At 63.1% G+C, this 57,182-nt stretch carries 51 protein-coding genes and 1 other RNA gene (2 of these 52 running past the window's edge); 39 read left to right on the top strand and 13 right to left on the bottom strand.

Annotated features, from left to right (window positions below):
• A protein-coding gene (locus ACWUKX_RS05970; RefSeq protein ID WP_456004802.1) for a diguanylate cyclase crosses the window boundary here: on the bottom strand, positions 1 to 887 show its 5' portion. 409 nt of this gene lie to the left of the window's left edge; 887 of the gene's 1,296 nt are visible here — the first part of the coding sequence; the start codon lies at positions 885 to 887; its stop codon lies beyond the left edge, outside the window.
• 262 nt (positions 888 to 1,149) lie between these two features.
• Between ACWUKX_RS05970 and ettA the strand changes: the two genes are divergently transcribed.
• The 4 genes from ettA (at position 1,150) to ACWUKX_RS05950 (ending at position 5,712) form a co-directional block, all read left to right on the top strand.
• Entirely contained in the window at positions 1,150 to 2,799 is a 1,650-nt protein-coding gene (gene ettA / locus ACWUKX_RS05965; protein ID WP_287093410.1) for an energy-dependent translational throttle protein EttA, read from the top strand.
• 48 nt (positions 2,800 to 2,847) lie between these two features.
• Positions 2,848 to 3,618 (top strand): trans-aconitate 2-methyltransferase, encoded by a 771-nt coding sequence (gene tam / locus ACWUKX_RS05960; RefSeq protein ID WP_455841310.1) that lies wholly within the window; start codon positions 2,848 to 2,850, stop codon positions 3,616 to 3,618.
• 209 nt (positions 3,619 to 3,827) lie between these two features.
• Positions 3,828 to 4,949: a beta-ketoacyl-ACP synthase III gene (locus ACWUKX_RS05955; RefSeq protein ID WP_456004800.1), complete on the top strand. Its 1,122-nt coding sequence runs from the start codon at positions 3,828 to 3,830 to the stop codon at positions 4,947 to 4,949.
• Between the two features lie 145 nt (positions 4,950 to 5,094).
• The gene (locus tag ACWUKX_RS05950; protein WP_095518677.1) at positions 5,095 to 5,712 is read left to right on the top strand and encodes an MOSC domain-containing protein; all 618 of its coding nucleotides are present in this window, start codon (positions 5,095 to 5,097) and stop codon (positions 5,710 to 5,712) included.
• 11 nt (positions 5,713 to 5,723) lie between these two features.
• Here the strand turns inward: ACWUKX_RS05950 and ACWUKX_RS05945 are convergent, their stop codons facing one another.
• From ACWUKX_RS05945 to tsaA, 3 genes are all read right to left on the bottom strand, one after another.
• Positions 5,724 to 6,683 carry a D-amino acid aminotransferase gene (locus ACWUKX_RS05945; RefSeq protein ID WP_456004797.1) on the bottom strand — a complete coding sequence of 320 codons (960 nt, stop codon included), beginning with the start codon at positions 6,681 to 6,683 and terminating at the stop codon, positions 5,724 to 5,726.
• Between the two features lie 103 nt (positions 6,684 to 6,786).
• Positions 6,787 to 7,098 carry a DUF2293 domain-containing protein gene (locus ACWUKX_RS05940; RefSeq protein WP_456004795.1) on the bottom strand — a complete coding sequence of 104 codons (312 nt, stop codon included), beginning with the start codon at positions 7,096 to 7,098 and terminating at the stop codon, positions 6,787 to 6,789.
• A complete protein-coding gene (gene tsaA, locus ACWUKX_RS05935; protein WP_456004792.1) occupies positions 7,095 to 7,616 on the bottom strand; it encodes a tRNA (N6-threonylcarbamoyladenosine(37)-N6)-methyltransferase TrmO in 522 nt (173 codons plus the stop codon). The genes ACWUKX_RS05940 and tsaA overlap by 4 nt, the downstream gene beginning before the upstream one ends.
• A 139-nt stretch (positions 7,617 to 7,755) precedes the next feature.
• Between tsaA and ACWUKX_RS05930 the strand changes: the two genes are divergently transcribed.
• Together ACWUKX_RS05930 and metF are read left to right on the top strand one after the other, a co-directional pair.
• Positions 7,756 to 8,778, top strand: coding sequence for an ArsR/SmtB family transcription factor (locus ACWUKX_RS05930; RefSeq protein ID WP_127208750.1), 1,023 nt, complete (start codon positions 7,756 to 7,758; stop codon positions 8,776 to 8,778).
• Positions 8,778 to 9,695 (top strand): methylenetetrahydrofolate reductase [NAD(P)H], encoded by a 918-nt coding sequence (gene metF, locus ACWUKX_RS05925; RefSeq protein ID WP_456004789.1) that lies wholly within the window; start codon positions 8,778 to 8,780, stop codon positions 9,693 to 9,695. Before ACWUKX_RS05930 ends, metF begins: the two co-directional genes overlap by 1 nt.
• 479 nt (positions 9,696 to 10,174) lie before the next feature.
• Here metF and ACWUKX_RS05920 read toward each other — a convergent pair whose 3' ends face one another.
• On the bottom strand, positions 10,175 to 11,077 hold the full coding sequence (locus ACWUKX_RS05920) for a DMT family transporter (protein ID WP_456004786.1): 903 nt from the start codon (positions 11,075 to 11,077) through the stop codon (positions 10,175 to 10,177).
• A 216-nt stretch (positions 11,078 to 11,293) separates the two neighbouring features.
• On the opposite strand from ACWUKX_RS05920, the gene ACWUKX_RS05915 reads away from it, so the two are divergent.
• Positions 11,294 to 12,514 carry an alanine racemase gene (locus tag ACWUKX_RS05915; protein WP_456004783.1) on the top strand — a complete coding sequence of 407 codons (1,221 nt, stop codon included), beginning with the start codon at positions 11,294 to 11,296 and terminating at the stop codon, positions 12,512 to 12,514.
• Positions 12,515 to 12,524: 10 nt separating this feature from the next.
• On the opposite strand, the gene ACWUKX_RS05910 is transcribed toward ACWUKX_RS05915, so the two are convergent.
• Entirely contained in the window at positions 12,525 to 13,256 is a 732-nt protein-coding gene (locus tag ACWUKX_RS05910; protein ID WP_456004781.1) for an SDR family oxidoreductase, read from the bottom strand.
• A 129-nt stretch (positions 13,257 to 13,385) separates the two neighbouring features.
• Between ACWUKX_RS05910 and ACWUKX_RS05905 the strand changes: the two genes are divergently transcribed.
• On the top strand, positions 13,386 to 14,279 hold the full coding sequence (locus ACWUKX_RS05905) for a LysR family transcriptional regulator (protein WP_456004778.1): 894 nt from the start codon (positions 13,386 to 13,388) through the stop codon (positions 14,277 to 14,279).
• 6 nt (positions 14,280 to 14,285) lie between these two features.
• On the opposite strand, the gene ACWUKX_RS05900 is transcribed toward ACWUKX_RS05905, so the two are convergent.
• Positions 14,286 to 15,464 (bottom strand): lytic murein transglycosylase, encoded by a 1,179-nt coding sequence (locus ACWUKX_RS05900; protein ID WP_456004775.1) that lies wholly within the window; start codon positions 15,462 to 15,464, stop codon positions 14,286 to 14,288.
• A 79-nt stretch (positions 15,465 to 15,543) separates the two neighbouring features.
• Positions 15,544 to 16,335: a glycoside hydrolase family 25 protein gene (locus ACWUKX_RS05895; RefSeq protein WP_456004772.1), complete on the bottom strand. Its 792-nt coding sequence runs from the start codon at positions 16,333 to 16,335 to the stop codon at positions 15,544 to 15,546.
• A gap of 312 nt (positions 16,336 to 16,647) precedes the next feature.
• On the opposite strand from ACWUKX_RS05895, the gene ACWUKX_RS05890 reads away from it, so the two are divergent.
• Positions 16,648 to 18,027: a serine hydrolase domain-containing protein gene (locus ACWUKX_RS05890; protein WP_456004770.1), complete on the top strand. Its 1,380-nt coding sequence runs from the start codon at positions 16,648 to 16,650 to the stop codon at positions 18,025 to 18,027.
• Positions 18,028 to 18,030: 3 nt separating this feature from the next.
• Here the strand turns inward: ACWUKX_RS05890 and ACWUKX_RS05885 are convergent, their stop codons facing one another.
• From ACWUKX_RS05885 to ACWUKX_RS05875, 3 genes are all read right to left on the bottom strand, one after another.
• Positions 18,031 to 18,717, bottom strand: a complete 687-nt coding sequence (locus ACWUKX_RS05885; RefSeq protein ID WP_456004767.1) for a class I SAM-dependent methyltransferase — start codon at positions 18,715 to 18,717, stop codon at positions 18,031 to 18,033.
• Positions 18,714 to 19,961 (bottom strand): DUF3419 family protein, encoded by a 1,248-nt coding sequence (locus ACWUKX_RS05880; RefSeq protein WP_456004765.1) that lies wholly within the window; start codon positions 19,959 to 19,961, stop codon positions 18,714 to 18,716. Before ACWUKX_RS05880 ends, ACWUKX_RS05885 begins: the two co-directional genes overlap by 4 nt.
• Before the next feature lie 81 nt (positions 19,962 to 20,042).
• Positions 20,043 to 23,966: a hydantoinase B/oxoprolinase family protein gene (locus tag ACWUKX_RS05875; protein WP_456004762.1), complete on the bottom strand. Its 3,924-nt coding sequence runs from the start codon at positions 23,964 to 23,966 to the stop codon at positions 20,043 to 20,045.
• A 201-nt stretch (positions 23,967 to 24,167) separates the two neighbouring features.
• Here ACWUKX_RS05875 and ACWUKX_RS05870 point away from each other — a divergent pair, with 201 nt between their 5' ends.
• The 7 genes from ACWUKX_RS05870 to ACWUKX_RS05840 all read left to right on the top strand — a co-directional run bounded on the left by ACWUKX_RS05870 (position 24,168) and on the right by ACWUKX_RS05840 (position 28,293).
• Positions 24,168 to 24,359 (top strand): hypothetical protein, encoded by a 192-nt coding sequence (locus ACWUKX_RS05870; RefSeq protein WP_456004759.1) that lies wholly within the window; start codon positions 24,168 to 24,170, stop codon positions 24,357 to 24,359.
• A gap of 292 nt (positions 24,360 to 24,651) precedes the next feature.
• The gene (locus tag ACWUKX_RS05865; protein ID WP_456004756.1) at positions 24,652 to 25,371 is read left to right on the top strand and encodes a TerB family tellurite resistance protein; all 720 of its coding nucleotides are present in this window, start codon (positions 24,652 to 24,654) and stop codon (positions 25,369 to 25,371) included.
• A complete protein-coding gene (locus tag ACWUKX_RS05860; RefSeq protein WP_456004754.1) occupies positions 25,368 to 26,129 on the top strand; it encodes an N-acetylmuramoyl-L-alanine amidase in 762 nt (253 codons plus the stop codon). The genes ACWUKX_RS05865 and ACWUKX_RS05860 overlap by 4 nt, the downstream gene beginning before the upstream one ends.
• 184 nt (positions 26,130 to 26,313) lie before the next feature.
• Positions 26,314 to 27,093, top strand: coding sequence for a lytic transglycosylase domain-containing protein (locus ACWUKX_RS05855; RefSeq protein ID WP_456004751.1), 780 nt, complete (start codon positions 26,314 to 26,316; stop codon positions 27,091 to 27,093).
• A 58-nt stretch (positions 27,094 to 27,151) separates the two neighbouring features.
• Positions 27,152 to 27,549, top strand: an RNA gene (gene rnpB / locus ACWUKX_RS05850) — RNase P RNA component class A.
• A 276-nt stretch (positions 27,550 to 27,825) separates the two neighbouring features.
• A complete protein-coding gene (locus tag ACWUKX_RS05845; RefSeq protein WP_456004748.1) occupies positions 27,826 to 28,002 on the top strand; it encodes a ribbon-helix-helix domain-containing protein in 177 nt (58 codons plus the stop codon).
• Between the two features lie 204 nt (positions 28,003 to 28,206).
• Positions 28,207 to 28,293 carry a hypothetical protein gene (locus ACWUKX_RS05840; protein ID WP_245316283.1) on the top strand — a complete coding sequence of 29 codons (87 nt, stop codon included), beginning with the start codon at positions 28,207 to 28,209 and terminating at the stop codon, positions 28,291 to 28,293.
• Positions 28,294 to 28,302: 9 nt separating this feature from the next.
• Here the strand turns inward: ACWUKX_RS05840 and ACWUKX_RS05835 are convergent, their stop codons facing one another.
• Complete coding sequence (locus tag ACWUKX_RS05835) at positions 28,303 to 29,418, bottom strand: cystathionine gamma-lyase (protein ID WP_456004745.1); 1,116 nt, start codon at positions 29,416 to 29,418, stop codon at positions 28,303 to 28,305.
• Between the two features lie 428 nt (positions 29,419 to 29,846).
• Here ACWUKX_RS05835 and mraZ point away from each other — a divergent pair, with 428 nt between their 5' ends.
• The 23 genes from mraZ to ACWUKX_RS05720 all read left to right on the top strand — a co-directional run bounded on the left by mraZ (position 29,847) and on the right by ACWUKX_RS05720 (position 57,017).
• Positions 29,847 to 30,305 (top strand): division/cell wall cluster transcriptional repressor MraZ, encoded by a 459-nt coding sequence (gene mraZ, locus ACWUKX_RS05830; protein WP_029351472.1) that lies wholly within the window; start codon positions 29,847 to 29,849, stop codon positions 30,303 to 30,305.
• Positions 30,302 to 31,333, top strand: a complete 1,032-nt coding sequence (rsmH, locus tag ACWUKX_RS05825) for a 16S rRNA (cytosine(1402)-N(4))-methyltransferase RsmH (RefSeq protein WP_456004742.1) — start codon at positions 30,302 to 30,304, stop codon at positions 31,331 to 31,333. Before mraZ ends, rsmH begins: the two co-directional genes overlap by 4 nt.
• A 4-nt stretch (positions 31,334 to 31,337) precedes the next feature.
• Positions 31,338 to 31,733: a cell division protein FtsL gene (gene ftsL / locus ACWUKX_RS05820; protein WP_065010317.1), complete on the top strand. Its 396-nt coding sequence runs from the start codon at positions 31,338 to 31,340 to the stop codon at positions 31,731 to 31,733.
• Positions 31,730 to 33,454, top strand: a complete 1,725-nt coding sequence (locus ACWUKX_RS05815) for a peptidoglycan D,D-transpeptidase FtsI family protein (RefSeq protein WP_287152298.1) — start codon at positions 31,730 to 31,732, stop codon at positions 33,452 to 33,454. Before ftsL ends, ACWUKX_RS05815 begins: the two co-directional genes overlap by 4 nt.
• Before the next feature lie 54 nt (positions 33,455 to 33,508).
• Positions 33,509 to 34,963 carry a UDP-N-acetylmuramoyl-L-alanyl-D-glutamate--2,6-diaminopimelate ligase gene (locus ACWUKX_RS05810; RefSeq protein WP_456004739.1) on the top strand — a complete coding sequence of 485 codons (1,455 nt, stop codon included), beginning with the start codon at positions 33,509 to 33,511 and terminating at the stop codon, positions 34,961 to 34,963.
• Positions 34,960 to 36,393: a UDP-N-acetylmuramoylalanyl-D-glutamyl-2,6-diaminopimelate--D-alanyl-D-alanine ligase gene (locus tag ACWUKX_RS05805; protein WP_127211748.1), complete on the top strand. Its 1,434-nt coding sequence runs from the start codon at positions 34,960 to 34,962 to the stop codon at positions 36,391 to 36,393. Before ACWUKX_RS05810 ends, ACWUKX_RS05805 begins: the two co-directional genes overlap by 4 nt.
• 24 nt (positions 36,394 to 36,417) lie before the next feature.
• Entirely contained in the window at positions 36,418 to 37,500 is a 1,083-nt protein-coding gene (gene mraY / locus ACWUKX_RS05800; RefSeq protein ID WP_023798736.1) for a phospho-N-acetylmuramoyl-pentapeptide-transferase, read from the top strand.
• 8 nt (positions 37,501 to 37,508) lie between these two features.
• Positions 37,509 to 38,912 (top strand): UDP-N-acetylmuramoyl-L-alanine--D-glutamate ligase, encoded by a 1,404-nt coding sequence (gene murD / locus ACWUKX_RS05795; RefSeq protein WP_456004736.1) that lies wholly within the window; start codon positions 37,509 to 37,511, stop codon positions 38,910 to 38,912.
• On the top strand, positions 38,912 to 40,063 hold the full coding sequence (gene ftsW, locus ACWUKX_RS05790; RefSeq protein ID WP_029351459.1) for a putative lipid II flippase FtsW: 1,152 nt from the start codon (positions 38,912 to 38,914) through the stop codon (positions 40,061 to 40,063). The genes murD and ftsW overlap by 1 nt, the downstream gene beginning before the upstream one ends.
• Before the next feature lies 1 nt (position 40,064).
• Entirely contained in the window at positions 40,065 to 41,192 is a 1,128-nt protein-coding gene (gene murG / locus ACWUKX_RS05785) for an undecaprenyldiphospho-muramoylpentapeptide beta-N-acetylglucosaminyltransferase (protein ID WP_029351457.1), read from the top strand.
• Complete coding sequence (gene murC, locus ACWUKX_RS05780) at positions 41,189 to 42,595, top strand: UDP-N-acetylmuramate--L-alanine ligase (protein WP_095518654.1); 1,407 nt, start codon at positions 41,189 to 41,191, stop codon at positions 42,593 to 42,595. Before murG ends, murC begins: the two co-directional genes overlap by 4 nt.
• The gene (murB, locus tag ACWUKX_RS05775) at positions 42,592 to 43,557 is read left to right on the top strand and encodes a UDP-N-acetylmuramate dehydrogenase (RefSeq protein ID WP_456004733.1); all 966 of its coding nucleotides are present in this window, start codon (positions 42,592 to 42,594) and stop codon (positions 43,555 to 43,557) included. Before murC ends, murB begins: the two co-directional genes overlap by 4 nt.
• 302 nt (positions 43,558 to 43,859) lie before the next feature.
• Positions 43,860 to 44,786 carry a D-alanine--D-alanine ligase gene (locus tag ACWUKX_RS05770; protein WP_456004731.1) on the top strand — a complete coding sequence of 309 codons (927 nt, stop codon included), beginning with the start codon at positions 43,860 to 43,862 and terminating at the stop codon, positions 44,784 to 44,786.
• Positions 44,774 to 45,715 (top strand): cell division protein FtsQ/DivIB, encoded by a 942-nt coding sequence (locus tag ACWUKX_RS05765; protein ID WP_456004728.1) that lies wholly within the window; start codon positions 44,774 to 44,776, stop codon positions 45,713 to 45,715. Before ACWUKX_RS05770 ends, ACWUKX_RS05765 begins: the two co-directional genes overlap by 13 nt.
• Entirely contained in the window at positions 45,712 to 47,019 is a 1,308-nt protein-coding gene (gene ftsA, locus ACWUKX_RS05760) for a cell division protein FtsA (RefSeq protein ID WP_456004725.1), read from the top strand. Before ACWUKX_RS05765 ends, ftsA begins: the two co-directional genes overlap by 4 nt.
• 67 nt (positions 47,020 to 47,086) lie before the next feature.
• Positions 47,087 to 48,751, top strand: coding sequence for a cell division protein FtsZ (gene ftsZ, locus ACWUKX_RS05755; protein WP_456004722.1), 1,665 nt, complete (start codon positions 47,087 to 47,089; stop codon positions 48,749 to 48,751).
• A gap of 272 nt (positions 48,752 to 49,023) precedes the next feature.
• Complete coding sequence (gene lpxC, locus ACWUKX_RS05750; protein WP_029351446.1) at positions 49,024 to 49,971, top strand: UDP-3-O-acyl-N-acetylglucosamine deacetylase; 948 nt, start codon at positions 49,024 to 49,026, stop codon at positions 49,969 to 49,971.
• Positions 49,972 to 50,174: 203 nt separating this feature from the next.
• The gene (locus tag ACWUKX_RS05745) at positions 50,175 to 51,044 is read left to right on the top strand and encodes an outer membrane protein assembly factor BamD (protein WP_023798747.1); all 870 of its coding nucleotides are present in this window, start codon (positions 50,175 to 50,177) and stop codon (positions 51,042 to 51,044) included.
• 13 nt (positions 51,045 to 51,057) lie between these two features.
• Entirely contained in the window at positions 51,058 to 52,728 is a 1,671-nt protein-coding gene (recN, locus tag ACWUKX_RS05740; RefSeq protein ID WP_456004719.1) for a DNA repair protein RecN, read from the top strand.
• 139 nt (positions 52,729 to 52,867) lie between these two features.
• Positions 52,868 to 55,075 (top strand): NAD-dependent DNA ligase LigA, encoded by a 2,208-nt coding sequence (gene ligA / locus ACWUKX_RS05735; protein ID WP_456004717.1) that lies wholly within the window; start codon positions 52,868 to 52,870, stop codon positions 55,073 to 55,075.
• On the top strand, positions 55,075 to 55,767 hold the full coding sequence (locus tag ACWUKX_RS05730) for a DUF2461 domain-containing protein (RefSeq protein ID WP_456004913.1): 693 nt from the start codon (positions 55,075 to 55,077) through the stop codon (positions 55,765 to 55,767). Before ligA ends, ACWUKX_RS05730 begins: the two co-directional genes overlap by 1 nt.
• 228 nt (positions 55,768 to 55,995) lie before the next feature.
• Complete coding sequence (locus tag ACWUKX_RS05725; RefSeq protein ID WP_456004715.1) at positions 55,996 to 56,724, top strand: AzlC family ABC transporter permease; 729 nt, start codon at positions 55,996 to 55,998, stop codon at positions 56,722 to 56,724.
• The gene (locus tag ACWUKX_RS05720; RefSeq protein ID WP_455840315.1) at positions 56,721 to 57,017 is read left to right on the top strand and encodes an AzlD family protein; all 297 of its coding nucleotides are present in this window, start codon (positions 56,721 to 56,723) and stop codon (positions 57,015 to 57,017) included. Before ACWUKX_RS05725 ends, ACWUKX_RS05720 begins: the two co-directional genes overlap by 4 nt.
• Positions 57,018 to 57,051: 34 nt before the next feature.
• Here the strand turns inward: ACWUKX_RS05720 and ACWUKX_RS05715 are convergent, their stop codons facing one another.
• Positions 57,052 to 57,182, bottom strand: the final stretch of a protein-coding gene (locus ACWUKX_RS05715; protein WP_456004712.1) for a 3-methyl-2-oxobutanoate hydroxymethyltransferase. It continues 682 nt past the right edge of the window; 131 of the gene's 813 nt are visible here — the last part of the coding sequence; its start codon lies beyond the right edge, outside the window; it ends in the stop codon at positions 57,052 to 57,054.

Raw genomic sequence — 57,182 nt, 5'->3', positions numbered from 1 at the left:
TTGAAGTGGTCGACATCGATGACCAAGAGGCTGAGCGGCTTGGCCGTCCGCAGGCTGGCCGCAACAGCGGCTTCGCCGTCGCTGTCGAAGCGTCCCCTGTGCAGCAGACCGGTGAGGCCGTCGCGGCCGACATGCTCGACCAGCGCCTCATAGCGCTCGCGATAGGTCAACGTGTCGAAGATGTCGGATAGTCCACGCGGCGCCGGGATCTGCCGCGCCTCGAACCATCTGATATAAGCCACCAGCATGATGCTGTAGGCAAGCGCCGCCCCCATCTTGGCGAACCAGCCGCCGAAGAAAACCGCGATCGGCGCACCGGTGACGAAGTGCAGCGCGGTGAAAAATCCAGTCTGGTCGAAAGTGAGCACGCAAGCGACGGAGATCAGGATGCGAGAGAACAGCGCCTTGCGGAGATAACGCCTGAGCTTTTCGTAAAGCAGGATGATCAGGATGGCGTCGAGGAAGAGCAGCGTCGTGCCCCACACCATCAGCCAGCCCATCTGGTCGATGAAGCCGATGTCGGGACGTCTGCCGTTGGGAAGCGGTGCGATCTCGTGCAGGCGCAGGACCAGTACAAGCCCGATCATTAGGGCATTGCCGAGCAGCAGGCCGTAGATCGGCTGCCGGACGGTTGCCGCGTCCTCCTTGATGTAGAGCAGCAGCAGCATCACCAGCTTGCCGGAAAACAGCACCGCGGAGCCGGGCGAAACCATGCCGAACGGCAGCGCGACATAGAAGACGCTGGCGAGGTAGGTTTCGAGAAAATGCATGACGCCGAGGGCGCAGACAAACACGCCGAGGCCGATGCGGTGCCTGAAACGGAAAAGCGTGACCATGACGCCGAAGTAGAGAACCGCTTCGGCAAGGAGCAGGAAACTGTTCAGCAACGCCGTCGATCCGTTCTTTCTCTGCAGAAATCGCGGCTTGCCGGCGATTCCCCATCCAACACCTTTCTGACGCGGAATGGTTAACCGCAGATTTCGCCGGACTGTCCAGCGAACCGAAAGCGGCGCCAGTTCAATGAGCGACTTCGGCCCGAATGCAGGCGTGAGGCGCCAAAACAGTTTGCCGTTCGGCGCGGCATCGCCTACATAGCGCCCAACTTCCATTCAATCCGACATTACAGTCGACTTTTCAGGGAAAGCGCGCGTGGCACGCCAGTTCATCTATCACATGGCCGGCCTCAACAAGGCCTATGGCACCAAGAAGGTGCTCGAGAACATCCACCTCTCCTTCTACCCGGACGCGAAGATCGGCATCCTCGGGCCGAACGGCGCGGGCAAGTCGACCATCCTCAAGATCATGGCCGGCATCGACAAGGAGTGGAGCGGCGAGGCGTGGCTGGCCGAAGGCGCCACCGTCGGCTACCTGGCGCAAGAGCCGGCACTCGATCCGAGCAAGACTGTGTTCGAGAACGTCATGGAAGGCGTCGCCGCCAAGACCGCGATCATCGAGCGCTACAACGAATTGATGATGAACTATTCCGACGAGACGGCCGACGAGTCGGCCAAGCTCCAGGACGAGATGGACCGGCTGAACCTGTGGGATCTCGAACAGCAGGTCGAAATGGCGATGGAAGCGCTGGGCTGCCCGCCCAAGGAAGCCGACGTCACCAAGCTGTCGGGCGGCGAGCGCCGGCGCGTCGCGCTATGCCAGCTCCTGCTGCGCCAGCCCGACCTTTTGCTGCTCGACGAGCCGACCAACCATCTCGACGCCGAGACGACGGCCTGGCTGGAAAAGCATCTGCGCGCCTATCCGGGCGCGGTGATGATCATCACCCACGATCGCTACTTCCTCGACAATGTCACCGGCTGGATCCTGGAGCTCGATCGCGGCCGTGGTATTCCCTATGAGGGCAACTACACCAAATATCTCGAAGCCAAAGCCAAGCGGCTCAAGCAGGAAGGCCGCGAGGACGACGCGCGCCAGCGGGCGATCGGCCGCGAGCGCGAGTGGATCCAGTCCAGCCCAAAAGCCCGGCAGACCAAGTCGAAAGCGCGCATCCAGGCGTTCCAGGATCTGCTGGATGCGGCCGACAAGCGGCGCCCGACCGACTCGCAGATTGTCATTCCGCATGGCGAGCGGCTCGGCAATGTGGTGATCGAGGTCGAGGGCCTGTCGAAGGGCTTTGGCGACACGCTGTTGATCGATGATCTCGAATTCAAGCTGCCGCCCGGCGGCATCGTCGGCGTCATCGGCCCGAACGGCGCCGGCAAGACGACGCTGTTTCGCATGATCACCGGCCAGGAAAAGCCGGATGCCGGCACGATCCGCGTCGGCGAGACGGTCAAGCTCGGTTACGTCGATCAGAGCCGCGACGCACTCGACCCAACCAAGACCGTGTGGGAAGAAATCTCGGGCGGCGCCGAGGTGGTGAAGCTTGGCAAGTTCGAGGCCAACACCCGCGCCTATTGCGCGTCGTTCAATTTCCGTGGCGGCGATCAGCAGCAGAAGGTCGGCAATTTGTCCGGCGGCCAGCGCAACCGTGTGCACCTGGCCAAGATGCTGAAGACCGGTGGCAATGTGCTGCTGCTCGACGAACCGACCAACGATCTCGATACGGAAACGCTGGCGGCACTCGAAGACGCGCTGGAAAACTTCGCCGGCTGCGCCGTCATCATCTCGCACGACCGCATGTTCCTCGACCGGTTGGCGACGCATATCCTTGCCTTCGAGGGCGACAGCCATGTCGAATGGTTCGAGGGCAATTTCGAGGATTACGAGCAGGACAAGATCCGCCGGCTCGGCCCTGACGCCGTCAACCCGCACCGCATGACGTACAAGCGGCTGACGCGATAGGGATCTTATTTTAGGGCGGCGAATTCTCAAGTGATCTGAGGAGCTGAAATGGCCGACTGGTCCGCCGCCCAATATCTCAAATTCGAGGACGAGCGCACGCGGCCGTCGCGCGATCTCGTCGCGCAGGTGCCGGTGGAGGCACCGCGCCGGGTGGTCGACATCGGCTGCGGGCCGGGCAATTCCACCGAATTGCTGGTCGAGCGCTGGCCGAGCGCGCAGGTCAGCGGTTTCGACACCTCGCCTGACATGATCGACAAGGCGAGGGCACGCTTGCCTGATGTAACCTTCGAGTTGGCCGATGCGGCGGCGTGGCAGCCGGCGGAGCCTGTCGACGTGATCTTCGCCAACGCAGTGTTCCAGTGGCTGCCGGAGCATCCGGCGATCTTCCAGCGGCTGATGGGATTTTTGGCGCCGGGCGGCGCGCTTGCCGTGCAGATGCCCGACAATATGAGCGAGCCCTCGCACCGGCTGATGCGGGAGACGGCGGCCGAAATGCCGTTTGCCGAAAAGCTCGCGGGTGCTGCGCGCGGGCCGCTGCCGCCGGTGTCGTTCTACTACGATCTTTTGTCGCCGTGCTCTGACCGGCTCGACATCTGGCACACCGCCTACAATCATCCGCTGGCCGGTGCCGAAGCAATCGTCGAGTGGCTGAAGTCGACCGGGCTGAAGCCGTTCCTCGATCCGCTCGACGAGGCCGAGCGCCGGCTTTTTCTCACGCGCTACATAGCCAGGATAGCCGAGGCCTATCCGAACACGGCGAACGGCAAGGTGCTGCTGCGTTTCCCGCGCCTGTTCATCGTTGCGCGGCGATCCGCTTAGAAACAGAGCCACACCGAGAGGCAGTGCCTGGCGGCGCTTGACCCGGTTTCACCACCATGCGCATTTCAGCCACGCAAGGTCGTGGTCTTTTGTCTCAGGCACTTGATTTAAGCCGGCGTAAACGCCCACCAGGTAGGAAAAATAGTTGCGCCCAGTCTTCGCGGCGCCCACATCAAGCCGCAACGCTGCGCATGGGGACGAACTGAAAAATGCATCGCGTCATCATCAGCGGCATCGGCGTTGAAATCCCCGAGCCTTCGATCACCAATGAAGAACTGGTCGACAGCTTCAACACATGGGTCGACATGGAGAATGTCCGCCGCGAAGCTTCGGGCGAGACACTGCTGCAGAAGTCGGACAGTGCCTTCATCGTCCATGCTTCGGGCGTGCAGACCCGCCATGTGATCGAGCGCGAAGGCATTCTCGACCCGACCCGCATGGCGCCGCGCATTCCGGCGCGGCCGGACGATGCGCTGTCGCTGGAGGCCGAGTTCGGCATCGCGTCCGCCAGGAAAGCGCTCGACCATGCCGGCCTGGAGCCTGGGGATATCGATCTGGTGATCTGCTCGGCCTCGCATCACCAGCGGCCCTATCCGGCGATCGCCATCGAGATGCAGCAGGCGATGGGCACGAAGGGCGCTGGTTTCGATATGGGCCTTGGCTGCTCATCGGCGGCGGCGGCATTGCACATTGCGGTCAATCTGGTACGGGCCGGCGCACACAGGCGCGTGCTGGTCACGACCCCCGAGATCATCACCGGCCATCTCAATTTCCGCGACCGACAGACGCATTTCATCTTCGGCGATGCTTCTGTCTCGATGATCGTCGAGGGGCTTGCCCAGGGCGACAAGCGGCCGGGACGCTTTGAGGTGCTCGACACGCGGACCTGGACGCAGATGTCCAACAACATTCGCACCAATCTCGGCTATTACACGCGCACCGCCCAGGACGATCCATATATGATCAATCTGGAAGGCAATCTGATCAAGCAGGTCGGCAACAAGGTGTTCAAGGAAGTCACCGTCGCCGGGCACAAGTTCATCGTCGAGTTCCTGGCCGAGCACGGGCTGACGCCGCAGGCGATCCGGCGCTTCTGGCTGCATCAGGCCAATGCCCGGATGAACGCCATGATCCTGAAGCTGTCGTTCGGCCACGAGGTCGGCCATGACCGTGCGCCGATGGTGCTGGAGCGCCTCGGCAATACCGCAGGCGCAGGCGCGATCGTCGCCCTGTCGGAGAACCACGCCGACATGAAGGCCGGCGACTATGGCCTGCTCTGCGCCTTCGGCGCCGGCTATTCGATTGGCGGGGCGCTATTGCGCATGCTCTGATTTGTCTTGGCGCGAACGGCACCAGCATTAGCGGGCGCCGGTTTGTAATCGCATCAGTCTGCTCGATTGGAGCATCAGTGCTTTAGACTGGACCTGGTGAGCTCACTGCGGCTAATTGCCTGGCATCACGCACGGAGCGAAGCCTATGCTGCATCTCTTCCCCGAGACCGAAAACCCGGTCGAAATCATCCCGGCGCGGAAGCTTGCCGCGCAGGTGGCCGCGCTTTACGTCGCGCCATCAGATCATTTCGAGACACGCGCGGTGGATGAATTGCGGCTCGGCTTCAACGGCATCGACGGCGATTTCCACGCTGGCGCGACGCGGCGCTCGGGCGGGCGCGAGCCCTGGTATCCACGCGGCACCGAGATGCGCAACGAGCGGCAGCTGTCGATCGTGGCGGCGGACGAGCTGGCGATCGTCGCCCAGCGGATGGGCATCGCCGATATCAAGCCGGAGTGGATCGGCGCCAATCTCTTGATCGAAGGCCTGCCCCATCTCTCCATGCTGCCGTCCGGCACGCTGCTGTTCTTCAAGGGCGGCGTCACCATCAAGGTCGACGCGCAGAACGGGCCTTGCCGCATCGCCGGGCGATCGGTCGCCGAAAATGCCGGAATGGCCGACCACGAGGGCGGCGCTTTGCTGTTCCCGAAGGCGGCAAAGCGGTTGCGCGGCCTCGTCGCCTGGGTCGAAAGACCAGGCCGCATCACGACCGGCGAGGAGATTTCGGTGCGTGTGCCCGAGCAGTGGATTTACCGCGCGTAGCCACGCTCGGGTCAGGGATAGCGCACCAAGCTGGACCAGGCCGGGTCTTCGTGCTTTTGCCAATAGATCGCCGTGAGGCGCCTGGTAATCGCGCCGACCTTACCGTCCGCGACCGGAATACCGTCGATCATCGTCACCGGCATGATGCCGCCGGCAGTCGAGGTGATGAAGACCTCGTCGGACTGACGCAGCGCAGCGACACTGACATCGGCCGCTGTGACGGCAAGCCCGGCCTCCGCGCAGAGATCGAAGACGGTGCGGCGGGTGATGCCGGGCAGCACGCCGACAGCCGGGGTCGACAGTTTACCGTCATCCACGCAAAAGACGTTGAAGCCGGGGCCTTCCGCGACATTGCCGTTGAAATCGAGGACCAGCGCGGTCTCGGCGCCGCGCTCATAGGCGTCGTAGAGTCCTCGCACCAGATCAAGCCAATGATAGTTCTTGATTGCCGGGTCGATCGAAGCCGGTGGGATGCGCACCTTGTCGCTGATCGCCACATGCAGGCCGCGCTGCAATTGTTCGGCATTGGCGACCGAGCCGAAGGGAACGGCGAAAGCCATGAAGCGGTTGACCGCGTCGCGCGGGTCGCGGCTGAAGGTCGGCGAGGCGCCGCGCGTGCACAGCATCTCGACATAAGCGGCGCGATGACCCGACAGCGCCACGCAATTGTGGAGGATTTCGGCCACACCTTCGCGGTCGAACGGAATCGTCATGCACAGCTTTTCCAGCCCACCAAAGAAGCGATCGAGATGCAGGTCGAGGCGGAAGAAGCGGCCGTCCCAGACATGCGCCGTGTCGTAGGTGGCGTCGGAATGCAGGAAGCCCCAATCCAGCACCGAGATCTTGGCTTGCGACATCGGCAGGTATTGCCCGTCCAGGAAGGCAACGCCTTCCGGATAGGAGTGCGGGTCTATGTGATGGGCGGAGAGCGAGGGCAGTGGTTTAGTGTGCCGATCGGCCGGCTTGCTCATCACGTCCTCCGTCAGATCGTTTTTCGCCGATCAGATGGCGGGATAGAGCCGCAGAGTACAAGACACAGGCTGGGGCTTGCCGCTGGGCCATCGAGAGAAGTTGTTATTCTTCCTCCTCATCATCGAGCAGACGTGTGGCGCGCCAGCGGGTCAGCACGATGTTGGTCTGTTCCATGACGAAGAAGCGCGCCGAGTCGCGGTCGTAGCCTTCAGCCAGCAGCTTTTCGTAGTCGGTATGCACATGACGGATATGAGCTGTCGTCGCCAGCCACACGGCGATCGTCGGCGGCAAGCTCTTCATATGCACCGCGCCGGCGTCGGCGCGGATCTTTTCCATGTCAGCATAGGGCGCCAGCGGTAATAGCGCCGTCAGCGCCTTGGCGATGGCGCGGCGACGGCCGGTCGGCGCGCTCATCTCCCGTCCTGTCCGGGCTCGTCCCGCCCGGCAACGGTGGCGTCCGCAAAGGCATCGGTCGACGCGAAATAAGGCTTGATGTCGATGACCGGCGTGCCGTCGAGCACGTCGATCGCATCGATATCGATACGGCCCGTGTCGATGTCGAGGGCGACGAGCTTGGCGATATGCAACCCGACAGGGTTCGGCCGGGCAGGGGAGCGCAGCGAAAAAACGCCTTTCGGTTCAGCCGCTTGGCGGGGGTTCTGAACAATCAGGGTCCGCGGTGCGTGGTGCAGCCAGGACAGGATGATGACGTGGCTGGCGCGCTCCAGCCCAAACAGGCCGCTACGATAGCGCTGGTCGATCGTGAGAACCGCCGGCCGTCCGGTTTCCCGCGCGGCTTTCATGTTCTTGGGGCAAGTTTCCCGAGCGGTCCAGGGCGAGGCGATGCGGCCGAGGAAGACGACATGGCCGTCCGGCGGCATATCGGCCGGATCGATTTCCAGAAGCTTTTCGCCGCTGCGCGTCTCGAACATGGTTTCCGCCCCCATCATGCTTCTGGCTTTGCGATCCACCGCGCATGCGTCATATTCTTGTCCGGAAGCGACATAGCGCTTGCAAGCCTATCAAAATCGACATAAACATATGTTTATATCTTTCAAAGAGAATGCTCGCATGCATGTCGCACTCGACACCATGGTAGACACATTGAAGGCGGCGGCCGAATCTAGCCGGTTGCGCATCCTGGCGTTGCTGTCGCGCGGCGACCTGACCGTTTCCGATCTCACCGAAATCCTCGGCCAGTCGCAGCCGCGCGTCTCGCGCCACCTGAAGCTTTTGCTGGAGGCGGGACTGATCGGCCGTTACCAGGAGGGCTCATGGGCCTTCTTCCGGCTGTCGGATTCGGATGCGGCGCGGGATTTCGTGCTCAGGCTGGTCTCCGGCATCCGGGCTGCCGATCCGCAGGTCGAGCGTGACCTCGAGCGGTTGGCGGCGGTCAAGCGCAAGCGGCAGGATCGCGCCGCCGAATATTTCTCCGTAAACGCCGCAAGCTGGGACCATATCCGCTCGCTGCATGTGCCGGACCGCGCCGTGGAGGCGGCGCTGCTCAAGCTCGTCGGCAAGCGGCCGTTCCAGTCGATGCTCGATCTCGGCACCGGAACCGGGCGGCTGCTCGAGATCTTTTCGCCGCTCTACCGGCGCGGCATCGGCATCGACATGTCGCGCGAGATGCTGACGGTGGCTCGCGCCAATCTCGACAAGGCCGGCATTTCGAATGCGCAGGTGCGCCAGGGCGACATTTTTGCGCCGCCGGTCGAGCGCGATGCCTTCGATCTCGTTACAATCCACCAGGTGCTGCACTATCTCGACGATCCCGCCCGCGCCATCCGCGAGGCAGCAAGGCTGCTGCGCCCGGCAGGCCGGCTGGTGATCGTTGATTTCGCTCCGCACGCGCTGGAATTCCTGCGCGACGCGCACGCGCATGTGCGGCTCGGCTTTTCCGACCGGCAGATCACCGAGTGGTTTTCCGATGCCGGGCTCGACCTCGAGGACAGCCAGGAATTCGAGCCGCGCGGCGGCAACGAGGCCAGGCTCACCGTAAAACTATGGCTCGGCCGTGACCAGCGCATGCTGATCGCCGATCCTTCCAACCACGCACAACCGGCCAATGCCTATCCGATAGGGGAAACCGCCTGATGAACCAGTTCCGCTTTTCCCGCCGCCCTGACATTGGTGACAAGGTCAGAGTTTCGTTCGAGTTCTTCCCGCCGAAGAGCGACGAGATGGAAGCAAGGCTGTGGGACACCGTCACCCGGCTGCAGCCGCTCAAGCCGAAATTCGTCTCCGTCACCTATGGCGCCGGCGGCTCGACGCGCGAGCGCACGGCGCGCACGGTCAAGCGCATCCTCAACGAAACGGCGCTGACGCCGGCGGCGCACATGACGTGCGTCGATGCGGCGCGTCACGAGGTCGATGAAGTCATTCAGGAATTCGCCGACATGGGTGTCACCCGCTTCGTCGCCTTGCGCGGCGACCCGGCCGAGGGCGTCGGCGCCGCCTATCGTCCGCATCCGGACGGCTATGCCAATGGCGCCGAACTAGTGGGGGCGCTGAAAGGCGTCGGCGATTTCGACATCTCGGTCTCCGCCTATCCGGAAAAGCATCCGGAGAGCCCGGATTTCGCCACCGACATCGACATGCTGAAGCGCAAGGTCGACAATGGCGCGACGCGGGCGATCACCCAGTTCTTCTTCGACAATGACCTCTACGAGCGCTATGTCGAGCGGGCACGGCGGGCCGGAATCTACATACCGATCGTGCCGGGCATATTGCCGGTCCACAATTTCACCCAGGTCGCCAATTTCTCGGCGCGCTGCGGTGCGCTGGTGCCGGCATGGCTGGCCGAGCGCTTCGACGGGCTGCAGACGGACCCGCAGACGCATGCGCTGGTGGCGTCCGCGGTGGCGGCCGAGCAGGTGCTGGACCTTGTCGAGCGCGGCGTCGGCGATTTCCATTTCTACACCATGAACCGGGCCGATCTCGTCTTCGCCGTCTGCCACATGATCGGCATCCGCTCGCATGAGGCTGAAGCTGCGGGGTCTGCTGCGGCGTAAGTCTCGGCCAAGTCTCTGGAAATGCAAAAAGGCCGGGTAAAAACCCGGCCTTTTCGATGACTTGGACTATTCGGTGCTGATCTTCCGTTGCTTTGGCGGGTCTACGGAAGAAAGCCCATTATCAGGGCTCCGATGAATGCAAACGCAGCACAGATCATCAATGCGTTGATTGGCCTTGTGAGTCCCACGTCATAGCCTCCTCTTAAAGAGCTATGGCCAGAGTCTAGGGTCATTTGTGCCACAGGCAAGCGGAAAATATGCTGCAATGCGACGACATTGTGGAATTCACGACCGGCCATTTGCCGTTAGGTATTGAAACTCTTCGGCAAAATCCCGCTTCGGACCTGTGCATAAAATGTGACGAAGCTGGGGCGAGGATGGATATGGCAGCGCTACCGCCGCCGAAAATCGGAATCGATTTTCGCGTCGATGCGAAGTTCAACGAGTTAGAGCGTCGTTTGCGCGTCCAATACGAAGCTCTAACGCTGGCGGCCGAACAGGCGGCCGTCGATGGTGACGAGGCCGAGCGCGATCAGTGCCATGCCGCCGAGCTCGAACAATTCGAGCCGTTCGCCCAGGAACAGAAAGCCGAGCAGGATGGCACTGGCCGGCACGATCAGCGTGACCAGCGAGGCGTTGGTGGCGCCGGCCGAGGCGACGAGGTTGAAATAAAGGATGTAGGCGAAGGCGGTGGACAGCAGGGCCAGCGCCAACACCGCTGCCCACACCGGCGGCGAGGCCGAAAACAGGTTGGCAGTGCCGTGGCTAAGCAGCACGATCGGGATCATGATAATGGTCGAGGCGGTCAATTGTCCCGTGGCGATGACCGATGAAGGCACGCCCTTGAAGCGGCGGGCAATCATCAGGGCGACCGCATAGGACAGCGACGCACCGACCAGCGCGAATTTCGCCCAGACCGGTCCGCCCAGCCCGGCAAGCAGGCCGGGACCGATCATCACCGCCGTGCCGACGATGCCGAGCGCGATCCCGGCAAGCTTGTTCCAGGAGAGTTTTTCGTCTGATGTCAGCGCATTGGCGAGGATCAACGTCCAGAACGGCGTCGTCGAATTGAGCACCGAGGCGACACCGGCGCCAAGTTCAGTCTGGCCGGCGAAGATCAGCGAGAAGGGAATGACGTTGTTGACGAGCGCCAGCAGGAAGAACAGGCCGGCATGCGGCAAGGCGAGGCGGAACGACGGGCCGCGCAGGCCGAGATAAAGCTGCAGCGCCAGCGCCGCGATGGCGACGCGAAACAGCACCAGCACCAGCGGGGGAATCTCGGCAACCGCAATGCGGGCAAAGAAGAACGAGCCACCCCAAATCGCACCTAACAGCAGAAGTTGTGCCCAGTCTTTCAGGGCCATAGGTCCGCGCATTGCCATGGATCGTCCTCCCAGATGGCTCTGAATCAAGCCAATCAGGCGTCTGTTCAGGTCATATCCTGTTCGACGGCAAGGGCCACCCGAAACCAGATCGGTGGGCTAGCATTCCCATCATCTGGCGTAGCGCCGCGGCGTTCGGGGCGCGAGACACAGAATTGTTTTCATTCCCGCATAGGTTGGATTAATTGTGCGCAGTCTGGGTTAAGGGATTCGTCCATGCAGCGATTCGAAAATGCGCGCGAAGCGGCGCTGGCGCTTCGCCCGGACGATCCGATTTATTGCTTTCGCCCGCAGGTGCTGAAGGCGGACGCCGCGCAGTTCATGGGCATGTTTCCCGGCAAGACCGCCTATGCGGTCAAGACCAACGGCGAGCAGATCGTGCTGAAGGCGCTGGTTGAGGCCGGCGTCGGCGCTTTCGACGTGGCCTCGCCCGGCGAATTCGCCGCCGTGCGCGCGGTCTCGCCCGACGCCGAGATGCTCTACATGCATCCGGTCAAGGCACAGTCGGATATCAAGCTGGCGCTGGAGAAATATGGCATCCGGGTCATCTCGCTCGACCATGAGGACGAGATCACCAAGCTGACCCGCGTGGTCCGGGCGCTCGATATCGATCCGGGTGCGATCACTGTGTTCGTGCGCATCCAGACGAAAGGATCGGCCGCCTACGAACTGTCGAAGAAATTCGGCGCCGGACCGGCCAATGCGGTCGAGCTGGCCGAACGGCTGAACCGGACGGGCTACAAGGTCGGGCTGTGCTTCCATGTTGGCAGCCAGATCGAGGATCCCGACACCTATGAGCGGGCGCTGGCCTCGGCCGACTGGGTCCGCAACCGCGTCAGCTTCGACATTGCCGGGCTCGATGTCGGCGGCGGTTTTCCCGCCGAATATGGCCATGATCCCAACCGCAAGCTGATCGAGATGCCGTCGCTCGGCCAGATCATGTCGCGGCTGTCGGGCGACCTGAAGGAATACCAGTTCGACCAGATGCCGCTGGTTGCGGAGCCGGGCCGGGTGATCGTGGCGCGCTGCCTGTCGCTGATCGTGCGCGTGCTGCTGCGCAAGGGCAAGCGGCTCTACATCAATGACGGCATCTGGGCGTCGCTGTCGGATTCATGGACCGGCAAGATCACGCTGCCGGCGCGCTTCATCCCAGACCCGGCGATCCGTTCGCGCAATGGCGAGGAGAAGACCATTGTGCCGTTCAAGGTCTGCGGCGCGACCTGCGATTCCGTCGACATTCTGTCGCGGCCGTTCTGGCTGCCGGAAACGGTCGATACCGGTGACTGGATCGAGATCGGCCATATCGGCGCCTATTCGCTGTCGCTGAGGACACGCTTCAATGGCTTCTATCCCGACACCTTCGTCGAAGTGACGACGCCGTTCGACGAAGGGGACGCGCCGCAGGGGTTTGCCAGCCTGGAGACGATGGCGGATTAGGCCATGTAGGTCAGGCCACTCCGCCGCCGGCCTGGATGTTCTCGCCGGTTAGCCAGCGGGCTTGGTCGGAGGCGAGGAAAACCGCGACATCGGCAACATCGCGCGGCGCTCCGATCCTGCCGAAAGGCGACATGCCGGCGGCGATCGCGCGATCTCGCTCGGGCAGCAGGTCGGTGTCGGTAAAGCCTGGCGAAAGCGCATTCACGGTGACGCGGCGCGGCCCGAGTTCGCGCGAGAGGACGCGGACGAACTGCTCGACGGCTCCTTTGCTGCCGAGATAAAGGGCCGTCTGCGTGAAGAACATCTTGGTTCCACCGGTGGAGACGGCGATGATGCGGCCACCGTCGCGCACGCGGCGCGCCGCTTCCTGAAGCGTGAAGAAGGTGCCTCTGGCGTTGGCGCCGAAGACGTGGTCGAAGTCGGCTTCGGTGGCCTCGACCAGCGGCTTTATGACGGCGACGCCGACATTGGCGACAACGATGTCAATTGCCCCCATCTGCTTTTCGGTCTCATCGAACAGCCGGCGGATGTCGGAAACGCTGGAGATATCGGCCTGAATGGCAAGAGCTTTTCCGCCACTCTCGCGGACGGCGGCAACGGCTTCCTGGGCGGCTTTCTCGTTACCGACATAGTTGACGACGACGGTCGCCCCGTTTGCCGCTAGCCCCTCGGCGATGGCGCGTCCAATGCCGCGCGAACTGCCCGTCACGAGCGCGGTTTTGCCTTCAAGCGAATGATACATAGCTGCTGTTACTTTCTCATCTGGCTACGACTGCTGCAAATCGAGCGACGTCCCACGTGAAAGTAGGGGCATGCTATTGATCAGATAATAGCCTATTATTGAATAAGCTTACTAAGTCTGGGATACATAATGCGAGGAACGGAGTTTTCCGAGCTCAAGGCGTTTGCAGCGATCGTCGAGGAGGGCAGCTTTGTCCGCGCCGCGGCCAGGCTCAGGGTTTCGTCGCCAGCGCTTAGCCAGACGATCCGCGGGCTCGAAGAGCGTGTCGGTGTCCGGCTGCTCAACCGCACGACCCGCAGCGTGTCGCCGACCGCAGCAGGCGAAACGCTGTTTGCCCGCCTCGCTCCGGCATTCAGCGAACTCGAAGGCGCTGTCGCCGACGCTCATGCATCACGCGATCGGCCGGCAGGCTCGCTGCGCATCAACGTTCCACGCATCGCTGCCATGCGTTTCATTGCTCCCATCCTCGGCGATTTTCAGCGCGCCTATCCCGATATCGCGCTGACCGTCATCATCGACGATATGCTGACCGACATTGTCGAGGGGCGGTTCGATGCCGGAATCCGGCTCGGCGAGCGGCTGGAGAAGGATATGGTGGCGGTGAAGCTGAGCGAGGACTTGCAGATGGCCGCGGTGGCCGCTCCAGCTTATCTCGAGAACCGGACCATACCTCGTCATCCGCAGGAGCTGCATAAGCACCGCTGCATCAATTTCCAGTGGCCCGGTGGCGGCAACATCTATCGATGGGAGTTCGCGCGAGGCCAACGCGCTTTGGAAATAGCCGTCATCGGCGGTTTGACGGTCAACGACACGGAACTGATGATCAGGGCGGCCCTGGATGGGGTCGGCGTGGCCTACATGCTGGATTACCAAGTTCGGCCGTGGATCGAAGCCGGCAAGCTCATCCGTTTTCTCGAAGCCTGGTCACCCCGATTTCCGGGCTTTTACCTATATCACACGAGCTCTCGGCAGGTTCCACCGGCCCTGCGCGCCTTCATCGATTTCCTGCTTGCCAGGCGATGACCCGCTTTAAAGCTTCGCCAGAAGCTCCGGTGTCGGCCAGCCGTCGACCGGCAAGCCTAGCCGCTTCTGCTCCTTGCGGATCGCCTCGCGGGTATTGGTGCCCAGGATGCCGTCGACCGTTCCCACGTCATAGCCTTTGGCCTCGAGCTTTGTCTGCAATGCCCTCATCTGATCGCCGTTGAGGCCGGGTTCGGGATTGCGCGGATCGAATTGCGGCGCACCCGCCAGCCGCGCGGCGAGATTTGCCGCGGTCAGCGCATAGGTGAAGGACTGGTTCCACTCGAGGTAGACGTCGAAATTGTCGTAGACGAGAAAGGCCGGCCCCTTGCGGCCCATGGGCAGCGCGAGGCCTGCCTTTAGGCCGTTGTCGACAAGCGGCGTGCCGTTGGGGTTGGTGACACCCCACTGAGCCCACTGGGTCAGCGGCAGCTTGTTGGTGCGGCCGGTCTGGTCCCATGGCATGTCCTCGGGCACGCGGACTTCCTCGATCCAGGGCTGGTCGCGTTTCCAGCCGCGCGACATGATCTTGTTGGCCGTGGTCATGATCACATCCGGCGCGCTGCTGCGCAGGTCGACCAGACCGTCGCCGTCGCCGTCGATTCCGCGGCCGAGATAGTCGGACGGCAGCATCTGTGTCTGGCCGATTTCCCCCGCCCAGGCGCCGGTGACATCGGCCGGCACGACGCCGCGATCGATGAGGGTCAGCAGCGGCGTGATCTGCGGTCGAAAGAGTTGCGGGCGGCGGCAGTCATGCGAGAGCGTGACCAGTGCGTTCAGCGTGTGGAAATCGCCCTGCACGGCTCCGAAATCGGTTTCCAGCGCCCAGAAGGCGGCGATGATCGGCGGCTGGACGCCGAATTCCTGGTCGGCGCGGGCAAAGACGTCGGCGTATTTTTTCAGATTGGCGGCGCCCTGCTTCAGCCGGTAAGCCGAAATCATCCGGTTCGAGAACTCGATGAAGGTCTGGGTAAAGACGCCCTGGGCGCGGTCGCGCGCCAGCACCTTTTTGTCGGCGGTGGCCTTTTCCAGCGCCTCAAGGCCGGCAGTGCCGACCCCGGCGTTCCTGGCCTCCGCCGCTACACCCTGCTTCCATGCCTCGAAATCGCCGCCGCATTGCTGTGCCACCGCCGGCGCCGCCGTAGCGGCCAGAAGCAGCGCCGCGAGAATTTCCAAGCGCAATCGCATCGCCATCCCCCAAGAAGATCACCAGCGGTTGCAAGCATCCTTCATTTGGCTTGTCGAAAAGCAGGCGGCAGGCCCGCTGTCAACGGGTGTTCTGCCGCAGCCACTTGTTCCAGGCGGCTTCCGTGCCGTTGAACACGTTGATATCGGCCTTGCCGGGGATGCCCGGCACAATACCGGTTCCGGTGTACTGCCAGAAGGTGAACGGGTGACTGCCGTATCTCTTGCGCGGGTGGCCGGCCACCGAACGCAGCCAGTAGGGATAGCCACGGAAGGCCGATAGGCCGTTGTCGTCGAAGAAATCGATCGAGGTGTAGATGATCGGCTTCTTGCCATAGTGTTTTTCGACGATTTCGAGGAATGTGCTCATCTCGCTGCGCACCGTGGCCGCATCGGGCCGCAGCTTGCAGGTCGGCGATTGCGGGTTCCATTCCATGTCGAGAACCGGCGGCATCGCCGAACGGTCTTTGGGCACGTTCTTGATGAACCACCGCGCTTGCGTGGCGGCCGGCGTGCAAAAATAGTAGAAATGATAGGCCGCGCGGGGGATTCCTGAGGCTTTCGTGCGGCTCCAATGCTCGTTGAAATACCCGTCGAAGCGATCGCCGCCTTCCGTCGCCTTGATGAAAACGAAGGAAATGCCGCTGGCCCTGGCCGCCGGCCAATCGACCGAGGTCTGGTATTTCGAGACGTCGGTGCCGTGAACGGCATAGCTCCACGGCGCCCCGCTTTCCCACTTATGGGGGTCGGAGTCGTCAAAACGGGGTGCGCGCACCGTAACGGTCGGGGCGCTCGGCAGCGACGGCGCAAGATGGTCGACGGTCGAGCAGGCGCCCAGCAGCGTCAGCATGATGAAAGCCGCGAAACGGCGCATCGCTACTCCTGAACCGGTTTCAGCCGGCCGCTGATGGGTTGTTGCTGCAGGTGGGCCCCTCGACCGTACCCCCAAGCGATCGCCCCACAGGACCGCTCCCATATTAAAGCGCGCGCTTCGACGCGCTTTAACCTTCGTTTTTTATGCGTGTCGTTATCCCAAAACCGCTGCGCACTTTTGGGCGACACGCATCAGTGATCGCCGATCATGGTTGATATTCCGTTGACGGCGCTCGACAGGAACCGCGATTTTGCCGAAGCAATGGCGGCAAATCGATGGCATAAATGAGCGTCCGGGGGGGGAGTCGGAAAAATGCAGATTGTTCTGAGGCTGGTGAAATGGCTGCTCGGGCTGGCCGTGCTGGCGGTCGCAGCACTCGCCGCCTGGCTTTACATCGCGCCGCCGGAACTGATCCGCGTCGGCTCGGGTTATACGGCCAAGATCGTCTGCTCGAATGTCTTTATCGCCGGACGAGATGCCGACCAGGTGCTCGCCGTCGACGTGCAGGCGCCGGGCCATCCGCTGCTGCGGCTGATGAGGGTCTCCGTCGACAAGGAGCAGGGCACCGTCTCGGCCGGGCTGTTCGGCGTGTTCGGCAAAAGCGTCGCGGTCGTTCGTGACGGGCTCGGCTGTGCTTCGGTTCCGGATGGCGACATCGCCACGGCCAAAGCAGTCGCAGGGCCGGCGCTGACACCGGCGCCGCCGCTCGATGCACTCTGGCCGGAGGGCGACAGGGTCGATGCCTCGCAGAACCCCGAAATCGCGAAAATCCTCGACGACCCTGCAATGACCGGCGCCGGTATGCGGGCGGTGGTAGTAGTCAAGAACGGCCGCATCATCGCCGAGCGTTATGGCGACGGCTTTGCCGAAAAGACGCCGCTGCTTGGCTGGTCGATGACCAAGACGGTAAATGCCGCGATCGTCGGCACGGTGATCAAGGACGGTAAGATGGTGATGACGAACCAGGGCCTGTTCGGACCCTGGAAAGCGGACGGCCGCGCCGCCATCAGTCTCGCCGACATGATGGCGATGTCGAGCGGGCTGGAGTTCAACGAGGATTATGGCGACGTCACAGACGTGACGCGGATGCTCTACCTCGAGCCTGATATGGCGGGCTTTGCCGGATCCAAGTCGCTGACCGGCGAGGTAGGCAAAATGTTTTCCTATTCGAGCGGCACGGCAGTGATGCTGTCGCGGCTCTGGCAGGATGCGATCGGCGACAAGAACAAGGCGCTGGCGTGGCCGAGGGTTGCGCTGTTCGACCCGCTGGGCATGCAGAGCGCGGTGCTGGAGGCCGACGAGTACGGCACCTTCGTCGGCTCGTCCTATCTCTACGCCACCGCGCGCGACTGGGCGCGCTTCGGCCAGTTCCTGCTGCAGGATGGTGTATGGAACGGCCAGCAGATCCTGCCTGGCGGCTTCGTCGCCTGGATGCGGGAAGCCGCACCGGCCTCGAAAGTCTACGGCAGGGGCCAGTTGTGGATCGAGGGGCCGGGCGACGAGCAGAGCCCAGGCGCCGGCATCGCTGCGGGCCTGCCAAGGGATACCTACTGGATGGAAGGCCATGACGGACAGACGGTCGCCATCATTCCCTCGGAGCAGATGGTGATGGTGCGGCTCGGCCTGACGCCGGCCACGTTCGGCTATCGGCCGCAGATCATGGTGGCAGCGCTGGTGAAGGCGCTGCATTAGCTGCTATTTGCGCGGTCTGATCACTGCGACCCACGCATAGCCGCGGTACAGTGTTCTGAATCGAAAGCTTGCAACGATCCGCTCGGATTCCGATGCCATAACCGCGCGCAGGGCCTCACGAGGCTCGACATGGAATTTTCTCAGCCAGCCGCGCAGCAATGTGCCAAACCAGCGGGGCAGGGCCTCCTGTTGGCCGAAATCGACGACGTGCAGCGAGCCGCCAGGTGACAGGGCTGCAAGAGCCGCGCAAACCGTCTTCTCCCAACCTGGGATCATCGACAGCGAATACGAGACAAAAATGCGGTCGAAACTTTCGATAGAGAACAGCGCTTTCGCGTCGAAATCGGTGGCGTCGCCGCGCGCCAGCTTGACGCGGCCGGACAGGCCTTCGCGGGCAATGGCAGCAGTGGCCGTTTCCAGCATTTCGGCCGAAATATCGAGACCGAAGAAGCGGGCGTCGGGATAGCGGCGGGCGGCGAGGACGATGTTGCGGCCGGTGCCGCAGCCGAGTTCGAGCACGGTGCCGCCTGCGGGCACATCGAGCCCTGCGATCAGCCGGTCGCGGCCGAGCAGGTAATATTTGCGGGTCAGGTCGTAGATGTGGCGCTGCCAGCGGTAGACGCCGTCCATCAGCTCGGCGTGCCTAGCCGGCGGTTCGGCGTGCCTAGCCGGCAGTTCGGTCGTGCTCATGCGGCCTGCTTCACATAGAGATGGAAGCCGCCGTAGATGGCCGACCGGTCGCGGGCCGAGAATTCGCGCGACGCCTCGTCCGCATAATTCCACTGGTCGAGCAGCGAATTCGAGACCCGGCCGGGCAACAGGCTGGGTTCGGCCGCGGTGCGGAAGATGACGCGGGCATCAGTCGACGCGGTCCGGGTGATCTCGGCCCACAGCGCATTCAGCTGGTCGTCGGTCATCCAATCCTGTGCGTCGAGCAGGACGAAGCGGTCGACCGAACCGGCATCCTTGCCGGCGAGGAATTCGATCAGATTGGCATGGTGAATGGCGACGCAGTCGACATTGTTGCGGATCGTCTTGTAGTTGCGCTTTTCGAGATAGGCGGGCAGCGCCGCCTCGCCGGGATTGGGATAGCGGCGGGCAAAAGCCTGCCAGGCGAAATAGTTGTTCTGTAGCGGAAAATCGCAGGCGAGCTTTTCCAGCCGGGCCTTCAGGACGCTGGCCATGGTGCCGTCGCCCGAGGTGATCAGCGAATCGTACTGGGCCGGCGGAATGCCGAGGCCGAACAGCGAGGCTTTTCGGGAGGTGGCCCATTTCAGCAACGGCTTTTCGAAGACCGGCGCCAGTTCCTCGTCGAAGAAGCGGCGCTGGTCGGCGAGGCTTTTGGCTTGCATGATGCCGGCCGGATCGACACCGAAGAATTTGGCGGTGCGGTGACCCATGGCGATAAACAGCCCGAGCAGCCCGGTCTGGTAGAAATTACGGTCGAAGACGGCGATGCGGCGACGGCCGAGCCAGTTGCGATGTTCCCAGTAATGGCGGCTGACCGGGTCGAGATGCGGCGCGATGAAGCGGTCGTAGGCTTGCGAATTGTGACGGGTCTCGGCAGCGCCGAAGAAACGGAACAAGTCACCCTGGGACGGCAGATGGCGCACCGCTTCGAGCTTCATCCGGTTCAGCGCGATGTGGGCGGTGTTGAGATCGACGGCGTCGATCCTTTCGGGCGACCGGGTGAGATAGGCGAGGATGTTGCAGCCGCCCGAGGCGATAGTGACGACGCGATGGCCCTGGCCAAGCTGCATCGCGTCGATGTCGACATCGGGGTCTTCCCAGATCTGCGGATAGACGAGGCCGGAAAACAGCAACGCGAAGAGCCGTTCGGAGAGGCCGGCCTTCGACAGCGGGCGGTTCTGGTAGACGGCTTTGCCAACTTCCTTGCCGCGGCGAAAAACCAGTTCTCCGGAAAGATCCGTCATGACAAGGCGATTCCCGTTTGCTCTGGCGCAAGCGGGTAGCGCAGGTGGATGACAGGCGGGTGACAGCTTGTTGAGATGAGCTCAGGCCTCGCCAAATCCGCCTGGCGTCGGTGTCGTCACAATGACGGCTTCACCGGCCTCCAGCACCGTCTGGTCGCACGCCTTCAGGATTTCGACGCGGCCATTCTTGCGGCGGACCGTGGTCGAGCCGGCCTCGCCATCGCCGCCGCCATCCAGGCCTTGCGGCGGGCGATCGCGGTGCGAGGACAGGATGGCGCATTCCATCTTTTCGAGGAAACGGATGGTGCGCTTGGTGCCGTCGCCGGCACTCCATTTGCCTTTGCCGCCGGAGCCTTCGCGGATGTGGAAATCCTCAAGCAGGACGGGAAAGCGCAATTCCAGCACTTCCGGATCGGTCAGGCGCGAATTGGTCATGTGGGTGTGGACGCCGGAGGTGCCGGCAAAGCCGCGGCCGGAGTTCATCCTGCCTGCCGGCGAGCCGGAGCAGATCGTCTCGTAATACTGGTACTGCTTGTTGCCGAAGGTGAGGTTGTTCATCGTGCCTTGCGCGTTGGCCATCGCGCCCATGGCGCCGAACAGCGCATTCGTGACATGCTGGGAGGTCTCGACATTGCCGGCGACGACCGCCGCCGGATAGGCGGGTTTCAGCATCGAGCCATCGGGGATGATGATGTTGATGGGTCTCAGACACCCGGCATTCATCGGGATCATGTCCTCGACCATGACGCGGAAGACATAGAGCACGGCTGCGCGGGCAACCGGCTCGGGGGCGTTAAAATTGTTCTTCATGACCGGCGAGGTACCGGTGAAGTCGACAGTCGCCTCACGCTTTTTCCGGTCGACCGAGATCTTCACCTTGATGACTTGGCCGGAGTCGGTCGGATACTCGTATACGGAACTGTCGGGCAGTCGCTCCAGTACACGGCGCACGCTTTCGGCAGCATTGTCCTGGACGTGACCCATGTAGGCCTCAACGACGTCGAGGCCGAAATGCGCGACCATCTTGCGAAGTTCGGCGACGCCCTTTTCGTTAGCGGCAATCTGCGCCTTGAGGTCTGCGATGTTCTGATGCGGATTGCGTGCCGGGTAGGGGTGGTCGGTGAGCAACGTCTCCAGTTCCTTCTCGCGGAACCGGCCGCGATCGACGATGCGGAAATTGTCGAACAGCACGCCTTCCTCGTCGACCGTGGTGGCGAGCGGCGTCATCGAGCCAGGCGCGGTGCCACCGATGTCGGCATGATGACCGCGTGAAGCGACGTAGAAGAGGATTTTTGGCGATTGGCCGATCTCCCCCCCTGTGGGGGAGATGCCCGGCAGGGCAGAGGGGGGCAACGTCGAGCGCTCAGCTTCGCGATACACCGCCTCGCCAATTGGAGGCGTTGGCGGGGCAGCGCCCCCCTCTGTCGGCTTCGCCGACATCTCCCCCACAAGGGGGGAGATTGGTCGCTCTTCCTCAAACACCGGCGTCACCACGGTGATATCAGGCAGATGCGTGCCGCCATTATAAGGCGCATTCAATGCAAAGAGGTCGCCGGGGTGAATGTCGCCCGAGTTGAGCCGGATGATGGTTTCCACCGAACGGTCCATGGAGCCGAGATGCACCGGCATGTGCGGCGCGTTGGCGACCAGCGCGCCATTGCGGTCGAAGACGGCGCAGGAGAAATCCAGCCTTTCCTTGATGTTGACGGAGTAGGCGGTGTTCTGCAGCGTCACGCCCATCTGCTCGGCGATCGACATGAACAGGTTGTTGAAGACCTCCAGCATGACCGGATCGGCTTCGGTGCCGAGCGCTGCCTGCCGGCGCTTTTTCTCGACGCGGCGCAAAAGCACATGGTTCTTGGCGGTGATTTCGGCTTGCCAGCCCGGTTCGACGACGATGGTCTGGTTCGGTTCGATGACCAGGGCAGGACCGGCAACGCGGTGCCCCGGCTTGAGCGCCTCGCGGCGAAAGATGCCGGCGTGACGCCAGATGCCGTCGGCGAAGATTTGCCGTTTCTCCGAAGGGCTTGGGCTTATGTCCTCAAGAACTGAATCGCTTTCCTCGCAGCCGGCGTCGCCGGTGTCGGTGCCTTCGACGCCGACCGATTCGACGATCATCGGCTTTTTGTCATAGACGAAGCCGAACTGCGCCTTGTGGGCCGTTTCGAAATCGCTCTTGGCTCGTGAAATCGAGCGGTGCTCGAAATTCACCGGCAGTGCGGTGTCGGTGCCGTCATAGCGGACCTGCAGCACCGGTTTCGAGGCGACGGTGTCCTCGGCGATGCCTTGGGCGGCGAGCTCGTCGATGACGGCTTTGCGCAATGTCGCGATAAGCTCGTCGATCGCCGGCTTGGAGTCTTCCGCCAGTGGTTTCAGCAGCGCCTGCTGGCGCGACGAAAAAGTCGAGGACAACCCAATGCCATAAGCCGACAGCAGGCCCGAGAACGGATGGATCAGCACCGCTTCCATGCCGAGTGCGTCGGCAACGAGGCAGGCGTGCTGGCCGCCGGCGCCACCAAAACAGTTCAAGAGATATTCGGTAACGTCGTAGCCGCGCTGCACGGAAATCTTCTTGATCGCGTTGGCCATGTTTTCGACGGCGATGGTGACGAACCCTTCGGCCACCGCCTCCGGCGTGTGGCCGTCGCCGATTTCGGCGGCGAGTACTGCGAATTTTTCGCGCACGGTTTGCACGTCGAGCGGCTCGTTCTGGCCGGGTCCAAAAATGGCCGGGAAGAAGTCGGGCTGCAGCTTGCCCAGCATGACATTGGCGTCGGTGACGGCCAGCGGGCCGCCGCGCCGGTACGCGGCCGGGCCAGGATTGGCGCCGGCCGAATCTGGCCCGGCGCGGAAGCGGCCGGCCTCGTAATGCAGGATCGAGCCGCCGCCGGCGGCGACGGTATGGATGCGCATCATTGGCGCGCGGATGCGCACGCCGGCAACCTCGGTGTCGAAGGCGCGCTCATAGTCGCCGTCATAATGGGCGACGTCGGTGGATGTGCCGCCCATGTCGAAGCCGATGACCTTGTCGAAACCAGCGAGTTTCGCCGTCTCGACCATGCCGACGACGCCGCCGGCCGGACCGGACAGCAACGCGTCCTTGCCCTGGAACATATCGGCGGCGGTGAGACCGCCCGACGACATCATGAACATGAGGCGGGGGGATTCCCTCCCCCTCGATGGGAGGGTGGCGGCGAAGCCGCCGGGTGGGGTCGTTGCGGCAGTGCTCGACGTTCCTTGGGGCCTCGCGCTGCCTTGGGCGACCCCCTCTGGCCGCTTCGCGGCCATCTCCCCCTCGAGGGGGGAGAAAACGCCCAGCTCTTCCGCCACCCTCTGCACATAGCGCGACAGGATCGGCGACAGATAGGCATCGACCACGGTGGTGTCGCCGCGTCCGACCAGCTTGATGAGTGGCGAGACCTCGTGGCTGACCGAGACTTGGCGAAACCGCAGTTTTCTGCAGACTTTTGCAACCGCCTTTTCGTGGTCGGGATATTTCCAGGCATGCATGAAGACGATCGCCACGGCGTCGATGCCGTCGGCCTTGGCCTGTTCGATGGCTGGGCGCACGGCGGCGATGTCGAGCAGCCGATCGACGCAGCCGTCGGCGCGCACGCGCTCGTCGACCTCGATGACGCGCTCGTAGAGTTGTTCGGGAAGAATGATCTCCTTGGCGAAGATGTCGGGCCGCGCCTGATAGGCGATCCTCAGCGCGTCGCGAAATCCCCTGGTGATGAGCAGCAGCACGCGGTCGCCCTTGCGCTCCAGAAGCGCGTTGGTGGCAACGGTAGTGCCCATCTTGATGTCGCCGATCAGGCCGGACGGGATCGGCGCGCCGGATTTTAATTCGAGCAGATCGCGAATGCCCTGGATGGCGGCGTCGGTATAGGCTTCAGGATTTTCGGAAAGCAGCTTGCGCGGGTGCAGCCCGCCTTCCGGGTCACGGCCGATGACATCGGTGAAGGTGCCGCCGCGGTCGATCCAGAAATCCCATTTGGCGGTCACGGCAGCTCTCCCAGGCATTTTATTGATTCAATATGTTAATTCGCCATGGCTTGGTGTTAGTTCGCCAGGGCTTCGCCGGCAACGGCAAAAGCAGGTGATGTTACATGCGGAAACGCAACGTTATGAAACTCATAAGCGCCTGATGCATTCTGTCCTCGCTCGTCACCCGGTAGCGGGGGGCGTGATTAGAGGAGAGATGTCATGAAGAAACTCGTTCTTGCGTCGGTTTCGGCGCTTGCCCTGCTTGGCGTTGCGGCTTGCAGCGACAGCGGCACGGGCGGGGACGCCACAACCACGCAGAGCACCAATCCGCCGGCGAACGAACAGCCGATGCAGCCGGCTCCTGACGCGACCAAGCCGGCCGAGCCGGCTCCGGCTGCGCCGGCGCAGTAGTTCTCAGGTGATGAACAGAAGGCCGGCATCATGCCGGCCTTCTGACTTCAGGACACGCTCCTTGCGGCCGCCGCCGCAAGCGCAGTTTCGCCCGTTACTTTTTCGCCCAGCAGAAGGGGTCGAATGGCAAGGCGACGAAGGCTGGCAGTTTCGCTCGCTGTGGCCGCCGCTGCCGCCTGCTGATTTTCCATGATCGACGGTTACGCCAGCTGGTCAGGCGGCCGCGAAATAGGCTGCCCTGCGGCATTGTCTTCGCTTGATAGCGGTGGCCAGTTAGCCCTAATAGGTGCCCATGTCGATTTGGGATCGCCTTGGCGACTTCATCACGCGCGTTTCGTCCTCAACCTCGTCCGGCGTCGCCGACGTGGTCGAGGCTGTGCGCACGGTTTTCTCCGGCGACCCGGATCTGCGCCGCCGCGTCGCCTTCTCGGTAGCGATGATCGCGCTGTCGGCCAAGATGGCCAAGGCCGACGGCATCGTCACGCAGGACGAGGTGCGCGCCTTCCAGCAGATATTCGAAGTGCCGAAGGACCAAACGCGCAATGTGGCGCGGCTCTACGATCTGGCCAAGCGCGACATTGCCGGGTTCGAGACCTATGCCGCGCGCATGGCGCAGCTTTGCGGCTCCGGTCATTCGAACTGCACGATGCTGGAGGACATTCTCGACGGGCTGTTCCACATCGCCAAGGCCGACGGGCTGGTCCACGAGCGCGAAGGGCAGTTCCTGCATCGTATTGCCGAGATCTTCCGGATCGAGGAGGCGCATTACCAGAGCATTCTGGCCCGGCACGTCGACCTGGGTGCGGCCGATCCCTATGTCGTGCTTGGCATCGAGCGGGGAAAAACGTTCGAGGAGGTCAGGAGGCGTTATCGCAAGCTGGTTTCGGACAACCATCCCGACCGGCTGATCGCACGCGGGCTGCCGCAGGAATTCATCAAGATCGCAACGAGCAGGATAGCGGCGATCAACGCGGCCTATGAGATGATCGAACGAGGCCTGCGGCACGCATGAGCGGCTTCCCGCCCGACGAGCCGAGCGCCGAGGTAAGGGTATCGCCGAATTTCGGTCCACGACGCGAGAAGCCCGACATGATCGTGCTGCACTACACCGGGATGGAGACTGGCGCGGGCGCCGAAGCATGGCTGTGCGATCCGGCCAGCGAGGTTTCGTCCCATTATCTCGTCCATGAGGACGGCCGCATCGTCCAGATGGTCAGGGAAAGCGACCGTGCCTGGCATGCCGGCAAGAGTTCCTGGTTCGGGCGCAGCGACATCAACTCCTGTTCGCTCGGCATCGAGATCGTCAATCCGGGGCATTCGCTGGGCTATCGGAATTTTCCGAAACCGCAGATCGATGCCGTCATCGGCCTGTGCAAGGGAATTGTTCAGCGCCATACGATTCCAGCTCAACGGGTGCTCGCCCATTCCGACGTGGCGCCGGGACGCAAGATCGACCCCGGCGAGAAATTCCCTTGGAAAGCGCTGTTCGAGGCCGGTGTCGGCCATCTCGTCCAAGCGGCACCCCTCAGGCGCGGCGCGGTGCTGAAGGCCGGCGATGCGAATGCCGAGGTCGAGGCGTTGCAAGCGATGCTGGCGCTCTACGGTTATGGCGTAGAGATATCAGGCAATTTTGACCGGCATACCGAAATCGTGGTCGAGGCTTTTCAACGGCATTTCCGCCAACGCAAAGTGGATGGCGTGGCCGACGGATCGACAATCCGCACACTGGAAAGGCTGCTTGCTTCCGTGAGGGCAGTTCCGCCCAAGTAGTCTTTTCCTAGCTGTTCAGTTACAGCCTGTCACTCAAAGTGACTTGCCTCGCCTTTTTTGCCGCCAATTCGGCCGTCAAAGGCGATCCGTGCAAATTGTCGGACCTACAGCTCCCAGATGTTCCGATGTTGATTTAGCGTAGCTGCGTGAAGTTCTTCGCGCGGTTCAAACAGAACAGGATCCCATGCAGAAATTGACCGTTTTAACGGCAGCTGTTGCTGCCGGCGTAATGACTTTTGCCATCGGTGCCGCCAATGGCGCGCCGCTGAGCCAGCGGGCCGACCAGGGTTTCATTACCGTGTCCGATAAAACCGCCACGCCGAAAGCCGGCCAAGATGCAAAGGAAAAAAGGACAGCCTCCGCAAAGGCGGTAAAAGCTGCTGCGGTAAAGGTGAAAAAGCCAGCATCCGCAAAGGCGGAAAAAGCTGGGGTAAGGGTAAACAAGCCAGCCTCCGCAAAAAATGCAGTCTCCAAACGGCACGTGAAGCGCAACAGGACCCGCATCGACCAGGCGACGACGGCGTCGATCGGCGGGAAAAGCCGGGCGGCGGCGCCGAACGCGGCGGCCGCTGGCGGCAGTGGCCAGTATTCGGCGATCATCGAGCGTCATGCCGCCAGCAATGGTGTGCCGGTCTCGCTCGCCAAGGCCGTCATCATGATCGAAAGCAGCTTCCGGCCGAACCAGGTCGGCAGCGCCGGTGAGATCGGCCTGATGCAGATCAAGCCGTCGACGGCGCGGATGATGGGTTACAGCGGCTCGATCAAGGGCCTCTACGATCCCGAGACCAACATCAAATACGGCATGAAATACCTCGCCATGGCGCACAACCTCGGCGGCGGCACGACCTGCGGCACGATTCTCAAATACAACGCCGGCCATGGCGCCAAGCGGATGAACCCGATTTCCGCGGCCTATTGCGGCAAGGTCAAGGTGCAGTTGGCCGCGCTTGGAGCGCCGGCGTAATAAGCCCGAACCTGCTTTTTTCTTGCGTTTTCGGCCTTGAACCCCTTTATACGCCTTGCCAGCTGGCCGGGCGGCCGCACCCGCGAAGCCGAAAGGCTGCGGGTGAGGAAAGTCCGGGCTCCATGGAGACACGGTGCCGGTTAATGGCCGGCGGGGGCGACCCTAGGGAAAGTGCCACAGAAAGCAAACCGCCACGGTTTTACCGTGGTAAGGGTGAAAGGGTGGGGTAAGAGCCCACCGCGCGACTGGCAACAGGAGCGGCACGGTAAACCCCACCGGGAGTAAGACCGAATAGGGACGGTGCGAGGGGAAACCTCGAGGGCTGTTTCCGGCTCACCGTCCGGGTAGGTTGCGTGAGGCGCATGGCAACATGCGCCCAAGATGAATGGCCGCCACGTTCTCGCGCCGCAGGGGGCGAGGGCCATACAGAACCCGGCTTACAGGCCAGCTGGCAATTTCTTCCAGATACTACAAGGAAATCCCCTGATATCAGCAGGTTGCGTCTTCGGGCGCGCCTGCTGGTTCAGGCGCATTGCTACTGAACAGGCATTGCTGGGCAGTGGGCGTACAGCGTTTCTTGAAGTCGGTGCGATTAATCGTACCATATAGGCGCGGGCAATATCAGGAGCGCATTATGGGTCAGGTCGACAAACGCAGCATCAGGCTTTCGCCGGAACTGGCGGGGGCGGTCGACGTTGTGGTCGCCGCCGGCGAATATGCTCGGCTAGCGAGGTGATCCGCGACGCGCTCAGGCAATGGAAGGACCGCCGCGACCTGCACGGCTATACGGTCGAGGAGTTGCGCAAGCTGGTGCAGGAGGGAATTGACAGCGGACCGGGTCGGTTTGCGTCGATCGACGAAATCAAGGCCGAAGCGCGCAGACGATTGAAATCCGATAACGCGGCATGACTTTGCTGCCCATCATCCGAACTGCAATGCAGAAGAGGATTTGATCGCGACCTGGCTCCATGTCGCGCGACGACGAGGCTGTAGCGGACCGGCTGCTCGACCGGAAGCCCGCTGGCAGCAACTGGCGACCTATCCCTTCTCAGGCGCACCGCGCGAAGACATTCGCCCGGCATCCGCCATCTGGTCGTCGGCGAGTATCTCACCTTGTATCGTGTCAGCGAGGATGCAGTCGAGATCCTGCGCGTGCTGCATGGCCGGCGCAAAATCGAAGCCGACGATCTGGCTTCGTGATCGGTTCGTTCAGCCGCCGATACCGTTCAGCGACGCTTCGATCGCCTGCCAAAGCTCTTCCACCGGTTCGCAGCCGACCGACAGGCGAACGAAGCCGGGCGGAACAGCGTCTCCTCTTTTTGCTCGCCGTTCCGCCGACGTATGCACGCCTCCGAACGACGTCGCCGCCTGCATCAATAAGCAGTTGTTGATGAAATCCTCGGCCTTGTCCTCCGATGCCAGCACAAACGAGATGAGAAAGCCGAAGCGCTCCATCTGGGCGCGGGCGAGATTGTGCGAAGGGTCGCCTACCAGACCCGGAAAGCGCAAGCCGCTGATCGCACGATGGCTCTCCAGACGCCGCGCTATCACCTCGGCGGAAGAACACATGCGGTCGAAACGCACGTCGAGCGTTTCCAAGCCGCGATGCACAAGCCACGCCTCGAACGGCCCGGGAATGGCGCCCGACGTCTCGCGCCAGCCGGACACGGCGGCGATGATGTCGGCATTGCGGCTGGCGACATGGCCGAACAGCACGTCGGAATGGCCATTGGGTGCCTTGGTGTCGGCGGCAATGACGATGTCGGCGCCGAGATCGAGCGGGCGTTGGCCGAAGGGCGTCATTGTCGTGTTGTCGACCACCAGAATCGCCCCCGCTTTGTGCGCCGCTTCGGCGACAGCCGTAATGTCGCAGATATCCAGTCCCGGATTGGCGGGAGTTTCGACGAAGGCCAGTCGATATCCATCGAAGCCGCCGTCGAGGAAAGTCGATGTCGGCCGGACATCGTGGGCGACGCCGAAAGGTTTTAGGAAACCCTCCGCCAGGGCCCGCGTGGTGTGATAGCCGTCTGACGGCAGCAGGATACGGTCGCCGGATTTGAGCAATCCAAAAAACACCGCCGAGATTGCAGCCATTCCAGAGGGGAAGGCGACGCATGGCGCCCCTTCCAGATGCGCCAGCATGTGTTCGACCGCGTCCCAGGTCGGATTGCTGAAGCGGCCATATTGATCGAACCCGGTGGCGTCGCCGGGTGCATGATAAATGGCGGCCATAGTTAGCGGCAGGGGAATTGGGTCGCCCATGGTGAGCCTGCCGCGACGCAGATGGGGAAGTGCCGCGGCGCGCGATCTGGCTGTTTCGGACATGGATTTCAACCTTGTTTCTGACCGAGAAAAGAATCTGTTTCTGACCGGGAAAACACGGGCTGACGCTATGCGCGGTGGCGATCCGCGGCAAGCCGCCTTCGGTAGGCCAGGCGCTCTAAACGCTTCGTTAGGCTTAATGGAGCATAAAGACGGGAGTGCCGTCAGAGCTGCTCTCATCGGTTGTGGCGCGCGCGTTTGTGAAGCCTATTCCCGTTGACGCCCATAGCGCCCCATGATATCCCATTTCGATATTCAAGCCTTCGTTCCGCGTCAGGGTGAAGCGTACGCCAATCGGGCAGCCGCGGCGGCTGCGCGTTCGCCTGTTTTCGCCTTTCAGAACGAAGTGAGTTTTGGGCAGGGACCGCGCCGCGGCGGCGCGGGCGGGAAGATGCAGAGGGGTGCGGCGGCGCAAGCGGCCGTAACGCGTAATGGACCGGTTTCTGTCAAGCGCGGTGAACAGGATCGATGCGAAGGGGCGGGTGTCCGTTCCAGCGCATTTCCGTGCGGTTGTGCAGAAACGCGGCTATTCGGAACTCTATGCGCTGCGCTGCCTGGACCGTCCGGCGATGGATGTCGGCGGGCTCGACCTGCTCGACCGCTACGAGCAGCGCATCGCGCAGGAAGATCCTTTCCTGCAGGCGGCGGACGACATGTCGTTCTTCTGCCATGGCGATGGAACCTTTCTCAAGCTCGATCAGGACGGCCGCATCTCGATGACCGATTTCATCCGCGAGCACACCGGCATTTCCGCGGAAGCAGCGTTTGTCGGCCGCGGCAATTTCTTTCAGATCTGGGAACCTGGACGGCTCGCCGCCTATGGGGCGGAAGCACGCGCCCGGCTTTTGCAGCTTCGGCAGGGGACGAAGCCTGGGGAGCGGCCGGAATGATGGCGGGCTACGGCGATGACCCTCACGCCGCTGGCGGACCGGCCCGTCACATTCCGGTCCTCCTTGCCGAAGTGCTGGAGGCGCTTTCGCCTAAAGCGGGCGAGGTGATCGTCGACGGCACCTTCGGCGCCGGCGGCTACACCAAAGCCATTCTGGCATGCGGCGCCTCGGTCGTCGCCATCGACCGCGATCCGGATGCGATTGCTACCGGTCGTGCCCTCGAACAACAATCGGGCGGCAGGCTCCGGCTTGTTCAGGCGTCATTCTCGACGTTGGATGAGCATGTCGAAAGCGCCGAGGGTGTCGCGCTCGACATCGGCATCTCATCCATGCAGATCGACCAGGCGGAGCGCGGTTTTTCGTTCCGGGCCGACGGACCGCTCGATATGCGCATGGCCCAGGCTGGTCTCAGCGCCGCCGATGTCGTCAACAGCTTCAAAGTGGGCGACCTTGCCCGCATCTTCGGGTTCCTTGGCGAAGAGCGCCATGCCGGCCGCATCGCCCGCATGATCGAAAGCCGTCGCGAAAAACATGCGTTCGAGCGCACGCTCGACCTTGCCGATGCCATCGAGACGCATGTCGGCCGCGCGCCGAAGGACAAGATCCATCCGGCGACCCGCGTCTTCCAGGCGCTGCGCATTTTCGTCAACGACGAACTCGGCGAACTGGCCAAAGCGCTGTTTGCAGCTGAACGCGTGCTGAAGCCGGGCGGGCGGCTGGCCGTCGTGACGTTCCACTCCCTGGAAGACCGCATCGTCAAACGCTTCATCGCCGATCGCGCCGATGCGGCATCCGGATCGCGGCACCTGCCCGAGGCGCAGGCGCGCAGCGCCACCTTCAAAAAGGTGGGCAGCGGCGTGACGCCTGATGAGGCCGAGATATCAGCCAATCCGCGGGCGCGCTCGGCAAGGCTGCGCGCTGCGATCCGCACCGACGCACCGCCGCGCACCGGCGACTTTTCGATTTTCGGGCTTCCAAAGCTTCCTGAGCCAAAACTTCCCGGCGTCAATTGGCCGGGAGAGAGGTGAGCACGTGTTTCGTACCAGCGACATAGTCCTGATCGCCGTCATGGTTTCGGCTGCGGCCTTGACCTACAAGACCAAGCGCGAGGCCGAAGAACAATTGGCGGCGGTGCACAAGATCCAGGCGCAGATCCGCTACGAGGAGGATACGATCGATCTCCTGAAGGCGGACTGGAGCCTGCTGACCCAGCCGTCGCGCCTGCAAAAGCTGGCCGAGATCTATAGATCGCAACTCGAGCTCGAGCCGGTCAGCGCCCGCCAGATCATCGGGCTGGACGATCTGCCGGCAAAACCCCTCACCATCGAGGACCTTTCGTCCGAGCGACTGGGTGGCATGGCCGACAATTCTGGCAAAGGACCCTTGGGTGGCAAGGACCCTGTGGTCACCGGAGGCATCGTCCAATGATTCCCAGACTTCCATTGATCGCCAGACTGCTGAAGCGCCCCGCCAAGTCGGAAGACGGATCGATTGTGGTCGAAGGCGCGCGCAAAGCGACCGGCGGCAAGGGCAGGACCCGCATCGTGATGACGATGGCGGTGTTCTTCGGCATCTATTCGATCATCACCGGGCGGCTGGTCTATCTGGGTTTCCAGAACCCCGACCTGTCCGGCGGTCCGCAGAGCCGGGTGACGGCGTCTCGGCCCGATATCGTGGACCGCAACGGCGAAGTTCTGGCGACGGACATCAAGACGGCGTCGCTGTTTGCCGAACCGCGCCGCATTGTCGACGCCGACGAGGCGATCGAAAAGCTGGCGACGGTGCTTCCCGAAATCGACTACGAACAGACCTACCATAAGCTGAAGAGCGGCGCCGGCTTCGTCTGGCTGCAGCGGCAACTGACGCCCAAGCAGCAATCGGATATCATGCAGCTCGGCATTCCCGGCTTCGGCTTCCGCACCGAAAAGCGCCGCTTCTATCCGGCCGGCGAAACCTCGTCCTACATCGTCGGGCTCACCAACATCGACAATCAGGGAATCTCCGGCATGGAGAAATACATCGACGAACAGGGGCTGAGCGACCTTCAGGCGTCGGGACTTGCGGTGGCCAAGGATCTGAAGCCGGTGCAGCTCTCGATCGACCTTCGCGTCCAGCATATCGTGCGTGACGAGGTCGCCGCCGGCATGGAGAAATACCGCGCAATCGCAGCGGGCGCCGTCGTTCTCAACATCAAGACCGGCGAAGTGATGGCGATGGCCTCGGTTCCGGATTTCGATCCCAACAACCCGTACAATGCGCAGGACAAGGACCGCTTGAACCGCATGTCGGCCGGCCTTTACGAAATGGGTTCGACCTTGAAGAGCTTTACCACCGCCATGGCGCTCGATTCCGGCAAAGTGACGCTGGAAAGCCGTTTCGACGCTTCGCGCCCGATCAGGATCGGCCGCCAGACCATCCATGATTTTCATGGCAAGGCCCGGGTGCTGTCGGTGCCCGAAGTGTTCATCTATTCGTCCAATATCGGTTCGGCCAAGGAAGCCGAAGCGGTCGGCATCGAGGGGCACCGCGAATTCCTGCATCGCCTGGGCATCCTCGAGAAGATGCAGACGGAACTGCCTGAAGTCGCCCGCCCGACCGAGCCCAAAGTCTGGAAACAGGTCCATTCGATCACCATCGCCTTCGGTCACGGCGTGTCGACGACGCCGCTGCAGACGGCGGTCGGCTGTGCCGCGCTGGTGAACGGCGGCTATCTGATCCAGCCGACATTCCTGAGGCGCGCGCAGGAACAGGCGATGTCGGTGGCCAAGAAAGTTGTCAGCGACAAGACCTCCGAGAGCATGCGCTATCTCTACGCACTGAACGCCGAGAAAGGCTCAGGCAGGAACGCCAGGGTTCCTGGTTATCGCGTCGGCGGCAAGACCGGAACGGCAGAGAAGGTTGTCAACGGCCGCTACTCAAAGGACAAGAATTTCAACGCCTTCGTCGCGGCTTTCCCGATGGACGATCCGCAATATATCGTGCTTACGATCGCCGACGAACCGAAGCCGGAAAAACCCGGCATGGGTGCAACGGCCGCCTCGAATGCTGGTGTCATGGCTGCAAACATTATCCGACGTTCGGCTTCCATGCTTGGCGTGAAGCCAGATTTCAGCCATGAAAATGGCGCAACGCTGGTTTCCTATCAGTGATTCTTGGGGCGCGCCGGCAACTGCGCGCTATTTTGTTGCTATGAACGGGGTTCGATGAAGCTGAAAGATCTAGCCGGTATCCTGTCTGTCGAGGGGACAGCTTCCTTCGATACGGAGGTTACCGGGATTTCGTCGGATTCCCGCCAGGTAGCACCGGGCGTGGTCTTCTTCGCGCTCACTGGCACCAAGGCCGATGGCGCGGCCTATGCCGCCGATGCCGCCAGTCGCGGCGCAGTGGCGATCGTGGCCGGCAAGGGCAGCGCCGTCGCCGGACTGCCGGTGCCGGTTCTCGCCGTCGACGATCCGCGCCTTGCGCTGGCGCTGAGCGCGGCCCGCTACTTCGGCAGGCAGCCGCAAACCATGGTCGCGGTGACCGGTACCAGCGGCAAGACATCGGTTGCGGCCTTCACAAGGCAGATATGGGAGCAGTCAGGGTTTGCCGCTGCTTCGATAGGCACGACCGGCCTGGTGGCGCCGGGCCGCAACGAATATGGCTCGCTGACCACCCCCGACCCGGTAGATCTGCACAGGCTGCTGAGGGAACTGGCGGATGCCGGCGTCACCCATGCATCGATGGAGGCCTCCAGCCACGGCCTCGACCAGCGCCGGCTCGACGGCGTGAAGCTCGCAGCCGGCGGGTTCACCAATCTCGGCCGGGACCACATGGACTATCATCCGACAGTCGAGGACTATCATCGCGCCAAGCTGCGCCTGTTCGACGCGCTGCTGCCGAAGGGCGCGCCGGCCGTCATTTTTGCCGACGATCCGTGGTCGGAGCCGACGATCCGGGCGGCGAGGGCGGCAGGACTGGATGTGCTGACGGTCGGCCGCCACGGCGAGTTCCTGAGACTGAAGCGGGTCGAGCACGAGCGCCACCGCCAGCGCGCCGAAGTGGAAGTCGATGGCGTTCTCCACGAGGTTGACCTGCCGCTGGCCGGGGATTTCCAGATCGCCAATGCACTGGTTTCGGCGGGCCTCGCCATTTCTACTGGAACGCCAGCCGCCAAAGCCCTGATGGCGTTGGAGAAATTGAAGGGCGCGCCGGGTCGGCTCGACCTCGTTGGGACAACATCCCATGGGGCGCCGGTCTATGTCGATTATGCGCACAAGCCGGACGCGCTGGAAAACGTGCTGGCGTCGGTGCGGCCGTTCACCACCGGCCGCGTCATCGTCGTGTTCGGCTGTGGCGGCGACCGCGACCGGGGCAAGCGTCCGATCATGGGTGAAATCGCTACGCGGCTCGCCGATGTCGTTATCGTCACCGACGACAATCCGCGTTCGGAAGTGCCTGAAACGATCCGTGCCGCGATCCTTGCCGCTGCACCCGGCGCTATCGAGATCGGCGATCGGCGCAAGGCGATCCACGAGGCAGTCGCCATGCTCCATGCCGGCGACACGCTGATCGTGGCCGGCAAGGGCCATGAGGAAGGCCAGACCATCGGCGCCGAGACGCTGCATTTTTCCGACCATGAGGAAGTCCGCGCCGCGCTTCAGGAGCGCGCCGCATGAGCTTTCTGTGGACCTCCGAGGATCTCGTCGCCGCCATGGGCGGACGACCCCTTGGCCCGATGCCGGAGGGTATCAGCGGCATCTCGATCGACAGCCGCAGCCTTGAGCCGGGCGATGCTTTCTTCGCCATCAAAGGCGAGGCGATGGACGGCCACGATTTCGCGACCGCCGCCATCAAGGCCGGCGCCGGCGTGCTGGTCGTCGCCGAGGGCAAGCTGCCGTCGCTCGGGCGGCTGACCGCGCCGATGATCGTCGTGCAGGACGTGCTGGCCGCGCTGGAAAAGCTCGGGCTGGCCGCCCGCGCGCGCTCGAACGCCAAGATCATCGCGGTGACCGGTTCGGCGGGCAAGACCACCACCAAGGAAGCGCTGCGCCATGTGCTGTCCGCGGTCGGCAAGGTGCACGCATCGGCCCAGTCTTTCAACAACCACTGGGGCGTCCCGCTGACGCTGGCGCGGATGCCGGTGGATTGCGACTATGCCGTGTTCGAGATCGGCATGAACCATCCCGACGAGATCCGGCCGCTGGCCAAGATGGTCCGGCCGCATGTCGCCATCGTCACGCTGATCGCCGCGGCACATCTCGGCTTCTTCCGCAATCTGGACGAGATCGCCAGGGCCAAGGCCGAGATTTTCGAGGGGCTGGAACCGGATGGTGCTGTCCTTCTCAACCGCGACGACCCGCGCTGGAAGCTTCTGGACAAGATGGCAAGAGCCGCCGGCGTCGAGCACATTTACGGCTTTGGCGAGAATGCCCGGGCGACATTCAAACTGCTCGAATGCGCGCTGCATGCCGATCATTCTATCATCACCGCCAAGATTGGCGGTCAGGAAATCACCACCAGGGTTGGCGCGCCGGGCCGACATATGGTGCAGAACGTGCTGGCCGTGCTGGGCGCCGCGCATCTGGTCGGCGCCGACATCGCCAGGGTGGCGACGGCGCTGGCCGATCTTTCGGCCGAACGCGGACGCGGCAAGCGCCACGTGCTGCGTCACCCGAAAGGTCCGATCACGCTGATCGACGAGAGCTACAACGCCAATCCGGCGTCGATGAGCGCTGCAATGGCGCTGCTCAACGCGACGCCGGTGTCGGGCGAAGGAAGGCGCATCGCGGTGCTCGGCGACATGCTCGAACTCGGCGAGCATTCCGCGAAGCTGCACGCAGCCCTTGCCGATCTCATCGCCGGCACCGAAACGCGCACGGTCTTTCTCGCCGGCCCGGAAATGCGGGCGCTGGCCGACACCCTTCCTGATGAGATCGAGACGGAGTATCGCGCCGGCGCAGAGGATCTGAAACTGGTGCTTCTGTCGGCGCTGAAGCCTGGCGACGTGGTGATGATCAAATCGTCGAAAGGCATCGGGTTCTCCAAATTGGTCGACGCATTGCTCAGCAAATTTCCGGCGGTAGCCACAACCGCCAAACAGGCCTAGAGCCAGGTCCGGGGACCGAATCGCATGTTCACACTGCTCGTCGAATTCGCGGACAAGATCTCGGTCTTCAACGTCTTTCGCTACATAACCTTCCGTACCGGCGGCGCGCTGATCACCGCGGCGCTGATCGTCTTCATCTTCGGGCCGGCTATCATCAATTCGCTGAGGCTGCGGCAGGGCAAGGGCCAGCCGATCCGCGCCGACGGGCCGCAGACGCATTTCAAGAAGGCCGGCACGCCGACCATGGGCGGGCTGATGATCCTGTGCGGCATCATCGGCTCGTCGCTTTTGTGGGCGAACCTGTCCAGCATCTATGTCTGGGTGGTGCTGCTGGTGACCCTGGGTTTCGGCTCGATCGGGTTCTACGACGACTATCTCAAGGTGACGAAGCAATCGCATCTTGGGTTTTCCGGCAAGGCGCGGCTGGGGCTTGAATTCGTCATCGCCGGCATCGCCGCCTGGGTGATCATGCACAATGGCCAGGCGCCGTTCTCGTCGTCGCTGACTTTCCCCTTCGCCAAGGAATTTCTCATCAATCTCGGCTGGTTCTTCATCCCGTTCTCGTGCTTCGTCATCGTCGGCGCCGGCAATGCGGTGAACCTGACCGATGGCCTCGACGGGCTGGCGATCGTGCCGATCATGATCGCAGCGGCGTCCTTCGGCGTCATCGCCTATCTCTCCGGCAATGCGGTGTTCGCCGAATATCTGCAGATCCATTTCGTGCCTGGCACCGGTGAATTGGCGGTGGTCCTCGGCGCAGTGATCGGCGCCGGCCTCGGCTTCCTGTGGTTCAACGCACCGCCGGCGGCGATCTTCATGGGCGATACCGGCTCGCTGGCCCTGGGCGGCCTGATCGGCACGGTGGCAGTTGCCACCAAGCACGAGATCGTGCTGGTCATCGTCGGCGGCCTGTTCGTCGTCGAGATCCTGTCGGTCATCATCCAGGTCGGCTACTTCAAGATGACCGGCAAGCGGGTGTTCCTGATGGCGCCGATCCACCATCATTTCGAAAAGCTCGGCTGGACCGAAAGTCAGGTGGTGATCCGCTTCTGGATCATCGCCGTCATCCTGGCGCTGGTCGGCCTGTCGACCCTGAAGCTCCGATAGGAGGCCGCTTGATCCCCGCCACATCCTTCGCAGGCAAGCGCGTTTCGCTCTTCGGGCTCGGCGGCTCGGGGATCGCCACGGCGCGCGCGCTGATCGAGGGCGGAGCGGAGGTGCTCGCCTGGGACGACAATCCCGGCAGTGTCGCCAATGCCGCGGCCGTCGGGATCGCGACCGGCGATCTGCGCGGCGCCGACTGGGCGAAGTTCTCGGCCTTCGTGCTGTCGCCCGGCGTGCCGCTGACGCATCCGAAGCCGCACTGGACAGTGGAACTGGCGCGCGCTTCAGGCGTCGAGATCATTGGCGACATCGAGCTGTTCTGCCGGCAGCGGACGTTGCTGGCGCCGGCAGCGCCCTTCATCGCCATTACCGGCACCAACGGCAAATCGACGACGACGGCGCTGACAGCGCATATCCTGAAATCGGCCGGACGCGACACGCAGATGGGCGGCAATATCGGCCGCGCGGTGATGACGCTCGATCCACCGGAGCCTGGGCGGCATTATGTCGTGGAATGCTCGTCCTACCAGATTGACCTGGCGCCCTCGATCAATCCGACCGCCGGCGTCCTGCTCAATCTGACGCCGGATCATCTCGACCGTCATGGCACGATGCAGCACTACGCCGCGATCAAGGAACGGCTGGCGGCCGGCAGCGAAACGGCAATCGTCGGTGTCGACGATTCCTGGTGCGCCCAGCTCGCCGACCGGCTGGAGCGGGCGGGCCGGCACGTCATCCGCATTTCCAAACGCCTGCCGCTGACCGATGGCTATTTTGCCGACGGCACCAATCTGATGGAGGCGGTGCATGGCCGTTACAGCCGCGTTGCCTTTCTCGAAGGCATCGGCTCGCTGCGCGGCCAGCACAATGCGCAGAATGCGTTGGCCGCTATCGCCGCCAGCCTCAAAGTCGGGCTCGAGCTGGGCGAGATCCAATCGGGGCTGGAGAGCTTTCCCGGGCTGGCGCACCGTATGGAGCAGGTCGGCCGCAAGGGCCATGTGCTGTTCATCAACGATTCCAAGGCCACCAATGCCGATGCGGCAGCGCCCGCATTGTCCAGCTTTCCGCGCATTTACTGGATTGCCGGCGGGTTGCCGAAAGAGGGTGGCATCGAGCCGTTGCGCGGCCTCTTTCCCCGCGTCGCCAAGGCCTATCTGATCGGTGAGGCCGCACCAGCCTTCTCGGCGACGCTCGGCGAGGCGGTGCCTTACGAGATCTCCGGCACGCTGGCCGCAGCAGTCGAGCATGCCGCAAGCGACGCGGCCAAGGATGATGACAACGGCGAGGTGGTGGTGCTGCTTTCGCCGGCCTGCGCCAGTTTCGACCAGTTCAAGAATTTCGAAGTGCGCGGCGATGCCTTCAGGCAAGCTGCGAGCACTATTGATGGCGTGAAGCTCATCGGAGGGGCACGATAATGCAAAGCCGTCTCGACAAAAGCCCGGTCGCCACCTGGTGGTGGACGGTCGATCGCTGGTTCCTGGCTGCGTTCCTGTCGCTGATGGGACTCGGCATCGTACTGTCTTTCGCGGCAAGCCCGGCGGTGGCCCAGCGCATCGGCCTGGACAGTTTCCACTTCGCCACACGGCAGATCATCTTCACCATTCCCGCACTTGGCGTGATGCTGGCCGTCTCCTTCCTGGAATCGCGGCAGATCAGACGCATGGCCCTGGCGATGCTGTGCGTCATGCTGGTGCTGATGGTGGCGGTACTCTACATCGGCGTCGAGGTGAAGGGCGCGCGGCGCTGGGTGTCGCTCGCCGGCGTGTCGATCCAGCCGTCGGAATTCCTGAAACCGGCGTTCGTCGTCATCTGCGCCTGGCTGTTTGCCGAACACAAGCGCCAGCCCGACATTCCAGGCAATCTGTTCGCCATGCTGCTGCTGGCCCTCGTCATTTCGCTGCTGGTGGCGCAGCCTGATTTCGGCCAGACAATGCTGGTGCTCGGCACCTGGGGGGTGATGTTCTTCATGGCCGGACTGCCATGGCTGTGGATCATCGCGCTGGGCGCTGCCGGCATCGGCGGCGTGTTTGCCGCCTATACGGTGTTCCCGCATGTCGCCGGCCGCATCGATCGCTTCATGACCGGCGAGGGCGATACGTTCCAGGTCGACATGGGCCGCGATGCGCTGATCAATGGCGGCTGGTTCGGCGTCGGGCCGGGCGAGGGCACCGTCAAGCGGGTCATACCCGACAGCCATGCCGATTTCGTCTTCTCGGTGGCCGGCGAGGAGTTCGGACTGATCATGTGCTTCTTCATCATGACCATCTTCGCCTTCATCGTGCTGCGCGGCCTTAGCACCGCGCTCAAGGAGCAGGACGATTTCACCCGCTACGCGGTTGGCGGCCTGGTCACCGTTTTCGGTCTGCAGTCTGTCATCAACATGGCCGTCAATCTGCAGCTGATGCCTGCCAAGGGCATGACCTTGCCGTTCATCTCCTATGGTGGCTCCTCGCAGATCGCCATCGCAATCTCGATGGGCATGGTGCTGGCGCTGACCCGCAAGCGGCCGGAAAAGCGCAAGCAGTTGGGCTTCGCACCGTCGCAGCGCGCCATGCCGGCGGAGTGAAATGTCGAAAGGCTCGATCCTTCTGGCCGCCGGCGGCACGGGCGGGCATCTCTTCCCGGCCGAGGCGCTGGCGCATGAGCTGATCAGGCGCGGCTGGACGGTGCATCTCGCCACCGATGCTCGTGCCGAGCGTTTTGCCGGCCAGTTTCCGGCCGCAGGCATCCATCCGATCCAGTCGGCGACGATGAGTTCGAAAAATCCTTTTGCCGTGCTTGCCGCCTTCTGGAAAATCTGGGGTGGCGTACGGCAGGCATCCGCCGTGATCGGCCGGATCAAGCCAGCCGTCGTGGTCGGTTTCGGCGGCTATCCGACGCTGCCGCCGCTCTATGCGGCGACGCGGCGCAAAGTGCCGACGATGATCCACGAGCAGAACGCGGTGATGGGGCGTGCCAACCGGGCGCTCTCCGGCCGCGTTGATGCCATCGCTGGCGGGTTCTTGCCGGAAGATTCGAGCGCTGCAGGCGCCAAGACAGTGACGACAGGTAACCCGGTCAGGCCGCAAGTGCTTGAGGCGGCAAAGATGCCCTATGCGGCGTCGACCGGGAAGCAGCCGTTCCGCTTCTTGGTGTTTGGCGGCAGCCAGGGCGCACAGTTCTTTTCCGACGCAATGCCGGCTGCGATTGGAAAGCTTTCCGACGCGCAACGCAAGCGGCTGGTGATCACCCAGCAGGCGCGTGCCGACGATGTCGAGCGGGTGAAGGCGGCCTATGCCGCCCTTGGCGTCGAGGCTGAGGTATCGCCCTTTTTCACCGACATGGCGGCGCGCATGGCTGCGGCGCATCTTGTGATGTCGCGGTCCGGCGCATCGACCGTATCGGAAATCGCGGTGATTGGCCGGCCAGCGCTGCTGGTGCCCTATCCGCATGCGCTCGACCACGACCAGGCAGCCAATGCCGCGGCATTAGCAGCGGCAGATGGCGCCGAAGTGCATCCGCAATCCTCGCTCTCGCCCGAGCGCATCGCTGCGCTCGTCGGCGCGTTGATGGACGATACGGAGCGGCTGACCACAATGGCAGCGGCGGCGAAATCGGCCGGAAAACCGGACGCGGCACGGTTGCTCGCCGATCTGACAGAGGCTATTGCGTCGAAGAAAAGCGTATCGGCATTCAGGAAGGAGACGCACGCATGAAGATGCCGCAGACGATAGGCCTCGTGCATTTCATCGGCATCGGCGGTATCGGCATGAGCGGCATCGCCGAGGTGCTGCACAATCTCGGCTATAAGGTGCAAGGATCCGACCAGGCCGACAGCGCCAATGTGCAGCGGCTGCGCGACAAGGGCATCGAGTGCTTTGTCGGTCATCACGCCGATAATGTCGGCGAAGCCGAAGTGGTTGTCGTCTCGACGGCGATCAAGAAATCCAATCCGGAGCTGAAGGCGGCGCGCGAAAAACTGCTTCCCGTTGTCCGCCGTGCCGAGATGCTGGCCGAACTGATGCGCTTCCGGCAGGCGGTGGCCATCGGCGGCACGCATGGCAAGACGACGACGACCTCGATGGTGGCGACGCTGCTCGAAGCCGGCGGGCTCGATCCGACCGTGATCAATGGCGGCATCATCAATGCCTACGGCACCAACGCCCGGATGGGCGACGGCGAATGGATGGTGGTCGAAGCCGATGAGAGCGACGGCACCTTCCTGAAGCTGCCGGCCGAGATTGCCGTCGTCACCAACATCGATCCCGAGCATCTCGATCATTACGGCTCCTTCGACAAGGTGCGCGAGGCCTTTCGCCAGTTCGTCGAGAACGTGCCGTTCTACGGCTTCGGCGTCATGTGCACCGACCATCCGGAAGTGCAGGCACTGGTCAGCCGCATCGAGGACCGTCGCGTCATCACCTATGGCGAGAACGCGCAGGCCGATGTGCGTTTCACCAATCACCGCATGGACGGCCCGACCTCGGAATTCGACGTGGTGATCCGCGACCGCAAGACCCGCGGCCAGTCGACGATATCAGGCCTGCGCCTGCCGATGCCCGGCCGTCACAATGTCGCCAATGCGACGGCGGCGATCGCCGTCGCGCATGAGCTCGGCCTTTCGGCCGAGGCGATCAGGAAGGGCCTGTCGTCCTTCGCCGGCGTCAAGCGGCGCTTTACCCGTACCGGTTCGTGGAACGGCGTCGATGTGTTCGACGATTACGGCCACCATCCGGTCGAGATCGCGGCGGTGCTGAGGGCGGCGCGCGACGCCACCAAGGGCCGCGTAATCGCCATTGCCCAGCCGCACCGCTTCACCCGGCTGCATGATCTGTTCGGCGAGTTTTCCGTCTGCTTCAACGACGCCGACACGGTGATGGTGGCGCCGATCTATGCGGCAGGCGAAGAGCCGATCGACGGGGTGACGTCCGAGGCATTGGTGTCGCGCATCCGCTCCGGCGGCCATCGCGACGCGCGCTACATCGAAGGCCCCGCGGCGATTGCGCCGGTTATCCGCGACCTGGCGAAACCAGGCGATTTCGTCGTCTTCCTCGGCGCCGGCAACATCACGCAATGGGCTTACGCGCTGCCCAGGGAACTCGGCGGTACCGCCTCATGATGCGTGGCCAGGCATTGATCGACAAGCTCGGCGGCCGGCTTGACGGCCTGCGCGGCCGCATTACGCCCAATGCCGAGATGGACAAGATCACCTGGTTCCGCGCCGGCGGGCTGGCCGACGCACTGTTCCAGCCGGCCGACGAGGACGACCTCGCCGCGTTCCTGAGGGCGGTGCCCGAGGAGATACCGCTGACCATCGTCGGCATCGGCTCGAATTTGCTTGTCCGCGACGGTGGCATTACTGGCTTCGTCATCCGGCTTTCGGCCAAGGGCTTTGGCGAAGCCGAAGTGATTGCGCCGACCACGATCAAGGCGGGCGCCGCCACGCCCGACAAGCGCCTTGCCGCTGTCGCCTATCAGGCTGGTATAGGCGGCTTTGAATTTTACCACGGCATTCCGGGTGCCGTCGGCGGTGCGCTGAGGATGAACGCCGGCGCCAATGGCGTCGAGACGCGCGAGCGCGTCGTCGAGGTGCGGGCGCTCGACCGCAAGGGCGACCTGCATACGCTGAGCAACGCCGATATGGGCTACGCCTATCGCCATTCGGCACCCCCTGCCGGGCTGATCTTCACATCGGCTGTGTTTGAAGGGGTCTTGGCAGACAAGGCCGCGATCAAGGCGGCGATGGACGCCGTCCAGCACCATCGCGAGACCGTGCAGCCGATCCGCGAAAAGACCGGCGGCTCGACCTTCAAGAATCCGGAGGGCACCTCGGCCTGGAAGGAGATCGACAGGGCGGGCTGTCGGGGGCTGATGATCGGCGGCGCGCAGATGTCGCCGATGCATTGCAACTTCATGATAAACACGGGAACCGCGACCGGCTACGACCTCGAATATCTCGGAGAGACCGTGCGCACGCGCGTGCTCGAACGGTCGGGCATCCGGCTGCATTGGGAAATCAAGCGCACCGGTAATTTTCGGCCGGGGCACGAGGTCCAGGAATTCCTCGGACAGTTGCTCTAAGGACTCACAACACAGTTTTCGCTGCCCTTTTTGCGGAAAGTGAATCTCTCGGAATCGTAAGGACTTGCCAGCGATTCAACTCTCTGATTCTCTGCCCTGAAGCGTTTCCTGATTTGAGTCGTTTCGACGCGTCACCAGCGTTTTTTTCGTCAGGGCAACCTGCCGGGAGGCTCGGGGACTCGATGTTGCGAAAATCATGGGGGCAGGGACTGCTCCGAGCGTTTGAGTGTGTGGCCCTTTTTGGGGCATGTGAGATGCAGACCCACCGTAAGAGGGCCCGCCGTGACAGGGAATGACGGGAAATGAAAAGCAAGCACGTGGCCGTCCTTCTGGGTGGATTCTCGTCCGAGCGGCCCGTGTCTTTGTCTTCGGGGAAAGCCTGTGCTGACGCGCTCGAGAGGGAAGGCTACCAGGTCACTCGCGTCGACGTCTCTCGCGATGTCGGATCGGTGCTGGCTGAGCTCAAGCCTGATGTTGCCTTCAATGCGCTGCATGGCCCTTTCGGCGAGGACGGCACCATCCAGGGCATCCTCGAATATCTTGCCATTCCCTACACCCATTCCGGCGTGCTCGGCTCGGCGCTTGCCATGAACAAGGAACAAGCCAAGAAGATCGCCAAGTCCGTCGGCATCCCGGTTGCCGAATCGAAGGTGGTCAATCGCTTCGCCATCCAGAACAAGCACCCGATGAAGCCGCCCTATGTCGTCAAACCGGTCAATGAGGGATCGAGCTTCGGCGTCGTCATCGTGCACGAAGGTCAGTCGCATCCGCCGCAGGTCATCGGTTCGTCCGACTGGAAGTATGGCGATACCGTCATGGTGGAGCGCTATGTGCACGGGCGGGAATTGACCTGCGCGGTAATGGGCGACGTGGCTCTCGGGGTTTGCGAGATCATACCGACCGGCCATTCCTTCTACGACTATGATTCAAAATACGTCGCGGGCGGATCAAAACACGAATGCCCTGCAAAAATTTCACCGAATATTTACCAAAAAATACAGACACTGACGCTCAAGGCTCACCAAGCTATCGGCTGCCGGGGCGTTTCCCGGTCGGACTTCCGTTATGACGATCGACACTCCGAGAACGGTGAAATTGTCTGGCTCGAGATCAACACACAGCCGGGCATGACGCCGACATCCTTGGTGCCTGAAATCGCCGCGCAGGCGGGACACTCGTTCGGCGATTTGTTGAGTTGGATCGTGGAGGACGCTTCGTGTCTGCGTTGAAGTGGGGACAGGGCAAGGGGAAGGGCGCGGCCGGGCCGACGCTGTTCGGTGTGCCGTTGTCGTTCGACCATTTTGTGCTGCCGCGTCTGCTTCGCCGGCCGGCGCGCGTGCTGGCGCGCCTGGGCGAGGGCGACTTCGAGGTGCCGCCGTTTTCCGCAGCCGTGCTGTCGGCGGCGCTGCTCGTATCGGGCAGTGCCTATGGCGCCTATCTCGGCGGACATGTCGACGGTGTCGTCCAGGGCATCACTGCCCGCACCGGCTTTGCCGTCGACCAGATCAAGGTCGTCGGCAACCGCGCAACCTCCGAGATCGACATTCTCGACAGGATGCAGCTCGATGGCTGGACGTCGCTGATCGGCTTCGATGCCGAAGCCGCGCGGGGCCGCATAGCCACGCTGCCCTGGGTCGAGATTGCGGCGGTGCGCAAGGTCTATCCGCACACGCTGGAGGTGCGCATCGAGGAGCGTGAGCCTTTTGCGCTCTGGCAGCAGGGCAACGAGCTTTCCGTCATCGAGCGGTCCGGCGCCGTGATCGCGCCATTCTCCGGCGGCAAGCAGTCGCTGCTGCCGCTGATTGTGGGCACCGGCGCGCCGGCCAAGGCGCCGGATTTCCTGGCCAGGATCAAGAAATATCCAGAGCTTGCCGCACGGATCAAGGGCTATATCCGCATCGGCGAACGGCGTTGGGACCTGAAGCTGGAAAACGGCATCACGGTCAAGCTTCCCGAGGATGGCGAGGACCAGGCGATCGCCGATCTGGTCAGGATGGACCGAGAGAACGGGCTGCTGACGCGCGATATCGCCGCCGTCGACATGCGCCTTTCCGATCGCCTCGTCGTCCAGTTGACGCCCGAGGCGGCGACGCAGCGTCAGGCCGCGCTTAATGAAAAGCCGAAAATGCCGAAGCGCAAGGCGGAGACGAAGATATGAGCTGGCTTGGCGGCAACAGCGATGCCTCGTCGCGCCGGTCCGGCATCATGACGGTGCTGGATGTCGGCTCGAGCAAGGTCTGCTGCGTGGTGGCCAAGCTCAAGCCGCGCGAGGACGGCATGCTGCTGCGCGGGCGCTCGCATCGCATCCAGGTGATCGGCATCGGCCACCAGAAATCGCAAGGCGTGAAATCGGGTGTCGTCATCGATCTCGACAGGGCCGAGCACGCCATCCGTCTTGCCGTCGATGCCGCCGAGCGCATGGCCGGGCTGACCGTCGATTCACTGATCGTCAACATGACGGCGGGCCGGCTGAAGAGCGAAAGCTTCTCGGCAACCATCAACCTCGGCGGCCATGAGGCCGACGAGGCCGACATCAAGCGTGTGCTTGCCGCCGGCGCCAAGCAGGCGCTGCGGGCCGAGCGCGAGGTGATCCATTCGCTTCCCGTCGGCTTTTCGCTGGACGCCGAGCGCGGCGTGCGTGATCCGCGCGGCATGGTCGGCGACCAGCTCGGCGTCGACATGCATGTGCTGACGGGTGATGCGGCACCCTTGCGCAATCTGGAGCTTTGCATCAACCGTTCACACCTCTCGGTCGAGCGCATGGTGGCGACCCCCTATGCCAGCGGGCTTGCCGCACTGGTCGACGACGAACTCGAAATGGGTGCGGCCTGCATCGACATGGGCGGCGGCACCACGACGATCTCAGTGTTTTCGGAAGGCAAGTTCGTTCATGGCGACGCCATCGCCATCGGCGGCAACCACGTCACACTGGACATGGCCAAGGGCCTGTCGACCTCGCTCGACGCCGCCGAGAGGCTGAAAGTGATGCATGGATCGGCGCTGCCCGGCAGTGCCGACGACCGCGACCTGGTCTCGATACAGCCGATCGGCGAGGATGGCGAGGTGCCCCTGCAGATACCGCGTTCGGTGATGACGCGCATCATCCGGGCGCGCATCGACGAGACGCTCGAACTGTTGCGCGACCGGCTGAACAGGTCCGGCTACGGCAACGCCATCGGCAAGCGCGTCGTGCTGACCGGCGGCGCCAGCCAGCTTTCCGGCCTGCCCGAGGCAGCGCGCCGCATTCTCGGACGCAATGTGCGCATCGGCCGTCCGCTCGGTGTGGCGGGCCTGCCGGAGGCGGCCAAGGGGCCGGCTTTCTCGACGCCGGTCGGGCTTCTGATCTACCCGCAGGTGGCGAATTTCGAGAGCCATCCGGCGAAGGGAATTTCCGGTCTCAGGATGACCGGAACGGGCGGAAAACTGCATCGAATGAGTCAGTGGTTGAGAGACAGTTTTTAAATTGACGGGGACAGCCCCATAGGCGGCCGCAGCGGCGAAGCGGCGGGAAAGGCAAAGGACGGAGACAATGACCATCAATCTGCAGAAGCCGGATATCACCGAGCTCAAGCCGCGTATCACCGTGTTCGGTGTCGGCGGCGGCGGCGGCAATGCCGTCAACAACATGATCACTGCTGGCTTGCGCGGCGTCGAGTTCGTGGTCGCCAATACCGACGCGCAGGCGCTGACCATGTCCAAGTCGGACCGCCTGATCCAACTCGGCGCGCATGTCACCGAGGGCCTGGGTGCGGGATCGCAACCGGAAGTCGGGCGCGCGGCGGCGGAGGAATGCATCGACGAGATCGTCGACCACCTCTCCAACACCCATATGTGCTTCGTCACTGCCGGCATGGGCGGCGGCACCGGCACGGGGGCCGCGCCAGTCGTTGCACGTGCTGCGCGTGAGAAGGGGATTCTCACGGTCGGCGTCGTCACCAAGCCATTCCATTTCGAAGGCCAGCGCCGCATGAAGACGGCGGATCTGGGCATCGAGGAATTGCAGAAATGCGTCGATACCCTGATCGTCATCCCTAACCAGAACCTGTTCCGGCTGGCCAATGACAAGACGACCTTCGCCGACGCTTTCGCCATGGCCGACCAGGTGCTCTATTCCGGCGTCGCCTGCATCACCGACCTGATGGTCAAGGAAGGGCTGATCAACCTCGACTTCGCCGACGTCCGCTCGGTCATGCGCGAGATGGGCAAGGCGATGATGGGGACGGGCGAAGCTTCCGGCGAGGGCCGCGCCATGGCCGCCGCCGAAGCCGCGATCGCCAACCCGCTGCTCGACGAGACCTCGATGAAGGGCGCCAAGGGCCTGTTGATCTCGATCACCGGCGGCCGCGACCTGACCCTGTTCGAAGTCGACGAAGCGGCGACCCGCATTCGCGAGGAGGTCGACCAGGAGGCCAACATCATTCTGGGTGCGACGTTCGACGAGGACCTCGAAGGCGTCATTCGCGTCTCGGTGGTCGCCACCGGCATCGACAAATCGGCGGCCGAAATCGCCGCCGCGCCGATCGCCATCCGCACGGCTCCGCCAAAGCCGGTCAGTCGCCCGGCCGCTCCGGTCACGGAAAATCGTCCGGCGCCTGTCCAGCAGGCGGGCTACGAGCCACGCGCCGTCGATCCTGTAGCAGAGGCAATCCAGCTCGCCGAGGCGAATGCCGCGGCGATGGCGCGTTCCGCGCCGGCTGCCCAGGCGGAAGATTTTCGTCCGCAGAGCAAGATCTTCCAGGCTCCGCCGGCCCAGCCGCAGCCGATGGTGCAGCCAATCGTTCAGCAGGCGATGCAGCCTGCCCCGCAGCGTGAAGTGCTTCAGCCGGCAGCCCCAGCGCCCCAGCGCATGCCGCGCGTCGAGGACTTTCCGCCGGTGGTTAAAGCCGAGGTGGAAGCCAAAAGCCGTCCGGCCGACCACGAGAACAGCGGACCGATGGGACTGCTCAAGCGCCTGACGAACGGCCTTACCCGCCGCGAAGAAGAGCCCGCACGACTGCAGCCGGCGCAGCCGCGCGAGCCGAAACTGCGCCAGGCGGCACCCGAAGTGCGCCGCCTTGCCAGCCAGGATCCGCAGCTTTACGCGCCACGCCGCGGCCAGTTGGACGACCAGGGCCGGCTGACGCCGCAGAGCAGGGCTGTCCAGGAAGACGATCAGCTGGAGATTCCGGCGTTCCTGCGCCGCCAGGCGAATTGATCTGTTAACGGTCCGTAACAGTTATTAACAGGCAGACAAAAACTTGTTTGCCTGTTAATCTTAAAAACGATTGCAAAACAGGGTGTTACGAGACTATACCCGCTCCGGATCGCGGTTACACAAAGTAAGAAACCGTGATTTGGAGACTTCCTGCCGGGCAACTATCTTCGCCCGAGCAATGTCGGTTTGCTGGGATTCGGGGAAGTGGCCCTGCCTGCCGATCAAAGAGCCGCGCCCTCGGGCAGATGAAGCGGACGAAGGCAGTATGGGCTATGGGGTTTGTTTTGCACGACTATCAGACGACACTTAAATCGCGTGCGACGCTGACCGGCACCGGCGTTCACAGCGGCAATTCCGTTACCGTTCATTTCCTGCCGGCAGACGCTGATACAGGTGTCGTGTTCCAGCTTTCGAATGGAAGCGAAGACCGGGAGTTCCGTGCGCTCGTTTCCGAGGTCGGCGCTACCGATCTGTGCACCATGCTCGGCGATCCGGCAGGCGAGCACATCGCCACCGTCGAACATCTGATGGCCACGCTTTTCGGGCTCGGCATCGACAATGTCGTCATCGAGATCGACGGCCATGAGGTTCCGATCCTTGACGGCAGCGCCATGGCGTTCGTAGAGGCTATCGACCAGGCGGGCATCGATTCGCTGCCGGTCAAGCGCCGCTATATCAGGTTGGTCAAGCCGGTTCGCATCGAGAACGGTGCCTCCTGGGCGGAGTTCAGGCCCTATGACGGCACGCGCTTCGAAATCGAGATCGATTTCGAAAGCCCTGCGATCGGCCGTCAGCTCTTCGCATCCGACATGAATGCCGACATTTTCCGCCGCGATATCGCGCGGGCCCGCACCTTTGGTTTCATGAAGGACGTCGAGCGGCTGTGGGCAGCCGGCTATGCGCTCGGCTCCTCGCTGGAAAACTCCCTGGTGATCGGCGACGACAACCGCGTGATCAACATGGGAGGCTTGCGCTATCCCAACGAGTTCGTGCGCCACAAGACGATGGACGCCATGGGCGATCTGGCGCTGGCCGGCGCCCGGTTCATTGGCTGCTTCCGCTCCTATCGCGGCGGCCACAGGCTGAATGCGGCAGCGCTGCGCCGCCTTTTGTCGGACCGTTCGGCGTTCGAGATCGTCGAGACGACACGCCGCGAGCGCGGTCGTACCGCCGAGATGAGCGCCGTCTACGCACCTGTCTACGCACCCTGGATGATCTGATTCTTAACGTTTTTCGGGTTTTATGGCCGCCGGCCTGTGTTGCATGAATGCACCATTGGCCGGCGAAATCACGCAAGTGTGCGGGCTGCGCCAGGCTGCCACAAAAATGTGCGATTGGCCGGAGATAGCGTTGCCGGGCACGGCGATTGTGGTTATGCCTGCTGCCGACGACTGAAATGACGCCGAAAGGGCGGAATCCAATCATGTTCTTCAAGCGAATTGGTCAATCGAAAGCGCCGCATCGGGCTGTTTTCCTGGCGCTTTCGGTGGTTGTTCCATCGCTGTTCCTGTCGGCCTGCATGTCGTCCGAGAAGGATGTCGACCTGTCGACCTATGTCGAGCAGACCGAGCCGGCCGACGTTCTCTACAATCAGGGCCTCGCCAATCTGAATGCCGGGCGCCTGCAGGAGGCGAGCCGCAAATTCAGTGCGGTCGACCGCCAGCATCCCTATTCCGAATACGCCCGCAAATCGATGGTGATGGGCGCCTTTGCCGACTATCGCCAGGGCAACTATACCGAGGCGATCGGTTCGGCCAAGCGCTATCTCACGCTCTATCCGTCGACCGACGACGCGGCCTATGCCCAGTACATCATCGGGCTCAGCTACTACCGGCAAATCAGGGATGTCACCCAGGACCAGAAGGAAGCGCGTCAGACCGTGCAGACGATGCAGGATCTGGTGACGCGCTGGCCCGATTCCGAATATGTCGACGACGCCAAGGAAAAGATCCGCTTCGCCAACGACCAGCTCGCCGGCAAGGAGATGCAGATCGGCCGCTACTATCTCGAGCGCCGTGAATACATCGCCGCCGTCAAGCGGTTCCGCGTCGTGGTGGAGACCTATTCCAACACGCGCCATGTCGAGGAAGCGCTCGCGCGCCTTACCGAAACCTATTATGCGATGGGGCTGACATCGGAAGCGCAGACTGCCGCGGCTGTGCTCGGCACCAACTATCCCGACAGCGTGTGGTACAAGGATTCCTACAAGCTCCTGCAGACTGGTGGGCTCGAGCCGCGCGAGAATGCGGGCTCGTGGATCGCCAAGGCCGGGAAGCTGATCACCGGCGCCTGAGCGGCGCGTCACCATGCTTTCCAGACTGTCGATCCGCGATATCGTTCTGATCGAGAAGCTGGACATCGACTTCTCGTCCGGTCTTTCGGTGCTGACCGGCGAAACCGGCGCTGGAAAATCCATCCTGCTCGACGCGCTGTCGCTGGCGCTTGGCGCCCGCGGTGACGCCTCGCTGGTGCGGCATGGCGCGGCACAGGGCCAGGTCATCGCCGTGTTCGACGTGCCGCGCAACCATCCTGCCCGCATGCTGCTTGCCGATAACGCTATCGAGGACGATGGCGACATCATTCTGCGCCGCGTGCAGACGGCGGATGGCCGTACTCGCGTCTTCGTCAACGACCAGCCTTCCAGCGTGACACTGATGCGCGACGTCGGTCACGCGCTGGTTGAGATCCACGGCCAGCATGACGAGCGTGCCCTGGTCGATCCCGGCGCCCATCGCGAATTGCTGGACAGCTTCGGCGGTCATCTCGGCGCTGTGCGGGCGACCGGCGAGGCATGGCGGCACTGGCGGGCGTGCGAGCAGGAATTTTCGCGACATCGCGCCAAGGTGGAAGCGGCCGCCCGCGAGGCCGACTATCTGCGCGCCGCGCTCGCCGAATTGACGAAGCTCGACCCCCAGCCCGGCGAGGAAGCCGACCTTGCCGAACTGCGTGCCTCGATGATGCGAGCGGAAAAGATCGCCTCGGAAATCCATGACGCGCAAGATGTGCTCTCGGGCCCGTCCTCGCCCTTGCCGCAACTCGCCAGCCTGTTGCGGCGGCTGCAGCGCAAGGTGACCGAGGCACCCGGCCTGCTCGAAGACGTGGTCAAATCGCTTGATGAGGCGATGCTGTCGCTCGACGCGGCACAGTCGGGGGTGGAAGCGGCACTTCGCGCGACCGAATACGATCCGCGGCGGCTGGAACAGGCCGAGGAGCGGCTTTTTTCGCTCCGCGCCGCCTCACGCAAGCACAGTGTGGCGGTCGACGATCTGGCGCAATTGCGAGACACGATGGCCGCCGATCTCGCCGATCTCGACGCCGGCGAGGAGCGCCTGCACGGGCTGGAGAAGCAAGCTGCCGCCGCGCGCGAGACCTACGACATTTCGGCGGCACAGCTTTCGTCGCTTCGCCATGCGGCGGCGGTCGGCTTGACCAAGGCGGTGATGGCCGAACTGCCGGCACTGAAGCTCGAACGGGCAGCCTTCATCGTCGAGATGGCAAGTGAGGCCGAGAGCCGCATGGAAGACGGCATCGATCAGGTCGAATTCTGGGTGCGCACCAATCCCGGCACAAGACCGGGCCCGATGATGAAGGTCGCCTCCGGTGGCGAACTTTCGCGGTTCCTGCTGGCGCTGAAGGTGGCGCTGGCCGACCGCGGCTCGGCGCCGACCTTGGTCTTCGATGAAATCGACACCGGCGTTGGCGGCGCGGTGGCGGACGCCATCGGCCAAAGGCTGGCGCGGCTGTCGAAGCGCGTGCAGGTGCTTTCGGTTACGCACGCGCCGCAAGTGGCGGCACGCGCGGCGACGCATTTCCTGATCTCCAAATCCGGCGGGGCCGATCGTGTCGCCACCGGCATTGCCGAGATGGACCGGGCCGCGCGCCAGGAAGAGATCGCGCGGATGCTCGCAGGGGCGACCATCACCGACGAGGCGCGTGCGGCTGCCGAGCGTCTGCTGCGGGAGAACACCGCAGCATAGCAGAGCTCATGCTCGGCGTTGTGGATCGAGTCAGGATTTGGCTCCATCCCGCTGTTCAGGAATGATTTTCTCGTCCCGGTCTCTCCCTGATGGGAGAATCCTGTTCTATTGTGTCGCGCCACCGGGAAGGGAGCAATGCATGGCCGAAAAACCAGTTGATTCGCTCAGCGAAAGCGAAGCCGCAAGCGAGCTAAAGCGGCTGGCGGCGGAGATCGCCGAGCACGACCGGCGCTACCACACCGAGGACGCACCTGTTATAACGGACGCGGAATATGACGCGCTAACGCAGCGCAACCTCGCCATCGAACAGCGCTTCCCCGCTTTGGTGCTAGAGGATTCGCCATCGCGCCGAGTGGGCGCGCCACCGGCGGAAGGCTTTGCCAAGGTGCGCCATGCGGTGCCGATGCTCAGTCTTGCCAAGGCCTATACCGACCAGGATGTCGCCGACTTCATCGAACGCGGCCGGCGTTTCTTTAACCGCGACAAGGATCTGGACATTGCGTTCACGGCTGAGCCGAAGATCGACGGGCTATCGGCTTCGCTGCGTTATGAAGGCGGTGTTTTCGTGCAGGGAGCAACGCGCGGTGACGGCGCCGTCGGGGAGGACATCACCGCCAATCTCAGGACAATCGCCGACATCCCCAAGCACCTGAAAGGCTCGGGCTGGCCTGATGTGATCGAGATACGGGGTGAGGTCTATATGACCTATGCGGAGTTCGAGGCTTTGAAGGAACGGTCGGCGGCGGTTGGCGGCCAGGACTATGTGAATCCGCGCAATACGGCGGCCGGATCCCTGCGTCAGAAGGATCCGTCCGTTACCGCCAGCCGCAACCTCAAGTTCTTAGCCTACGCCTGGGGCTACACGTCAGAGGATCCCGCTCCGACGCAATACGATTCAGTGCAAAAATTCGCTGAGTGGGGGTTCAAGATCAGCCCGCTGATGGTGCGGGCGAAGTCGGTCGACGATCTGGTCGCGCACTATCACCTGATCGAGGCCCAGCGCTCGTCGCTCGGCTACGACATCGACGGCGTCGTCTACAAGGTGGACCAGTTGGAATTGCAGCGCAGATGGGGTTTCGCCACTGGCGAACCACGCTGGGCCATCGCTCATAAATTTCCTGCCGAACAGGCAATGACGACCGTGCTCAGGATCGACATTCAGGTCGGCCGCACCGGCACCCTGGCGCCCGTTGCACGGCTTGCGCCCGTCACGGTTGGCGGCGTGGTGGTCGAAAATGTCACGCTTCACAATGAAGACTACATCAAGGGTCTCGACAGCAACGGCCAGCCAATCCGCGACGGCTGTGACGTGCGTATTGGCGACACAGTCGTCATCCAGCGGGCGGGCGACGTCATTCCGCAGATCGTCAGCGTCGTTATCGACAAGCGCCCGGCTGATGCCGTGCCCTACGAATTCCCGCACACCTGTCCAATCTGTGGCTCACCCGCAACGCGCGAGATCAACGAAAAGACCGGCAAGGAAGATTCCCGCCGACGCTGCACCGGCGAACTGATCTGTCCCGCGCAGGCCGTGGAAGGATTGCGCCACTTCGTGTCACGTGGCGCGATGGATATCGAAGGCCTGGGCGCCGAAAACATAGACCTGTTCTTCAATGCGGGATTGATCAAAACAGCCGCCGATATTTTTACTCTCAGGGATCGCCGTCCCGCCGTGACCAAGGCGCTGGCTGAGCGGCGCGAGGAGCAGGCCAGGCAGCGCGAGGCCGCATCGGGGAAGACGCGCAAGAATGTGCGCGGTGTCGAGGAACGCAACTACGAAGGTCTCGACAAGCTGTTCGCCGCCATCGACGCTCGCCGCGAACCGGAACTCGATCGCTTTATTTTCGCGCTGGGTATCCGCCATATCGGCGAGACCACGGCCGCTGCACTTGCCCGAACCTTCTCAACCATTGAGGAGTTGATCCGCATCGGCAAGGAGACTGCGGCGGCGGCCGATCCACACACCGTTTTCCCATCGATCAATGGCATCGGCGACACGGTGATAGGCGCGCTTCGCGATTTCTTCGGCAATGAACGCAACGACGACGTGCTTGAAGCCTTGCTCGCGCAGGTCCACCCGAAGCCGTACATTGTGAACGTCTCAGCTGGCAGTGCGGTCGCCGGCAAGACGATCGTGTTTACAGGCACGCTGGAAAAGATGACACGCCCCGAGGCCAAGGCGATGGCTGAACGTCTCGGCGCGAAGGTCGCCGGCTCAGTCTCTGCGAAGACCGATCTCGTGGTGGCAGGCCCAGGGGCCGGTTCCAAGCTGAAGGACGCGACCAAATTCGGCATCGAGGTGATCGACGAGGACACTTGGTTGCAGCGGATCGGCAAAGGAGCATGATGGCCGCTGCATTTAACGGTTTCGGCCAAAAGGCCATTCCCTTTCTCAAGGCACTCGATTTTCACCAGAGCCGGGAGTGGTTTCTGGAAAACCGCGACCTCTTCGATCGCGAGCTGCGCGATCCCTTCGGCGATTTGATCGAAACGCTCTCAGAGCGCTTCACGGCAGCAGGGCTGGGTTTGCGCGGCGATCGCAAGAAGTCGCTGTTCCGGATCAATCGCGACGTGCGTTTCGCTAGGGACAAACGACCTTACAACCGGCATTTGTCGGCGATCCTTTCGCCAGACGGCACCAAGATGGAACAGGGCGTGTTCTTCGTCCATATCGGGCTTGAGCGCTGCTTTGCCGGCGTTGCCTGGTGGCAGCCCGGGCCGCCGCTCTTGCTGGCGATGCGCAACGCCGTCGCGACGCGGCCGGGCGAATTCCGGGCGCTCATCAAGGCGCTGAAGAAAAACCGTCTCGAACTCGATGCGGAAGGTTGCATGAAGCGAGCGCCACGCGGCTTCGAGCATGTCACGGAGGCCGATCTCGCGGCGGCCATCCGCAACCGGCATTTCGCCGTCCGGCACGAAATCGACCCTGCGGGAATCTATGGTCCGGCATTGGTCGACGAGCTTGTCGATTTCGCCTTGCGCGCCAAGCCGCTGCTCGACTGGGGCAGGGCGATCGAAGCCAGGGTCCCGGTGGATTAATCTCCGAAGGATGGCGCAGGCCTGACGTGCAACATGGCTGCGGCGATCATTTCCGCTGATCATTGGCTCAAGCGAATTGGTGTGACAAGGCTGGCAGCGCTCCCTACATACGGTCTTTCCCCGCATTGGCGCGAAATCGGGATCGATTTTCGGATGGCCCGATGCGTGGATTCAAAGCGTTAGAGCGTCCGCGTCCAACAGGACGAGCGGCGCTCTAAGGAGTGGCTGATGTCGGCGGAAGCAATCCCCGAAAACGGTGGGAAGAGCGAATTCTGGCAAGGCGTGCGGCTCTCGATGCCTGTCGTGGTGGCGTCGGCGCCGTTTGCGCTGTTGTTCGGCGCTATCGCCGTCGACAACGGTTTTTCGGTGCTGGAAGCCTTCCTGATGAGTGCCATGGTTTTCGGTGGCGCCAGCCAGATGGTCGGCATCGAATTGTTCGGGCAGCATGTCGCGCCATGGCTGATCGTGCTGTCGATCTTCGCCGTGAATTTCCGGCATGTGCTTTACTCGGCGGGTATCGGCCGGCGCATCGCACATTGGCCGCTGGTGCAACAGGCAGTCGGCTATTTCATCCTGACCGATCCGCAGTTCGCGGTGGCCGAGCGCAAGGCGGAGGCCGGCGAAACCGTCGGCTTTGCCTGGTACATGGGGCTTGGCCTCCCGGTCTATGTGTTCTGGGTGACCGAAAGCGCGCTTGGCGCGGTGTTCGGCAAGCTCATTCCCGATACGCATGCGCTGGGTATCGATTTCCTGCTGCCGATCTATTTCCTCGGACTGGTCCTGGGTTTCCGCAAGAGACCGCTGTGGTTGCCGGTGGTCGTTGCCAGTGCTGCCGCCTCCATCATCGCCTACAAGACGGTCGGTTCGCCTTGGCATGTCTCGATCGGCGCCGTCGCCGGCGTGTTGCTGGCGGTCATCCTGCCGCCGCACCATAGCGGCGTCGAGGCGAAGCCATGAGCACAACCTTGTGGATCATCATCGCCGGTGCGATCGCGACCTATCTCACCCGCATCGGCGGGCATCTGGTCATCTCGCGTTTCGAAAATATCCATCCGCGTGTCGAGGCCGGGCTGAACGCCGTGCCTGCGGCGGTGCTGACGACACTGGTGGCGCCTGCCGCCCTTACCGCCGGACCGGCGGAATGGGCGGCGCTGATCGTGACCGCGCTGGTCTCACTGCGCGGCGGGCTGATGGCGATGTTCCTGGCGGGCGCCGCGGTGTTGATCCTGGCGCGGCAGTTCATCGGGTAATCAGACTGACCGAGGCGCCGCGCGCTTCAACGCTCTAGAGGCCTAGAGCTGCCTTGAAGGCGGAAAGCTCTTCGTCGGTGACGGGCACCACATGCTGCGGCTCGGGGTAGGCGCCCGTTTGCACGTCGGATATGAACTCGCGATAGGCGGCGATGCGCTCGCGCT

This window comes from Mesorhizobium sp. f-mel (assembly GCF_053850215.1).
Note: the sequence above shows the minus strand (reverse complement) of the source record. Positions and strands in the feature narration are given on the sequence as shown.

Coding starts and splice junctions, on each gene's coding strand:
- mraY (WP_023798736.1), top strand. CDS start 36,418: ATGTTCACACTGCTCGTCGAATTCGCGGACAAGATCTCGGTCTTCAAC.
- rsmH (WP_456004742.1), top strand. CDS start 30,302: ATGATGGCGGGCTACGGCGATGACCCTCACGCCGCTGGCGGACCGGCC.
- ACWUKX_RS05870 (WP_456004759.1), top strand. CDS start 24,168: ATGAAGAAACTCGTTCTTGCGTCGGTTTCGGCGCTTGCCCTGCTTGGC.
- ACWUKX_RS05950 (WP_095518677.1), top strand. CDS start 5,095: ATGCTGCATCTCTTCCCCGAGACCGAAAACCCGGTCGAAATCATCCCG.
- ACWUKX_RS05880 (WP_456004765.1), bottom strand. CDS start 19,961: ATGACGGATCTTTCCGGAGAACTGGTTTTTCGCCGCGGCAAGGAAGTT.
- ACWUKX_RS05900 (WP_456004775.1), bottom strand. CDS start 15,464: ATGCGATTGCGCTTGGAAATTCTCGCGGCGCTGCTTCTGGCCGCTACG.
- tsaA (WP_456004792.1), bottom strand. CDS start 7,616: ATGTTCGAGACGCGCAGCGGCGAAAAGCTTCTGGAAATCGATCCGGCC.
- ACWUKX_RS05770 (WP_456004731.1), top strand. CDS start 43,860: ATGAAAAGCAAGCACGTGGCCGTCCTTCTGGGTGGATTCTCGTCCGAG.
- ACWUKX_RS05910 (WP_456004781.1), bottom strand. CDS start 13,256: ATGTATCATTCGCTTGAAGGCAAAACCGCGCTCGTGACGGGCAGTTCG.
- ACWUKX_RS05920 (WP_456004786.1), bottom strand. CDS start 11,077: ATGGCAATGCGCGGACCTATGGCCCTGAAAGACTGGGCACAACTTCTG.
- ACWUKX_RS05860 (WP_456004754.1), top strand. CDS start 25,368: ATGAGCGGCTTCCCGCCCGACGAGCCGAGCGCCGAGGTAAGGGTATCG.
- ACWUKX_RS05930 (WP_127208750.1), top strand. CDS start 7,756: ATGCATGTCGCACTCGACACCATGGTAGACACATTGAAGGCGGCGGCC.
- ACWUKX_RS05865 (WP_456004756.1), top strand. CDS start 24,652: ATGTCGATTTGGGATCGCCTTGGCGACTTCATCACGCGCGTTTCGTCC.
- ACWUKX_RS05725 (WP_456004715.1), top strand. CDS start 55,996: ATGTCGGCGGAAGCAATCCCCGAAAACGGTGGGAAGAGCGAATTCTGG.
- ACWUKX_RS05745 (WP_023798747.1), top strand. CDS start 50,175: ATGTTCTTCAAGCGAATTGGTCAATCGAAAGCGCCGCATCGGGCTGTT.
- ACWUKX_RS05730 (WP_456004913.1), top strand. CDS start 55,075: ATGGCCGCTGCATTTAACGGTTTCGGCCAAAAGGCCATTCCCTTTCTC.
- metF (WP_456004789.1), top strand. CDS start 8,778: ATGAACCAGTTCCGCTTTTCCCGCCGCCCTGACATTGGTGACAAGGTC.
- ftsA (WP_456004725.1), top strand. CDS start 45,712: ATGAGCTGGCTTGGCGGCAACAGCGATGCCTCGTCGCGCCGGTCCGGC.
- ACWUKX_RS05720 (WP_455840315.1), top strand. CDS start 56,721: ATGAGCACAACCTTGTGGATCATCATCGCCGGTGCGATCGCGACCTAT.
- murB (WP_456004733.1), top strand. CDS start 42,592: ATGATGCGTGGCCAGGCATTGATCGACAAGCTCGGCGGCCGGCTTGAC.
- ACWUKX_RS05885 (WP_456004767.1), bottom strand. CDS start 18,717: ATGAGCACGACCGAACTGCCGGCTAGGCACGCCGAACCGCCGGCTAGG.
- murG (WP_029351457.1), top strand. CDS start 40,065: ATGTCGAAAGGCTCGATCCTTCTGGCCGCCGGCGGCACGGGCGGGCAT.
- ftsW (WP_029351459.1), top strand. CDS start 38,912: ATGCAAAGCCGTCTCGACAAAAGCCCGGTCGCCACCTGGTGGTGGACG.
- tam (WP_455841310.1), top strand. CDS start 2,848: ATGGCCGACTGGTCCGCCGCCCAATATCTCAAATTCGAGGACGAGCGC.
- ACWUKX_RS05955 (WP_456004800.1), top strand. CDS start 3,828: ATGCATCGCGTCATCATCAGCGGCATCGGCGTTGAAATCCCCGAGCCT.
- ACWUKX_RS05905 (WP_456004778.1), top strand. CDS start 13,386: ATGCGAGGAACGGAGTTTTCCGAGCTCAAGGCGTTTGCAGCGATCGTC.
- ACWUKX_RS05895 (WP_456004772.1), bottom strand. CDS start 16,335: ATGCGCCGTTTCGCGGCTTTCATCATGCTGACGCTGCTGGGCGCCTGC.
- ACWUKX_RS05890 (WP_456004770.1), top strand. CDS start 16,648: ATGCAGATTGTTCTGAGGCTGGTGAAATGGCTGCTCGGGCTGGCCGTG.
- ACWUKX_RS05945 (WP_456004797.1), bottom strand. CDS start 6,683: ATGAGCAAGCCGGCCGATCGGCACACTAAACCACTGCCCTCGCTCTCC.
- ftsZ (WP_456004722.1), top strand. CDS start 47,087: ATGACCATCAATCTGCAGAAGCCGGATATCACCGAGCTCAAGCCGCGT.
- murC (WP_095518654.1), top strand. CDS start 41,189: ATGAAGATGCCGCAGACGATAGGCCTCGTGCATTTCATCGGCATCGGC.
- ACWUKX_RS05940 (WP_456004795.1), bottom strand. CDS start 7,098: ATGAGCGCGCCGACCGGCCGTCGCCGCGCCATCGCCAAGGCGCTGACG.
- ACWUKX_RS05815 (WP_287152298.1), top strand. CDS start 31,730: ATGATTCCCAGACTTCCATTGATCGCCAGACTGCTGAAGCGCCCCGCC.
- lpxC (WP_029351446.1), top strand. CDS start 49,024: ATGGGGTTTGTTTTGCACGACTATCAGACGACACTTAAATCGCGTGCG.
- ACWUKX_RS05805 (WP_127211748.1), top strand. CDS start 34,960: ATGAGCTTTCTGTGGACCTCCGAGGATCTCGTCGCCGCCATGGGCGGA.
- ACWUKX_RS05810 (WP_456004739.1), top strand. CDS start 33,509: ATGAAGCTGAAAGATCTAGCCGGTATCCTGTCTGTCGAGGGGACAGCT.
- recN (WP_456004719.1), top strand. CDS start 51,058: ATGCTTTCCAGACTGTCGATCCGCGATATCGTTCTGATCGAGAAGCTG.
- ACWUKX_RS05855 (WP_456004751.1), top strand. CDS start 26,314: ATGCAGAAATTGACCGTTTTAACGGCAGCTGTTGCTGCCGGCGTAATG.
- ACWUKX_RS05915 (WP_456004783.1), top strand. CDS start 11,294: ATGCAGCGATTCGAAAATGCGCGCGAAGCGGCGCTGGCGCTTCGCCCG.
- ACWUKX_RS05835 (WP_456004745.1), bottom strand. CDS start 29,418: ATGTCCGAAACAGCCAGATCGCGCGCCGCGGCACTTCCCCATCTGCGT.
- mraZ (WP_029351472.1), top strand. CDS start 29,847: ATGGACCGGTTTCTGTCAAGCGCGGTGAACAGGATCGATGCGAAGGGG.
- ligA (WP_456004717.1), top strand. CDS start 52,868: ATGGCCGAAAAACCAGTTGATTCGCTCAGCGAAAGCGAAGCCGCAAGC.